Below are 57,001 nucleotides of genomic sequence, written 5' to 3' on the forward strand. Positions count from 1 at the left end.
CGGATGAGCGTCGACAACCTCGCCGACTGGATCGCCACCCGCGGCTACACCTCCTGACCCGCTACTCACACTGACCTCGGACACCGATCGGGCCGCCCCCACCCGGGGGCGGCCCGATCGTCGTCGGTAGGGCCGGCTCCCGCGCCCGGTTGCAGCTCAGCGGTCGGTGCCGGCCGCCACCGGTTCGGCCTCGTCGGTGGTCGTCGTCGACTCCAGGCGGCGGGCCCGGCGGCGCAGCCACCAGGTGCTGGCCACCCCGCCGAGTACGGCCAGGACCAGGCCGGCCCAGGAGATGTCCTTGAGCCAGTGCTCGGCCGCCCGGCCCAGGGTGTAGAGCAGGTAGGTGGTGCCGAAGGCCCAGACCAGGCCGCCGGCCGCGTTGGCCACCAGGAACCGCCGGTACGGCACGTGCAGCGCGCCGGCCAGCGGCCCGGCCAGGATGCGCAGCAGGGCGACGAACCGGCCGAAGAACACCGCCCAGACGCCGTGCCGGGCGAAGCTCTGCTCGGCTCGGGCGAGTTGTGCGGGGCCCAGGTGTTTCGGGAAGCGCCGGCCCAGCCGGGCCAGCAGCGGACGGCCACCCCGACGACCCACCGCGTAGCCGACGGAGTCGCCGACGATCGCGCCGAACGCCGCGGCGGTGGCGACCCAGTGCGGCTCGACCACCCCGGTCGCGGCCAGCAGGGCGGAGCTGACCAGCACGATCTCGCCCGGCAACGGGACACCCATGCTCTCGACGCCGATCACCCCGGCGACGATCAGGTAGACAACCCCCGGGGGAAGCGCTACGAGCCAGTGCTGAACGTCGACCACTACGGCACCCCTTCCGACCCGACCTCGAACCCTACCCGCGCCGGACGGGGCGGATGGCCCCTCGCAGCGGGCTGCGGTCAGCGGGGTGTGAGCAGGCCCCGGGCGGTCATGAAGGCGTGCAGCGTCGCGGCGTCCCCGGGGGGCATCAGCCACCGGGGGATCACCGTCGCCGGCATCCGGCCGACGTACACGATCCAGAAGTCGTCGGCCTCCCGCACCTGGGCCACCCCGTCCCAGGCGATGCCGCCGGACTCCGAGCCGCTGCGCATCATGATGTTGTCGTCGGTGATGTCGTAGCCGCCCTCGACCGCGTAGTCGTCGGAGCGGCGTCGGGCCCGCCAGCGCACCCAGGGCGCGTAGAGCATCGACAGCAGCCCGCCCACGAGCAGCACCAGCCACAGCGACGAGAACCGGCCACCCCGGGAGACGAGCAGCCCGACCGCCCCGGCCGCCGCCAGCGCCGCGCCGATGAGGGTGAACCGGCGCAGTCGGACGCTGCTGAGCGCGGCGGCCACCCGACCCGGGTAGGCGGGGTCGGCGGGGACGTCGAAACGGATGTGCACGCGGAAACGATAGTCCGGCGCGGCGGCGGTGGCTCAGTCGAGGCAGAACTCGTTGCCCTCGACGTCCTGCATCACCAGGCACGACTCGTCGTAGCCGTCGGCGGGCATCAGGCGTACCCGGGTCGCGCCGAGGGCGACCAGCCGGGTGCACTCCGCCTCCAGCGCGGCCAGCCGCTCCGCACCGACCAGGCCGGGGCCGATCCGCACGTCGAGGTGCAGCCGGTTCTTGACCACCTTGCCCTCGGGCACGCGCTGGAAGAACAGTCGCGGGCCCGCACCGGTGGGGTCGACGCAGGCGAACGCGGAGCCCTGCCGCTCGGGCGGCAGGGACCTGTCGAACGCGCCCCAGTCGGCGAACCCCGGCGGCGGTGGCGGGACGACGTAACCGAGCACCTCGCACCAGAACCGGGCGACCCGTTCGGGCTCCGCGCAGTCGAAGGTGACCTGGACCTGCTTGACCGACACCATCGGCACACCGTAGCGGCCGGGTCCGACACGGTGGCGCTCAGCGACCGGGGGCCGCCGGCCGGGTCGTCCGGTCGGGCAGCGGGGCGACGAACTCCAGCCGGTTGCCGTGCGGGTCGGCGGTGTGGAAGCGGCGCATCCCGGGCAGCTCGTCGTCGTCACCCCAGGTGACCGGGTGGCCGGCGCGGGTCAGCCGGTCGGCGAGGGCGTCGAGGTCGGGGCGCAGCAGCGCCGGGTGCGCCTTGCGGGCGGGCCGGAAGTCGTTCTCGACGCCGAGGTGCAGTTCGGCGTCGTACCCGGTGAACCAGCAACCGCCACGGGCGGCGAGGGTCGGGGGTTTGGGTTTCTCGGTCAGGCCGAGGATGCCCACGTAGAAGGCCCGGGACGAGTCCTCGGCACCGGGCGGGCAGGCGAGCAGCACATGATGGATCATGGTGGCACCTCCTCGTCCCGAACCCTGGCACGAGGTTGCGTGAATAGCAAGACGGACGTACGGTTTTGTTGGAAGACGACGAATCGGCAGTAAGTGTTACCTAACCTGGGCGGCCCTCCGCCTGGTGCGACAGACTGCTCAGGACTACTCACGGTCGCTGGTGTGAAGGAGTACGACGTGGCGAGCCTCGACACCTTCGGTGCGAAGACCCAGCTACGCGTCGGAGACGCGAGCTACGAGATTTTCAGGATCGGCCAGGTGCCGGGGCACGACAGACTGCCCTACAGCTTGAAGATCCTGCTGGAGAACCTGCTGCGGACCGAGGACGGCGCGAACATCACCGCCGACCACATCTCCCAGCTCGGCGCGTGGGACCCCACCGCCGACCCGAGCGTGGAGATCCAGTTCACCCCGGCGCGGGTGCTGATGCAGGACTTCACCGGCGTGCCCTGCGTGGTCGACCTGGCCACCATGCGCGAGGCCGTCCGCGAGCTGGGCGGCGACGCCACCAAGGTCAACCCGCTGGCCCCGGCCGAGCTGGTCATCGACCACTCGGTCATCGCCGACCTGTTCGGCCGCGAGGACGCCTTCGCCCGCAACGTCGAGCTGGAGTACGAGCGCAACAAGGAGCGCTACCAGTTCCTGCGCTGGGGCCAGAGCGCGTTCAACGAGTTCAAGGTCGTCCCCCCGGGCACCGGCATCGTGCACCAGGTCAACATCGAGTACCTGGCCCGCACGATCATGGCGCGCGCAGAGGCGTCTGGAATCATGCAGGCGTACCCGGACACCGTGGTCGGCACCGACTCGCACACCACCATGGTCAACGGCCTGGGCGTGCTGGGCTGGGGCGTCGGCGGCATCGAGGCCGAGGCCGCGATGCTCGGCCAGCCGGTCAGCATGCTGATCCCCCGGGTCGTCGGCTTCAAACTGCACGGCGAGATGCCGGCCGGCACCACCGCCACCGACCTGGTGCTCACCATCACCGAGATGCTGCGCAAGCACGGCGTCGTCGGCAAGTTCGTCGAGTTCTACGGCCCCGGCGTCAGCGCCGTGCCGCTGGCCAACCGGGCCACCATCGGCAACATGTCCCCCGAGTACGGCTCCACCGTCGCGATCTTCCCGATCGACGCCGAGACCGTCCGCTACCTGGAGCTGACCGGCCGGGACGCCTCCCAGGTGGCGCTCGTCGAGGCGTACGCCAAGGAGCAGGGTCTCTGGCACGACCCGGACCACGAGCCGGAGTACTCCGAGCGCCTGGAGCTGGACCTGGGCACCATCGAGCCGTCGCTGGCCGGGCCGAAGCGCCCGCAGGACCGGGTGCCGCTCGGGGTCGCCAAGACGCTGTTCCGCTCGGCGCTGACCGACTACGTCGCCGACGACTCCGCCGGTGAGCGCGACCTCAAGCCCGGCGTCGCCCGCGAGCAGCTCCCCCGGGGCGCGAACGGCCCGGCCGACGAGGCCAGCGCCGAGTCGTTCCCGGCCAGCGACCCGCCCGCCAACGACTTCAGCGACCCCGCCGACGAGCCGCGCGACCTGGAGACCGCCGCCGTCGGCGCCGGGGGCCGGGCCAGCAACCCGGTCCGGGTCACCGGCAGCGACGGGGTGGAGTACGAGCTGGACCACGGCGCGGTGGTCATCGCCGCGATCACCTCCTGCACCAACACGTCCAACCCGCAGGTGATGATCGGTGCCGCCCTGCTGGCCCGCAACGCCGTCGACAAGGGCCTGAGCCGCAAGCCGTGGGTCAAGACCACCCTGGCGCCCGGCTCCAAGGTCGTCATGGACTACTACGAGCGGGCCGGCCTCACGCCCTACCTGGACAAGCTCGGCTTCAACCTGGTCGGCTACGGCTGCACCACCTGCATCGGCAACTCCGGCCCGCTGCCGGAGGAGGTCTCCGCCGCCGTCAACTCCGGCGACCTGGCCGTCGTGTCGGTGCTGTCGGGCAACCGGAACTTCGAGGGCCGGATCAACCCGGACGTCAAGATGAACTACCTGGCGTCCCCGCCGCTGGTGGTGGCGTACGCGCTGGCCGGCACGATGGACATCGACCTGGCCAACGAGCCGCTCGGCGAGGACACCGAGGGCAACCCGGTCTACCTGCGCGACATCTGGCCCAACAGCGCCGAGATCCAGGACGTCATCGCCCAGGCGATCGGCGCGACCGGGTTCAGCGCCGCCTACGCCGACGTGTTCGCCGGTGACGAGCGGTGGCAGTCGCTGCCCACCCCGACCGGCGACACGTTCGCCTGGGCCGACGACTCCACCTACGTCCGCAAGCCCCCGTACTTCGAGGGGATGCAGCAGGAGCCGAGCCCGGTCGTCGACATCGCGGACGCCCGGGTGCTGGCCAAGCTGGGTGACTCGGTGACCACCGACCACATCTCCCCGGCCGGCGCGATCAAGGCCGACTCCCCCGCCGGCAGCTACCTCGCCGAGCACGGCGTGCCGCGCCACGAGTTCAACTCGTACGGCTCCCGCCGGGGCAACCACGAGGTGATGATCCGGGGCACCTTCGCCAACATCCGGCTGCGTAACCAGCTGGTCCCCGGTGTGGAGGGCGGCTTCACCGTCAACCACCTGACCGGTGAGCAGACCTCCATCTACGACGCCTCCACCGCCTACCAGGCCGCCGGCGTCCCGCTGGTCATCCTGGCCGGCAAGGAGTACGGCTCCGGATCGTCGCGGGACTGGGCGGCCAAGGGCACCATGCTGCTCGGCGTCCGGGCGGTCATCGCCGAGTCCTACGAGCGCATCCACCGGTCCAACCTGATCGGCATGGGCGTGCTGCCGTTGCAGTTCCCGGTGGACACCACCGCCGAGTCGCTCGGTCTCACCGGCACGGAGACCTTCTCCATCACCGGCGTCACCGCGCTCAACGACGGCGACACCCCGCGTACGGTGCGGGTCAGCACCGACACCGGCGTGGAGTTCGACGCGGTGGTCCGGATCGACACCCCCGGCGAGGCGGACTACTACCGCCACGGGGGCATCCTCCAGTACGTGCTGCGCCGCATGATCGCCAGCTGACGTCGGCGTACGAAACGGGCCCCCTCCAGCGTGGAGGGGGCCCGTTCCCGTCGACGGGGTGGCGTCGGGTTCGCCGTCACCGACGCGACGAGCAGCAGCGGGAAGGCGCGACCGTCGTCAGCGGCCGCCGACCGCGCGCCGCCGGGAGTTCCGGGTCTTCATGGCGTGCTCCAGCAGGGTGATCAGCACGTTGCGGCTGGACTCCCGCTGCCGGGCGTCGCAGAGCAGCAGCGGCACCTCCGGGTCCAGGTCCAACGCCGTCCGCACCTCGTCGAGGCCGAACCGCCGGGCCCCCTCGAAACAGTTCACCGCCACCACGAACGGGGTGCCCCGCCCCTCGAAGTAGTCGATCGAGGGGAAGCAGTCGGCCAACCGGCGGGTGTCGGCCAGCACCACCGCGCCGAGCGCACCCACCGCCAACTCGTCCCACAGGAACCAGAAGCGGTCCTGACCGGGGGTGCCGAACACGTAGAGCACCAGGTCGTCGCTGATGGTGATCCGGCCGAAGTCCATCGCCACCGTGGTGGTGCTCTTACGTTCCACCCCGGACAGGTCGTCGACCCCGATGCCGGTCTCGGTCAGCACCTCCTCGGTACGCAGCGGACGGCTCTCACTCACCGCACCGACCAGTGTCGTCTTGCCGGCCCCGAACCCACCCGCCACCAGAACCTTGAGCGCGGTGGGCAGCACCCGTGCCCCCGCCGGACGTTCAGAGCGCCCGTAGTCCATTGATCACCGCCTCGTAGATGCTCTCGTCGTTGACACCGGCCGGCTCCCGGGGTTCCTGTACCCGGACCAGGTCCCGTGCCACCAGGTCACCGAGGAGCACCCGTACGGTGCCCACCGGCAGGTCCAGTCGGGCCGCGACCTCGGCCACCGACTGCATGCGCTGGGTCAGCGCCACTATCGCCACGTGTTCGGGCCCCAGCCCGGCCTCCTCGACCGCGTTCGTCCGGGTCGCCGTGACCAGCGAGATCAGGTCGAACGAGCCGGCCACCGGGCGGGCCCTGCCCCGGGTGACCGCGTACGGGCGGACCACCGGGCCCGCGTGGTCGTCGACCCACTGCTCGTCCGCGGGGTCGCCGTCGGCGGCCATCGCGGTCAGCTCCCACCGGACGACTGGTCGACACCCCGGGCCGGGGACGCCACGTACTTACCCACCCGGGCGACCAGCATCGCCATCTCGTACGCGATCAGGCCGACGTCGGCGTCGGTGCCGGCGAGCACCGCCAGGCACGCGTTCGGCCCGGCCGCGGTGACGAACAGGAACGAGGACTCCATCTCGATGATGGTCTGCTGGACCTGCCCGCCGCCGAACCGTTTGCCGGCGCCCCGGGCCAGGCTCTGGATGCCGGCGGCCATCGCGGCGAGGTGTTCCCCGTCGTCGCGGCCCATCCCCTCGGACGCGGCCATCAGCAGGCCGTCGGTGGAGAGCGCGACGGCGTGCTCGGCCTGCTTCACCCGGCCGACCAGATCGTCCAGCAACCACGTCAGGTCGGCACCGGATGCCGTCGTCTGCCCCACTCGTCGTCCTCTTCCCCGGCGGTTCCGCCGTGCTCGGTTGCCGTGACCCCGTGGACGTCGCGTCCGTCGCGACGCCGTCAGGTGGCCGGGCGGTCTGCGTCGTCCGACCGGTCACCGCTGCGGGTGCCCTCCGACAGCCGGGCCGCGTCGGTCCGGCCGCGTCGGGTGCCCGACTGGTAGGCGCTCATCATCTGGCGCACCTGCTCGGGTGCGCGCCGGACCGCAGCACCGGCCCCGGTCTCCCCACCGGTCGGGGGTTCCCGCAGCTCGGGCGCCAGGTTCGCCTGTCGTACCCGCACCGGCAGGCCCGCGTCGGTCACCGGCCCCTCCACAGTAGGCGACGGCGGGTCGGCGTCGGCGTCCGCCGTCCGTGCGTCCCCGGTCACCGCGACGGTCGGGGTGGACGGTCGGGCGACGGTCACCGGAAGACCGGTCGGGACGGTCGGCGCGTGCAGCGCGTCCTGCGCCGGGCGTCGCTTACGGGACCGGGCCGGCAGGCCCGCCGGGGTCACCGCGTCCGACGGCGGTACGGCCCTCGGGCTCACCGGGGGCCCCGCGTCGGCCGCCGGTGTGGCCTCGGCGGTGGCCGGGCGTCGGGCGACGACCGGAAGCGCGCCGGACGGGCTCGGGTCCCCCGGCACGACCAACTCCGCCGGGATCAGCACCACGGCGGTGGTCCCCCCGTAGGCGGACTCCTTGAGCTGCACCTTCACCCCGTGCCGCCCGGTCAGCCGGCTCACCACGTACAGCCCGAGCCGGGCGGCGTCGGCCAGGTTCAACTCGGACCGGTCCACGATGCGGCGGTTGGCGGCGAGCAGCTCCTCGCCGGTCAGGCCCAGACCACGATCCTCGATCTCGATGGCGAACCCGGCGGTCACCAGGTGACCCCGCACCTCGACGGTGGTGTTCGGCGGGGAGAAGGACAGGCCGTTCTCGATCAGCTCGGCGAGCAGGTGGATCACGTCACCGACCGCCCGGCCGGCGAGCGCGACCGGGCCGAGCGGCAGCACGTCCACCCGGGTGTAGTCCTCGACCTCGGCGACCGCGCCGCGCACCACGTCCACCATCGGCACGTTGCGTCGCCACGCCCGGCCCGGGGTGGCGCCGGAGAGCACGATGAGGTTCTCCGCGTTGCGCCGCATCCGGGTGGCCAGGTGGTCGACCCGGAACAGGTCCTCCAGTTCCCCGGCGTCGTGTTCGCGACGTTCCATCGCGTCGAGCAGGGTGAGCTGGCGGTGCACCAGCGCCTGGGTCCGCCGGGCCAGGCTGAGGAACACCCCCCGGACGTTGCGGCGCAGCTCGGCCTGCTCGACCGCCGTACGGATGGCGGTCTCCTGGACGGCGTTGAAGGCCCGGCCCAGCTGACCGATCTCGTCGTCGCCGAAGTCCAGCGGCGGGGCCTCGCGGGCCACGTCGACGTCCTCGCCGTGACCGAGGCGGTCCACCACTCCGGGCAGCTGTTCGTGGGCCAGCCGCAGCGCGGCGTCGCGCAGCCGGGCCAGCTGCCGGACCAGGTGCCGGGCGGTGCTGATCGACACCACGATCGAGGCGATCACGGCGATCAGGCCGAGGCCGGCGGCGAGCACCAGCCGGACGATGACGCCCACCGCGACCGGGGTGGCCCGGTCGATGAGCGCGTCGCCGACGCTCACCCCGAAGTCCACCTGCGCCTGCATCGCCGGCCCGACGGTCGACTGCCACTCCTGCTCGGTCAGCGGCAGGGTGGTGCCCGACCGGGCCTGCTGGATCACCCGGTCCTCCAGCAGCCGGAACCGGGCCACCGCGTCCGAGCCGGCGAGCTGGTCGTAGCGGACCCGGTCGGCCGGGGACAGCTCGGCGACCGCCTCCGCCGTCTGGTAGCGCTGGGCGCCGACCAGTTGGGTGAAGCGGGCGTACTCTTCGCCGGTCATCCGGCCGGCCGCGAGCACGCCGGTGATCAGGGCATCCTGTTGGGAGATCAGCTCCCGCACCTGGTAGAGGTCGACCAGGGTCTCGCTCTCCGCGGCGATCCGCGTGTCGTCGAGCTGCCCCAGCGAGCCGTACATCCGCAGCACCCCGGCGAGGACCCCGGTGTACGCGGCGGACGCCTCGGCCCGGGTCATCCCGGCGTCGCGCACCGACTCCCGGATGCCGGTCAGGCCACTCAGGCCGGTCAGCACCTCGTCGACCCGGCGGCGGGTGTCCTCGCCGGTGGCCAGCTCGGCCTGCCAACTGCCCACCGAGGTGCCGAACTCGTCCGCCACCTGGTCGGTGCGCTGCCACTGGGTGCTCAACGCGTCGAGTTGCCGCTGGGCCCGCTCACCCAGGTAGGCGTTGGCGAGCCGCCGCTCCTCCTGGAGCGCGGTGAGCAGCGACTCCCCGGGGTCGGCCACCCGGCTGTTGAGGGTCTGCACCCAGAGCAGGTTGAAGCCGTCACCGACGGTCACCCAGGCGGCGAAGGACCAGAGCGCGACGAGGGAGGTGAGCAGGGCCACGATCTTGGTACGCAGACGCGTGCTGCCGGAACCCATCACACCGCCCCCGGGCCGGACCGTGGCCACCGGACGCCCGACGCGTCACGGCACACCTGAACCCGGCGCACGCTAGCAGTCGGCACCACCATCGCTCAAGCCATGCTGATCATGGAGGCGGGGCCGGTGCCGCAGGTCCTGGGGCGATGGTGACCACCGTGGATGGTGCCGGCACCCCATGAGGCAGCCGACCCGGCGACCACCCGGCGCGGGCCACGGCCGCCTGGCCGCCGGCGGACCGGCCGGCCCCGAACACGGGCGCGGGCGATCCTGCTGTGCCAGGCTCATGGCATGGACGACAAGACCATCCTGCACCGGATCTCGGAACTGGTCGACGAGGAGCACCGGCTCCGCTCGGCCGCCCAGGACCACGAATCCGGCACCGACGACGAGGCCAAGGAACACCTGCGCGCGCTGGAGGAGTCGCTGGACCAGTGCTGGGACCTGCTGCGCCGCCGCCGGGCGGCCCGGGAGGCGCACGGCGACCCGGAGGCCCAGGGGGCCCGACCGGTGTCGGAGGTCGAGCGTTACCTCCAGTGACGCCCCGACGTCCCGGACGGCCGGTTGCCGTCCGGGACGTCACCCGTTCAGCGCACCCCCGCCTCGCGCAGCAGCAGCTCGGTGAGGGCGGCCGGGTCGGTGTCGGCGGCGGGCAGCCCCCGGGCGGTGAACCAGGTCGCCACCACCCGCACGTCGCGGGCCAGGAACTCCGGTCCCTGCGGGTTGGCCACCACGTCGACCACCTGCGGCAGGTCGATCATGACGAGCCGCCCGGCGTGCACCAGCAGGTTGTACGGCGACAGGTCGCCGTGGGCGTAGCCGGCCCGGGCCAGCACCACCAGGGCGTCCACCAGTTGCTCCCAGAGGGAGCGCAGCGGGGCCGGGTCGGGGCGTACCTGGGCCAGCCGGGGTGCGGCGGTCCCCTCGTCGGGGTCGCCGACGAACTCCAGCATCAGCTCGGTGCCGAGCAGCTGCACCGGGTACGGCACGGCGATCCGCCCGGATTCCGCACCGATCTCCCAGAGCCGGGACAGCGCGGCGAACTCGGCCGCCGCCCACTGCCCGGCGATCATCTGCCGGCCGAACGCCGTCCGGCCGGCCATCGCCCGGTTCTCCCGGGACCGGCGCACCCGGCGTCCCTCCAGGTAGCCGGCGTCGCGGTGGAAGAGCCGGTGCTGGGCGTCGCGGTACCGCTTGACGGCCAGCAGGCAGGACCGGTCGGTGTCGGGCACCGCCCGGCGGACGAGGTGCACGTCCGCCTCCTTGCCGGTCTTGAGCACACCGAGTTCGGTGTCCCGGGCGGCCAGCTCGGTGACCAGCCACGGCGGGTGCGGTTCGGGACCGTGCACGGCCTCGTCCCAGGAGGACCAGTGGTCCTCGGGCTCGGGCTCGGGTTCGTCCTCGGGTGCGGTGCCGGCCGGCTGCCGGCCGTACGTCAGGAAGGTTGTCTCGTCGTCGTCGAAGCGGCTTCTGCCGCGGCCACGGCGCTGCGGCGCCGGGAGGTCGTGTTCGCGCACGGTGCTGGTGATCCCTTGGTCGAGGCTGGTGAGGGCAGGTGGTACGACCCTGCAAAGACGGCCATGACCGACCTCCTCTCCTCGACCGGGCCCCGCCCGGCTGCGCGCTCCCGCGCGGGCCCATGCTGACCGATACCCCGCCCGGCGCACAACCGGATTACCCCCCGGCGAGCACCACCGAGACCGCCGCGATCAACGAGTCGACGGTACGGGTGGGGGCGAACCGCCCGTCGGTCCAGCTGCGCCCCCGGTGCAGCCAGACGCTGGGCAGGCCGACCGCGGCGGCCCCGCCGATGTCCGCCTCCGGGCTGTCGCCCACCACCCACGCGCCGCGCAGCGGCAACCGGGCCCGTTGGGCGGCCAGCGCGAAGATCCGGGGGTTGGGCTTGCTCACCCCGGCTTCCTCGGAGATCACCCAGTCGGCGACGTAGCGGTCGAGGCCGGTCTGCCTGATCTTGGCGTCTTCCAGCCGGACCGAGCCGTTGGTGACCACCACCGGCAGCCACCCGGCGTCGTCGGCGATCCGCAGCGCGCAGGCGACCAGCGGGTCCAGCCGGGTGTAGCCGACCACCCCGTCGTGCAGCTCCTCGACCAGGTCGATGGAGGGGATGCGCAGCGCGTAGCGGTCCCGGATGGCGTCGGCGATGTCCCACCGGTCGGTGAGGCCGTCGGCGTCGATGGACAGCAGCCAGTCGATGTCGGTGGCCGGGGCGCCGATCTCGGCCAGGAAACTCTCGGCCCAGGCGCGGAACGGCCCGGCCCGGTCGAGCAGGGTGTTGTCCAGGTCGAGCAGGAGCAACGGCACTGAGGCACCTTACGGGAGGAAGGACCGCCGCCGACAGGGTCGAACCGCCCGCCGGCGACCGTCGGGCTGCCGGGGCCGGATGGGGGCGGTGGGCGGGTAGGGGGAGGTGACCGGGGCTGTCGGCACCGGCCGATCCTAACCGGACGGGCGTTCGGCAGGACGAGGTGACGACCCGATAGCAAGCCGTACGTACGGTTTGCCTTGCGGAGGGTCACCTGCGACGATCGACCCGTGCCCAGAGTAAGTCAGGACCAGCTCGACGCGCGCCGGCAGGAGATCCTGGGCGCGGCCCGGGCCTGTTTCGCCCGGCACGGCTACGAGGGTGCCACCGTGCGCCGGCTGGAGGAGGCGACCGGCTTGTCCCGGGGCGCGATCTTCCACCACTTCCGCGACAAGGACTCACTCTTCCTCGCCGTCGCCGAGGACGACGCCGCCGTGATGGTCTCCACGGTGGCCCGCCACGGCCTCGTCCAGGTGATGCGGGACCTGCTCGCCCGCGCGGTCTCCCCCGACACCACCGGCTGGCTGGGCAGCCAACTGGAGGTGTCCCGGCGGCTGCGGACCGACCCGGCCTTCGCCCGCCGGTGGGCGGAACGCTCCGCCGCCATCGCCGAGGCGACCCGGGACCGGCTCGCCCGGCAACGCGACGCCGGGGTGCTCCGCGAGGACATCGACATCGACGTGCTGGCCCAGTTCCTGGAGCTGGCGTACGACGGGCTGGTGCTGCACCTGGCGATGGGCCGGCCCGCCGGTGACCTGGGGCCGGTGCTCGACCTGGTCGAGGAGGCCGTCCGCCGGCACTGACCCACCCGGGCCGGCAGCCCGGATCTCGGCTCGGTAACTCGCCCACCGCCCCGGTGCCGGCGTGGCGGGGCTGCTCCACAATGAGGCCGCGACCCCCTCGCGCGACAGGAGCAGCTCATGAACACGCTTGCCGCACAGGGCGACACCTGGGGCATCCCCGGGCCGCTCTTCCTGAAGCTCTACCTGCTGGTGGCCGTCGTCGCCGTGGTCGGCACGCTGCTGCACCGCCGCCGCACGACCGCCGGCCCCGACACGGTCACCACGGACCAGCTCGGACCCCAGCAGGTGGCCTACCTCAACGGTGGCGACCAGCTCGCCATCTGGGCGGCGCTGGGTGGGCTACGCGGCGCCGGCGCGATCGACGTCACATCGAACGGCCGGTTGGTCGCCGTCGGGTCGACACCCAGCGGGCTCACTCCGCTCGACCACGCGATCCGGCACGCCGCCCGCCAGTCGGTCGCCACCCGCGAGCTGCGCCGCAACGGCGGGGTGACCCGCGCCCTGGAGGAGCTGCGGCAGGGGTTGGAGCAGCGCGGCCTGCTGATCGACGCCGACGGGGTACGGGCCCTGCGGCGCGGACGGAACCTGCTGCTGGTGCTCCTGGCCCTGGGTGTGGTGCGGCTGGTCGCCGGCCTGTTCAACGGCCGGCCGGTCGGCTGGCTACTGCTCGCCCTGGCCGGACTCGCCGTGGCGTTCGCCCTGGTGGCCCGTACGCCCCGGCGGACCAGGACGGCGAACGTGATGATGAGTCGCCTGCGCAGCAGCAACCACCACCTCGCCCCCGACGCCGCCCCGGCCTACGCGACCTACGGTCCGGCCGGCGCGGCGATGGGGGTGGCCCTGTTCGGCACCGTCTCCCTCTACGCGCTCGACCCCGGCTTCGCCGCGCAGGCGGAGATCCAGCGGCAGGCGTTGAACGCCAGCAGCGGCAGCGGCTACACCGGTTCCACGGGTGTCACGTGCGGCGGCAGCACCTCGTCGGGCGACAGCGGCTCGTCGTGCGGTGGCGGCAGCTCCTGCGGCGGCGGAGGAGGATGCGGCGGCGGGGGCGGGTGCGGCGGATGACCGGGCCGCAGGGGGTGGGCATCGGCTGGCGGTCGGAGATCGCCGGTTTCGTCGCCGAGCTGCCCGGGCTGCGCTTCGTCGAGGTGGTAGCGGAGTCGCTCAGCCCGGGCAACCCCCTGCCGGCCGGGCTGGCCGGGCTGCGGGAGCGCGGCGTGACCGTCGTACCGCACGGGGTGCGGCTCTCCCTCGGCGGCGCGGACCCGGTCGACCCGGCCCGGGTGACGCACCTGGCCCGGGTGGCCGAGCTGGTCGACGCGCCACTGGTCAGCGAGCACATCGCGTTCGTCCGGGCCGGCGGCCTGGAGGCCGGGCACCTGTTGCCGTTGCCGCGCACCCGGGAGGCGGTGGCGGCGGTGGTGGCGAACGTCCGCCGGGCCCGGGCGGAGCTGCCGGTGCCCCTGGCGTTGGAGCCGATCGCCGCGCTGTTCGACTGGCCCGACGACGAGCTGGACGAGGCGGACTTCCTCACCGAGATCCTCGACGCCACCGACGCGGAGCTGCTGCTCGACGTGGCAAACGTGTACGCCAACGCCCGCAACCGGGGCGAGGACCCGCATGCCCTGCTGGACCGGCTGCCGCTGGACCGGATCGCCTACGTACACGTGGCCGGTGGGGCCGAGTACGGCGGGCTCTACCACGACACGCACACCGATCCGGTGCCCACCGAGGTGTTGGAGCTGGTCGGCGCGCTCTGTGCCGGCCGCCGACCGCCGGCCCTGCTGCTCGAACGCGACGGCCACTACCCACCCGCCGACGTGCTGCGGGCCGAGTTGGACGCCCTCGCCACCGCTGCCGGCCACCCGGTCGTCACATGAGCCCGACGCACCCCGTCGAGTCGGCCCCGCCGCCCGGACCGGTGGGGCTGGCCGCCCGACAGGCCGCGCTGGTCGCCGCCCTGGTCGCGGGGGCCCCGCTGCCGGCAGGCTTCGCCACCGACCGGGTCGACGCCGCCCGGCGGGCGCTGCTGCGCAAGCGGGCCGGCGAGGTCGCCCGCCACTGGCCGCTGCTCGCCGCCGGCCTCGGGGACACCTGGCCGGCCACCTTCACCGACTGGGCGTCCGGCCGACCCACCGTCGGGTCGCTGCGCGACGGTTGGGACCTCGCACGTGGGCTGCGCGACCGGGACGCCCTCCCCCCGCTCGGCGCGCAGGAGCTGGCCGCCCGCGAGGCCACCCACCGCTACGACGGGCGGCACCCGCCCCGCCGCCGCCGGTTGCCGGCCCTGGCCCGCAGCGGCGACGCCGTCGCCCTCCAGGTCGCCGGCCGGGTACGCCTGCTGCGACCGGCCCGCCGCTGACCACCGGGTCGCCTCCCCGGCCCGCCGCGCCACCCACCGCCGGATGCGGCAGGATCGGTGGCATGGATCTCGGACTCACCGATCGGGTGTACGTGTTGACCGGCGCTTCCCGGGGGCTCGGCTTCGCGACCGCACAGTGCCTGGTCGCGGACGGGGCACGGGTGGTCCTGTCGGCCCGCACGCCGGAGCGGGTCGCCGGGGCGGTCGACCGGCTCGGTGGGCCGGACCACGCGATCGGTCTCGTCGCCGACCTGGCCGACCCGAGCCTGCCCGAGCGGCTGGTGATCGCCGCCGGAGAACACTTCGGCCGCCTCGACGGGGCGCTCGTCTCGGTCGGTGGGCCGCCCCCGGGCACCGCCGCGCAGGTCAGCGACGCACAGTGGCGGGAGTCCTTCGAGACGGTCTTCCTGGGCACCGTCCGGACGGCCCGGACGGTGGCCGCCGCGCTCACCGACGGTGGCGCGATCGGTATGGTGCTGTCCACCTCGGCCCGGACGCCGATCACCGGCCTCGGCATCTCCAACGGCCTGCGGCCCGGCCTGGCCGGCGTGGCCAAGGACCTGTCCGACGAGTACGGCCCACGCGGGGTGCGGGTGCTGGGCCTGCTGCCCGGGCGCTTCCTGACCGACCGCAACCGGGAACTGCTCGGCGACGACGCGGCGGCCCGTGCCGCTGCGGAGGCCGGCATTCCGCTGCGCCGCATCGGCGATCCGGCCGAGTTCGGGCGGGTGGCGGCCTTCCTGCTCTCCCCCGCCGCCGGCTATGTCACCGGGGTCAGCGTGCCCGTCGACGGCGGCGCGCTGCGCAGCCTGTGACCCCGCGACGCCGCTCGACCAGCCCCGCCGCCGCCCCCGAACCGGCCCCGGCCGCCGAACCGGGCCGCACCGCCCCAGAACCGCCTCCCGCCGTCGCGGCCTCCGAACCGGCCCGTCGTCGGGGCACCGGCGGGCGGCCCTCCCCGGCCCCTGCCGAGCGCCCGTCCACGACCGTCGACGCGATGTCCGACCCGGTCGGGCCCTCCGCCGGCCCGACCCGGGCGGGCGTGGCGCAGGTACGGCGACCGGACCGGGCGGGCACGCCGCAGGTACGGCGGCCGGACCGGGCGGAGCTGGCAGCGGCGGCGGACCGCACCATCCCGGACGTGATCGGCCCCGGGTTGACGGTGCTCTTCGTCGGGATCAACCCGGGCCTGTGGTCGGCGGCCACCGGGTGGCACTTCGCCCGGCCGGGCAACCGGTTCTGGCCGGCCCTGCACCGGGGCGGCTTCACCCCGCGCCGACTGCACCCGAGCGAGCAGGACACCCTGCCCGGGTACGGCCTGGGCATCACCAACATGGTGGCGCGGGCCAGCGCCCGGGCGGACGAACTGACTCCGGCGGAGCTGGTGGCGGGCGCGCGGACGCTGACCGACAAGGTGGCCCGGTACCGGCCGACCTGGGTCGCCGTGGTCGGGGTGACCGCCTACCGGATCGGGTTCGCCCGGCCGAAGGCCGGTTTCGGCCCGCAGCCGCACCCGCTGGCCGGCGCGCGGCTCTGGGTGCTGCCCAACCCCAGCGGCCTGAACGCCCACTTCACCCCGCAGACCCTGGGGGCCGCCTTCGGCGAGCTGCGCGCCGTCATCGCCGGCCACCCGCCGGCTGACCGGTCGGCGTGACCACCCTGACGAGATGAACCCTTCCCGTACCGCGTGAACACCGCCGCGAACCACCGGGACGGCTGGCCGGGAACGGCCAGCCGTCCACTCCGCGTGCCGGCTCACGCTGTCCGTGGGGTGGCGCGTTCACGATGTGTCGGGTAAAGGGTGAAATTGAGGCAATAAATTGCTCCCCCGACTCACCACCCTATTGACGAAGATTTATTTCGAACGTGCTTTCGACTTCACCTTGGTCTAACATTGGGCCCGCAATCGGTTACACGTCGTTAACGCAATTCTCCAGCAGATCAGGAGCAGTTATGCCTCAAGTCCGTTCTTCCCGCTCCATCCGCCTGCTCGCCGCAGGCGCCGCCGGGGCGGCCGCGGTGGCCATGTTCCCCGCGGTCAGCGCCCAGGCGGGCACGTCATCGATCAACGTCTCGGTCAAGGGTGGCTACAACAACACCCAGTCCCTCGGCACCGCCACCGGGACCGTCACCGGGACGACGGGCAGCACCCAGGCAAGCTACTCGGTGACACTGTGCGGGCAGAGCACCTACCCGAGCGCCAGCGTCACCATCCAGGGCGGAACCGCCACGGCCACCCACACCGTCTACTACCAGAACTGCGAGACCTTCACCGGCGATCTCGTCTCCAGTTACGGATTCACCAACGTCCAGGTCAGTGTGTCCGGTTCCACCTTCTACCCGGGCAGCCAGTACACCACGTACACGAAGACCAAAGCGGTGTACTTCTGAGTTACCGTCGCACCTGATGACGGAACAGGCACCGAATTGACGATCGCCGCCTCGGGCAGCCGCCGCGCCGGCAGCCCGTGAGTCGTGCCGACGGCCGGTGGGACGTGTCGTCGGCACCCGGCGTGGGGAGCGCCGTCGGAATGCGAGACCAGGCCAGGGCCCGCTCCCCCTGGCCTGACCTCGTTTCACTGGCGGCAGCAGGCAGCCGAGGTGTGCCCCGAACCCGGTCCGCAGAACACGAGTCGGGTCAGCACGGTGGTCGCTTCCGGGACGGGGTCCCGTCAGTTGGCCACGGCCGGGGGCAGCGCCTCCTGCGCGACGTAGGTGCCCATCGGCACGGTGGTGATGATCGGCTCGGGCTGGTCCGCCTCGGCGTACGGGGCAGGCGAGTCGACGACGGCGAACTGGGTGCGGTACAGCTCGGCGTAGAGCCCACCGACCGCGACCAGTTCCTCGTGGCGGCCCCGCTCCACGATCCGGCCACCATCGAGGACCAGGATCTGGTCGGCGTCACGGACGGTGGAGAGTCGGTGCGCGATCACCAGCGCGGTACGCCCGGCCAACGCCACGGACAGGGCCCGCTGCACCGCCGCCTCACTCTCCGAGTCGAGATGGGCGGTGGCCTCGTCCAGGATCACGATCGACGGGGCCTTGAGCAGGAGCCGGGCGATGGCGATGCGTTGCTTCTCGCCGCCGGAGAAGCGGTAGCCGCGCTCGCCGACGGTCGTCTCCAGCCCGTCGGGCAGGGCGCGGACCAGGTCGGCCACCTGCGCACCGGCCAGCGCCGCCCAGATCTCGTCGTCCGTGGCGTCCGGCTTGGCGTACCGCAGGTTCTCGGCGATCGTCTCGTGGAACAGGTGGGAGTCCTGGGTGACCACACCGATCTCGTCGCGCAGCGAGGCGAGGGTGGCGTCCCGGACGTCGACCCCGCCGACCCGCACCGCGCCGTCGGTGACGTCGTAGATCCGTGAGATCAGCATGGACAGCGTGGACTTGCCGGCCCCGGACGGCCCGACCAGCGCCACCATCTGCCCCGGCTCGACGCGGAACGAGACGCCCTTGAGCACCGGCTCGTTGGCCGTCCGGTCGAGGGTGGCGACCTCCTCCAGCGAAGCCAACGAGACGTCGGCGGCAGCCGGGTAGCGGAACCGGACATCGCGGAACTCGACCCGGCCGGCGCCCCGGGGGACCGGCACCGCGTCGGGCTTCTCCTCGATGCCGGGGCGCAGGTCGAGCACCTCGAAGACCCGGTCGAAGGAGACCAGGGCGCTCATCACGTCGACCCGGACGTTGGACAGCGCGGTCAGCGGACCGTAGAGGCGGGTGAGCAGCAGGGCGAGGGTGACCACGGTGCCCGCGCTGACCGCCCCGGTGACCGCCAGCCAGCCGCCGAGCCCGTAGGTGAGCGCCTGGGCCAGCGACGCGACCAGCAGCATCGCCACGAAGAAGGTGCGTGAGTACATCGCCGACTGGATGCCGATGTCGCGGACCCGTTCGGCCCGCGCGGCGAATCGGCCCGCCTCCACCTCAGGCGTGCCGAACAGCTTGACCAGCAGCGCGCCCGCCACCCCGAACCGCTCGGTCATGGTGGCGTTCATCTTGGCGTCGAGGTCGTACGACTCCCGGGTGATCTCGGCCAACCGCCGGCCGACCCGCCGCGCCGGCACCACGAAGATCGGCAACAGGACCAGCGACAGCAGGGTGATCTGCCAGGAGAGGGTGAACATCACCCCGGCGGTGAGCACCAGCTGGATGACGTTGCTGACCACCCCCGACAGGGTGGAGGTGAACGCCCGCTGGGCGCCCATCACGTCGTTGTTGAGCCGGCTGACCAACGCACCGGTCTGGGTCCGGGTGAAGAACTGCAACGGCATCCGCTGCACGTGGTCGTAGACCCGGGTGCGCAGGTCGAGGATGATGCCCTCGCCGATACGCGCCGAATACCACCGCTGGACCAGGGAGAACAGCGCGTCGGCGACGGCCAGCGCGCCGATGATCAGGGCGAGCCGGACGACGACCGCACCCGCCTCGGGGCCACCCCCGCTGATCGCGTTGATCACGTGGCCGGCCAGCACCGGGGTGGCCACCCCGATCACGGCGGCGATGACCACGGTCACCAGGAAGACGACGATGTCCCGTCGGTAGGGGTGGGCGAACGCCATGATCCTTCTCGCGGTGCCCCGGGTGAGCCGGTGCGTGGAGACCTCGTCACCGTGCCGGATCGACCGGAGCATGCTCCAGCCGGCCATGTTGCCGCCCGCCATCGGGTTCATGGGTCACCTCCGCGTCGTGGGCAGCGCGCACCGTCGGGTCGATTCTCCCGACGCCTACGACAACCTCGGCGGCAACCCGGGTCTTCCCGGGCGGTCACTGCTGTTCGCTCCGGGCAGAGCAGCCGCGGTTCCCGCCCCCGGCGGGTGGGCTATTCGCCGCGGCCGGCGAGATCGCGCAGCCGGCGGGTCTGTGCCTCGCGCTCGGCCCGCTGCTGTTCGGGGTGGGAACGGCCGGCGGCACCGGCGAGCAGCGCCTTGATCTCGACAACCGCGTCCCGGTTACCGGCGAGCAGGCCGGCGGTGAGGTCCCGGACGGCCGCGTCCAGCTCGGCGGGCGGCACCACCAGGTTGGCCAGCCCGATCCGGTCGGCCTCGACGGCGTCCATCCGCCGGCCGGTGGCGCACAGCTCCAGGGCACGGGCGTAGCCGACCAGCTCGACCAGCCGCTTGGTGCCGGCCAGGTCGGGGACCAGGCCGAGGGTGACCTCGGCCATCGACAGCTTCGCGTCCTCGGCGAGCACCCGCAGGTCGCAGGCGAGCGCGAGTTGGAAGCCCGCGCCGATGGCATGACCCTGCACGGCCGCCACCGAGATCACGTCCGGTCGGTGCAGCCAGGTGAAGCCCTGCTGGTAGTCGGCGATCCGGTCGGCGCACTCCTGCTCGGGCAGGGTGGACAGCTCCGCGAAGGAGCCCGGACCCTGGGCACCGGCCACCGACAGGTCGAGGCCGGCGGAGAACGACCGCCCCTGACCGCGTACCACGACGACGCGCACGTCGCCGGGCAGGTCCCGGGAGAAGTCGCTCATCGCGCGCCACATCGCCGGGGTCTGGGCATTGAGCACGTCGGGCCGGCACAACGTGACCGTCGCGACCGGCCCGTCGCAGTGCAGTAGCACCCCGGTCGTCTCGGCGGTCACCGGCCCGCCCGGGGCGTGCTGACGGACGACGCTGGTAGGCGGGTCACGCCTTCTTGCGACGCCGGGCGCCGCCGCGCTGTCGCAGCTGCACACCGGACTCGGTGAGCACGCGGTGGATGAACCCGTAGGATCGCCCGGTCGAAGCGGCGAGCGCGCGAATGCTCTCGCCGCCGGTGTACCGCTTTACCAGGTCCTTGGCGAGCGTCTGACGCTCGGCTCCGACGATCCGGCGACCCTTCTCAGTGCTGGTGGCTGTGCCAGTGGCTGCCATGCTGATTCCTCACGTCCCAGACTGTGCGGTTCGATACGGTCCCACCTATTAGACCGTCTCGAACGATCATGCGCCAGATATCAACTCATCGCCAACCGACACGCTATGCAGTGTCGCCAACCCGATAGAGTGACGCTCCGGACGATCCACGGCGGAGACCGCGCTGCGGTCGCGCCCGTGGGAGGCCCGTAGCCTGCCGGTCGTGACCGACCTGTTGGGCAGCGTGAGCGGAGCGGGGGCCGTCTTCGCGGCCACCAACCTCGACGACATCGTGGTGTTGACCGTACTCTTCGTGGCCGCCCGGAGCACCGGACGGCCCCGCCCGTGGCAGATCGTGACCGGGCAGTACCTGGGCATCACCGCCCTCGTCACGGCGGCTCTGGTCATCGCCGCCGGCCTGCTGGTGGTGCCCGACCCATGGACCGGCCTGCTCGGGCTGCTGCCGATCGCGCTCGGCGTCCGGGCGCTGCTGGCCCGCACCGACGACGACACCCCGCCGGCCGTGGTGGGCGGCCTGCTCGGCGTCGCCGGGGTGACGATCGCCAACGGCGCGGACAACATCGCCGTCTACGTCCCGGTGTTCCGCGCCCTCGACCCGGCCACCGGGCTGGTCTACCTGCTGGTCTTCGCCGTGCTGGTCGCCGCCTGGTGCGGTGCCGCCGCGCTGCTCGGTGGGCATCCCCGGGTGGTCCGCCTGGTCGGCCGGGCCGGGCACTGGCTGGTCCCGGTCGTCTTCGTCGCCATCGGCCTGGTGATCCTGGTCGGCTCGGGTGTCCTCGGCCGGCTGGTCGACCTCGCCCGCTGACCACCGGCCGGGCCGCCGCCGCGCCGCCGAGCGTAGGCCGCTGACCACCGACCGGACCGTCGAGCCGCCGGGCATAGACCGCTGGCCACCGGTCGGGCCGGTCACGGGCCGGTGGGGCAGGGGCCACTGAGCACCGGCCGTTGGCCACGGCAGCCGACCCCGCCGGCCGTCGCGGGCGGGGTCGTGGCCGGATCAGGCCAGCTCGACCAGTTCCAGGAGGTCGTCGCTCCAGGCGTCCTCGTCGCCGTCGGGGAGCAGGATGGCCCGGTCGGGCTTGAGCGCGAGCACCGCGCCCGGGTCGTGGGTGACCAGCACGATCGCGCCGGGGTAGTTGGCGATGGCGTCGAGCACCTGCTCACGGCTGACCGGGTCGAGGTTGTTCGTCGGCTCGTCCAGCAGCAGCACGTTCGCGCCGGAGCAGACCAGGGTCGACAGGGCGAGCCGGGTCTTCTCGCCACCGGAGAGCACCCCGGCGGGCTTGTTGACGTCCTCGCCGGAGAACAGGAAGGCACCGAGGATCTTGCGCAGGTCGGTGTCGGACTGCTCGATCGCCGCCGCCCGCATGTTCTCCAGCACCGTGCGTTCCACGTCCAGCGTCTCGTGCTCCTGGGCGTAGTAGCCCAGCCGCAGGCCGTGCCCGGCGTGCACCTCGCCGGTGTCCGGCGGGAGCAGCCCGCCGAGCATCCGCAGCAGGGTGGTCTTGCCGGCACCGTTGAGCCCGAGGATGGCCACCCGGGAACCCCGGTCCACCGCGACGTTCACGTCGGTGAAGATCTCCAGTGAGCCGTACGACTTGGACAGGCCGGTCGCGGTCAGCGGGGTCTTGCCGCACGGCGCGGGGTTGGGGAACCGGACCTTCGCCACTTTGTCGGAGACCCGTACCTCCTCCAGGCCGGAGATCAGCTTCTCGGCCCGGCGGGCCATGTTCTGCGCGGCGACGGTCTTGGTGGCCTTGGCGCGCATCTTGTCGGCCTGCGCCATCAACGCGCCGGCCTTCTTCTCGGCGTTGGCCCGCTCCCGGCGACGCCGCCGCTCGTCGGTCTCCCGGGCCTCCAGGTACGCCTTCCAGCCCAGGTTGTAGACGTCGACCACGGAGCGGGTGGCGTCGAGGAACCAGACCTTGTTGACCACCGACTCCAGCAGCGAACCGTCGTGGGAGATCACGATCAGCCCGCCCTTGTGGTTGGCGAGGAAGCCGCGCAGCCAGGTGATCGAGTCGGCGTCGAGGTGGTTGGTGGGCTCGTCGAGCAGCAGGATGCCGCCGCCGTTCTCCCCGGCGTCGCGGAACAGGATCCGGGCCAGCTCGATGCGGCGACGCTGACCGCCGGAGAGGGTGCCGATGGTCTGCGCGAGGGCCCGGTCGGGCAGCCCCAGGTTGGCGCAGATCCGGGCGGCCTCGGCCTCGGCGGCGTACCCGCCCAGCGAGGCGAACTGGTCCTCCAGGGCGCCGTAGCGGCGGACCAGCTTGTCGTCGACGCCGTCGGCGAGCCGCTGCTCGATCTCCTTCATCTGGGCCATCAGCACGTCCAGCCCCCGGGCGGAGAGCACCCGGTCCCGGCCGGTGACCTCCAGGTCGCCGGTACGCGGGTCCTGCGGCAGGTAGCCGATGGCGCTGCGCCTGTCGATCTGCCCACCGTAGGGCTGCCCCTCACCGGCGAGGACCTTGAGGGTGGTGGTCTTGCCGGCACCGTTGCGGCCGACCAGTCCGATCCGGTCACCGGGCTGTACCCGCAGGGTGGTGTCGGACAGTAGGATCCGGGAACCGGCGCGCAGTTCCAGGCCGGTGACACTGATCATTTCCGGTACTCGCTCTCGGGGGTCTGGAAGGGCTGACTCAGGGCACGCGAAAGCGCCGGCGGGCGGTGGTTCCCGTCGGCGCGGGGCGATTCAGCCTTCGCAGCGCAGCACCCGACAAGTGTACCGGGCGGCCCGACACGCGCCGCCCGGATTACCGGGCAAGATCATCGGGTACCGGAAACGCCGTCCGGACCCGGTCCGGTACCGCAACCCTCAGACGTGACGAATCGGTGATCGGGGTCAACATGGAGCTGAACGAGAACGCGCGGGTCGACACCGGCCAGGTGGACGACCGGCGGGGATCCGGCGGGGGTGGCGGGATGGGCATCCCGATCCCCGGCGGCGGTGGGCGTGGCGGCATCGTCGGGCTCATCATCGCCGTGCTGGTCGCCCTGGTGGGTGGCGGATTCGGGCTGAACGCGATGAACGGCGGCGGCGCCGAGTCGGGCGACAACACGTCGCTGGAGCAGAAGTGCTCCGCCGACGACGCGCTCAAGCAGCTGGACTGCCGCAACACCCTCTACGTCAACTCGATCCAGGCGTACTGGCGTACCGCGTTGCCGGAACGGTTCGGCCAGCAGTACCAGCCGTCCAAGACGGTCTTCTTCAGCCAGGGCGTCAACACCGGCTGCGGCCAGGCCGACTCCGGCGTCGGGCCGTTCTACTGCCCGGCCGACGACCTGGTCTACATCGACCTGACCTTCTACCAGACGCTCGCCGACCAGCTCGGTGCCGAGGGTGAGTTCGCCCAGCCGTACGTGCTGGCCCACGAGTACGGCCACCACGTGCAGGACCTGCTCGGCACCGAGGCGCAGATGCGCCGCCAGCAGCAGCGGGACCCGGGCAGCGCCAACGCGCTCTCGGTCAAGCTGGAGCTCCAGGCCGACTGCTACGCCGGCGCCTGGGCCAAGAACGCCACCGGCACCGCCGACGAGCAGGGCCAGAAGATCTTCAAGAGCATCACCGAGCAGGACATCGCGCAGGCGATCGACACCGCCGAGAAGATCGGCGACGACGCCATCTCCAAGCGGGCCAACCGCCCGGTGAACCCGGAGGAATTCACCCACGGCTCCTCCGAGCAGCGCAAGCAGTGGTTCACCAAGGGCTACACCACCGGTGACCCGAAGTCCTGTGACACCTTCGGCGGCAGCCTCTGACCGGGCACCGCACCGGCACCGTCGCGGCGGTCGGAGGGGCGTACGCCCACCGGCCGCCGTCGTCGTGCCGCCCCGCTCAGGCCGGATCGCGGACCAGGATGTGCACGGCGCGGGCGGCGGCGACCGCGCCGACCAGCACCGCGTGCCGGGGTTCGGGCACGTCGAGCAGCCGGTCGGCACGCAGCGCGGCGAGCGGGGCCAGCCGCCGGTCGGCCAGCACCGTGTCGACGGCCCGGCGGTCGCCCCCGCAGACCAGCGCCGCCAGCGTCGCCGCCGCCGGCAGCAGCAGTCGTACGGCCAGTTCCGCCGCGTCGCCCAGGGCCGCCTTCGCCTGGTTGTCCCGCCGCCGGGCGAACCGCTGCTGGGACCAGCCCCCGGCGGCGGTACGACCCTGCACGTAGCGGGTGTCCACCTTGGAGACCAGTAACTCCGCACCGAACGCCACACCGACCGCCACCGCGCCCTTGCGGGCGAGCAGCAGCCCGAGCCGGCGGGGCGCGGTGGCGACGCTGACGAACTGCGGCACGTCGTCGACACGTCGGGGCGGGACGGCCTGCGCTGCGTCGCCGACGGTCGGGGCACCCGGCGGCAGGTGCAGCTCGGCGGTCGCGCCGTCGGAGGCGGTGAGCAGCAGCCCGTACCCCTGCGGGGAGACGACGGGCGGGCCGTGCCGGTCGGCGAAGCCCTCGGCCCAGCGCCCGACCCGGGTCGGATCGACCTCGACCCACCGGCCGCCGCCGGCTGCGGGTCGGCTGCTCATCACCCGACCGTACGGCACGGCGGCGGTCCGCTCCGACCCCACCTGACCCACGGCGGGCGGACGACGGCACACGCCGTGCCGACCGACCGGCCGGGGCCCACCCGAGCCGGTCCGACGGCCGGCCCACCGCACGACCAGCCGGGCCGACGCGCGGCCCAACGCACGACCAGCCGGACCGACGGGCGGCCACCGCACGACCAGCCGGGCCGACCGCCCGACGGGCGGCGCACCGCAAGACCGACCGGACCGACGGGCGGCTCACCGCACGACCAGCACAGCGACGGCGAGTGCGGCGATGATGAGGCTGGAGAGGAGCCCGGTCACCAGCCGGCCACGCGGGCCGGCCAGCACCCGGCCGACCAGGGTGCCGCCCCCGGCGATCAGCAACTGCCAACTCGCCGAGGCGACGAAGGCACCGAGGACGAACAGCGCCGCCGCTGCCGGTGCCGCCCGCGCCGCGTCGGCACGGCCGAGGACCAGCGCCGTGAAGTACACGACGGTGGCCGGGTTGAGCAGGGTCAGCGCCAGCACCCCGCCGAACGCCCGCCCCGCGGTGTCGATCCCCCGGCCCGCCCCCGGGCCGCCCGACGCCGGCCGGGGACGCCAGGCCCGCCAGCCTCCGTGCACGGCGAGCGCCAGCAGCACCACCGCCGCCACCACCCGCAGCGGACCGGCGACCGGGGCGACCACGGCGGCCACCGCCGCGCCGCCGAGCACCGCCACGGCGGCGTAGAGCCCGTCCGCGGTGGCGACACCGAGCGCGGCAGCCGCACCGACCCGGAAGGAGGTACGGGCACTGAGCCCGAGGATGAGCACCGCGATCGCGCCGACCGGCACGGCGACGCCGTAGCCGGCCACCAACCCGGCCAGGAAGGCGGCAGTCACGACGATCGGGAACGGGCCGATCCGCACCCCGGACGGGCCCGCTGTCGACGCGCGGCGGTGGCCGCACGGACAGGGCTCTGCTTCGGGTACGCCTCGATCATCGGCCCATCATCGGCCGCCACCCGCCACCAGACCACCGAATTGCCACAAAACCGGGGGAACGACCGGGGTGGTCGACTCGTCGGCGGCGACGGTTCGATGGCCGGCGGACCTGGACACCCACTGCGGTGAGCGCCCCCGGCGGTGGGTCGGGCCGGCTGCAAAGACGCGGGCACGGCACCCGGTCAGGGGTGCCGTGCCCGCGAGGTCGACCAGGGGTCAGACGTTGAAACCGAGCGAGCGGAGCTGGTCCCGCCCCTCATCGGTGATCTTGTCCGGGCCCCACGGCGGCAGCCAGACCCAGTTGATCCGGATGTCGTCCACCAGTCCCCCGCCGGGGCCGGTGGTCAGCGCCTGCCGGGCCTGGTCCTCGATCACGTCGGTGAGCGGGCAGGCCGCCGAGGTCAACGTCATGTCCAGGGTGGCGACGTTCTGGTCGTCCACGTGCACGCCGTACACCAGGCCGAGGTCGACCACGTTGATGCCGAGTTCGGGGTCGACGACGTCCTTCATCGCCTCCTCGATGTCGGCCAGGGCCGCCCGGCCACCGGCCGAACCGGCGGCGTCCGCCGTCCCGTCGCCGGCCGGGGTCCCGTCGGCACCGGACGACGCGTCGACACCCGCCGTCCCGGTGGCACCGTTCACTGCGTCGGCGGCCGGAGTCGCGGCGGCGACACCGTCGGTGGCCGGCGGCGTCACCGCGCCGGTCGTGGTGCCGGCGTCGCCGGTCTGCGGCGTCGCCGCGGTAGCGGTGTTCTCGCTCATGCCTCAACCTCCGTCGGGCTCACGCCCACCCCCGCGCGTGCCGCGGCATCCTTGAACGCCATCCACGGCAACAACGCGCACTTGACCCGGGCCGGGTAGCGGGCGACCCCCGCGAACGCCACCCCGTCACCGAGTAGTTCCTCGTCCGGCGTGACCTGGCCACGGCCGGACATCAACTCCACGAATCCGGCGTGCACGGCGGCGATCTCCTCCGCGCACCGGCCGGACAGCCGGTCGTACAACACGCTCGCCGACGCCTGGCTGATCGAACAACCGGCCCCGTCGTACGAGATGTCCACCACGATGTCGTCGACGGCGGCCACCCGAACGGTGACCTCGTCGCCGCAGGTCGGGTTGACGTGGTGCGCCTCGGCCACCTCGGCGTCGGGGTCGTCGGCGTCACGCAGACCGCGCCCCTGCGGACGCTTGTAGTGGTCCAGGATGATCTCCTGGTAGAGCTGCTCCAGCTGCATCAGTCGAAGATCCTCCGCACCTGTTCGAGACCCGACACCAGGGCGTCGATCTCCTCCGTGGTGGTGTACAGGTAGAACGAGGCCCGGGTCATCGCCGGCACCCCGAACCGGGTGCAGACCGGCTTGGCGCAGTGGTGGCCCACCCGCACCTGCACGCCGAGCGAGTCGAGGACCTGCCCGACGTCGTGCGGGTGCACGTCGCCGAGCGCGAACGAGATGGTGCCACCCCGACCGACCGGCACCGTCGGGCCGAAGATCCGCAGCCCCGGCACGGTGGCGAGAGCGTCCAGCGCGTACGCGGTCAGCTCCTTCTCGTGCCACTGGATCGCCCGCATGCCGACGCCGGTGAGGTAGTCGACCGCCGCGCCGAGCGCGACGGCCTCGGCGATCGGCGGGGTGCCCGCCTCGAACCGGGCCGGCGGCGCGGCGAACGTCGACCGGGCCATCGACACCGTCTCGATCATCGAGCCGCCGCCCATCACCGGGGGCATCGCGGCGAGCAGCTCGCCCCGGCCCCACAGCACGCCGATGCCGGTCGGCCCGCACATCTTGTGCCCGGTGAAGACGATGAAGTCGGCGTCCAGGTCGACCACGTCGATCGGCTGGTGCGGCACCGACTGCGAGCAGTCGAGCAGCAGCAACGCACCCACCTGGCGGACCCGTTCGGTGATCCGGGCGGTGGCGTTGACCGTGCCGAGGATGTTGGAGGTGTGCACCAGCGCGACGATCTTCGTCCGCTCGGTGACCAGGTCCGCCAGCCCCGACTCGTCCAGCCGGCCGCTGTCGGTGACCGGGAACCAGCGCAGGGTCGCGCCGGTCCGCTCGGCCAGCAACTGCCACGGGACGATGTTCGAGTGGTGCTCCATCTCGGAGATCACGATCTCGTCGCCGGGGCCGAGCCGGAACCGCTCGTCGGCGTCGGCGCGCAGCGAGGCGTTCGAGAAGGCGTACGCCACGATGTTGATCGCCTCGGTGGAGTTCTTGGTGAACACCACCTCGTCCACGCTCGGCGCGTTGACGAACGCGGCGATCTTCGCCCGTGCCCCCTCGTACGCCTCGGTCGCCTCGGTGCCCAGGGTGTGCACCGAACGCGACACGTTGGCGTTGTGCATCGCGTAGTGCCCGGCGAGCACGTCGAGCACCTGGCGGGGTTTGTGTGAGGTGTTGGCGCTGTCGAGATAGACCAGCCGGTGCCCGTTGACCTCCCGGTCGAGGATCGGGAAGTCGGCGCGCACCGCGGCCACGTCGAAGCGCGGCACGTCGTCGTACTGCGGCATCCCGTCCGGGATGGCGATGGTGGTCATCTCAGCGCCCCGTTCCGTGGTGTTCAGGCCCGCGCCGTGCCGGCTCCGGCGACGTACCGCTCGTAGCCCTCTTCCTCGAGCTTGTCGGCCAGCTCCGGGCCACCCTGCTCGACGATCCGGCCGGCCACGAACACGTGCACGAAGTCGGGCTTGATGTAGCGCAGGATGCGGGTGTAGTGGGTGATCAGCAGCAGGCCGGTGTCGCCGGTGTCGCGGACCCGGTTGACCCCCTCGCTGACCACCCGCAGCGCGTCCACGTCGAGGCCGGAGTCGGTCTCGTCGAGGATGGCGATCTTGGGCTTGAGCAGCTCCAGCTGCACGATCTCGTGCCGCTTCTTCTCGCCGCCGGAGAAACCCTCGTTGACGTTGCGCTGGGCGAACGCCGGGTCCATCTGGAGCTTCTCCATCGCGCCGCGCAGCTCGCCACCCCAGGTACGCAGCTTCGGGGCCTCGCCGTCGATGGCGGTCTTGGCGGTGCGCAGGAAGTTCGCCACCGAGACGCCGGGCACCTCGACCGGGTACTGCATGGCCAGGAAGAGGCCGGCGCGGGCCCGCTCGTCGACGGTCATCTCCAGCACGTCGACACCGTCGAGGGTCACCGAGCCGCCGGTGATCTCGTACTTGGGGTGGCCGGCGATCGAGTAGGCAAGCGTCGACTTGCCGGAGCCGTTCGGGCCCATGATCGCGTGGGTCTCCCCCGACCGGACGGTCAGGTCGACGCCGGACAGGATCGGCTTGAGCTCACCCTCGGGCAGCTTGACCGACACCTTCAGGTCGCGGATCTCCAGGGTGCTCATTATCGGGTCACTCCATTGCTCGGCGTCGGGCGGCCGTCGGCGCCCACGGGAAGGTAGATGTCGCCGTCGCGGACCTCGACGGCGTAGACGGGGACGGGTTCGGTGGCGGGCAGCCCGGAGGGCTCACCCGTGCGCAGGTCGAACCGGGAACCGTGCAGCCAGCATTCCAGCGTGCAGCCCTCGACCTCACCCTCGGACAGGGCCACCGAGGCGTGCGAGCACTCGTCGTGCACCGCGTAGAACTCGCCGTCGGTGCCGTGCACGACGGCGACCTGGAGGCCGTCCACGTCGGCGCTGATCACGGTGCCCTTCGGCACGTCCTCGGTCGCGCAGATCCGGATCATGTCAGGCCCCGGACCGGGAGAGCCGGGCCTCGATGGCGTCCCCCAGCCGCTCACGCAGCGACTCGACCGGGATCTTGTTGATCACCTCGGCGAAGAAGCCCCGCACCACCAGGCGACGGGCCTCGTCCGCCGGGATCCCCCGGGCCATCAGGTAGAACAACTGCTCGTCGTCGAACCGGCCGGTCGCGCTGGCGTGGCCCGCCCCGGCGATCTCGCCGGTCTCGATCTCCAGATTGGGTACGGAGTCCGCCCGCGCGCCGTCGGAGAGCAGCAGGTTCCGGTTGATCTCGTACGTGTCGGTGCCGGTCGCCTCGGCCCGGATCAGCACGTCGCCCACCCAGACGGTGTGCGCCTCGTCGCCCTGCAACGCGCCCCGGTAGCCGACGTGACTGCGGCAGTCCGGCACGTTGTGGTCGACGAGCTGGCGGTGCTCCAGGTGCTGGCCGCCGTCGGCGAAGTAGACGCCGTACAGCTCGGCCTCGCCGCCGCGGCCGGTGTACTCGACCGTGGTGTACTGGCGGACCAGGTCGCCACCCAGACTGACCTGGATGTGCGACACCTTGGCGTCCCGGCCGAGCCGGATCTTCAGGTGCTGCGCCTGCACCGCGTCGGCGGCCCAGTCGGCCACCGTGACCAGGGTCAGCTTCGCCCCGTCGGCCACCGCCACCTCGACGTTGTCGGCGAGCGTCGCCGCACCGACGTGTTCCAGCACCAGCACCGCCTCGGCGAACCGGCCCACGTCGACGAACGTGTGCCCGAAGGCCAGCCCGGCGGCGTCGTCCCCGACCACCCGCAGGGTCACCGGCGCGTCGACCACCGCGTCGGCCGCGACCTCGACCAGCAACGCCGCACCGGCACCGCCGTACGCCAGCGCGCTGACCCGGTCGACCGGGGTGAGCACGCTGCCCACCCGGGGGTCGTCCCGGCCGATCCGCCCGACGGTGACGCCGGCCGGCAGGTCGGCGTACTCGTGGCGGACCTCACCGGTGGCGGCCTGCGCCCCGTCGGTCAGCCCACGCAGCCGCTTGAGCGGGGTGAAACGCCACTCCTCCTCCAGGCCGGTCAGGGCCGGGAAGTCGGCGACGTCGTACGAGCGGAGCGCCTGCGATTTGGTGCTGGGCGGCGCGGAAGCCTGGGTAGTCATCTCTTCCTTGGTCTGTCTGTCCGTGACGACGGTGTCATTGGGCGGAGGGTGGGCGGCGTCAGCCGACCGCGCCCTCCATCTGGAGTTCGATCAGGCGGTTGAGCTCCAGGGCGTACTCCATCGGGAGTTCCTTGGCGATCGGCTCGATGAAGCCCCGCACGATCATCGCCATCGCCTCGTCCTCGCTCAGGCCCCGGCTCATCAGGTAGAAGAGCTGGTCGTCGCTGATCTTGGAGACGGTCGCCTCGTGCCCCATCGACACGTCGTCCTCGCGGATGTCGACGTAGGGGTAGGTGTCCGAGCGGGAGATGGTGTCGACCAGCAGCGCGTCGCACTTGACCGTGCTGCGGCTGTGGTGCGAGCCCTCCAGCACCTGCACCAGGCCCCGGTACGAGGTACGGCCGCCGCCCCGGGCGATCGACTTCGACACGATGGTGCTGCTGGTGTGCGGCGCGGCGTGCACCATCTTGGCCCCGGCGTCCTGGTGCTGGCCCTCGCCGGCCATCGCCACCGAGAGCACCTCGCCCTTGGCGTGCTCGCCGGTCATGTAGACCGCCGGGTACTTCATGGTGACCTTGGAGCCGATGTTGCCGTCGACCCACTCCATGGTCGCGCCCTCGTGGCAGACGGCCCGCTTGGTGACCAGGTTGTAGACGTTGTTCGACCAGTTCTGGATGGTCGTGTAGCGGCAGCGCGCGTTCTTCTTGACGATGATCTCGACGACCGCGCTGTGCAGCGAGTCGGACGAGTAGAGCGGCGCGGTGCAACCCTCGACGTAGTGCACGTACGCGCCCTCGTCGACGATGATCAGCGTCCGCTCGAACTGGCCCATGTTCTCGGTGTTGATCCGGAAGTACGCCTGGAGCGGGATCTCCACGTGCACGCCCTTCGGCACGTAGATGAACGAGCCACCGGACCACACGGAGGTGTTCAGCGCGGCGAACTTGTTGTCGCCGACCGGGATCACCGTGCCGAAGTACTCCTTGAAGACGTCCTCGTGCTCCTTGAGGGCGGTGTCGGTGTCCAGGAAGAGGACACCCTGCTCCTCCAGGTCCTCGCGGATCTTGTGGTAGACCACCTCGGACTCGTACTGCGCCGCGACCCCGGCGACCAGCCGCTGCTTCTCCGCCTCGGGGATGCCCAGCCGGTCGTAGGTGTTCTTGATGTCCTCCGGCAGGTCCTCCCAGCTGGTGGCCTGCTTCTCGGTGGACCGCACGAAGTACTTGATGTTGTCGAAGTCGATCCCGGTGAGGTCGGCGCCCCAGGACGGCATCGGCTTGCGGCCGAACAGCCGCAGGCCCTTGAGCCGCAGGTCGAGCATCCAGGCCGGCTCGTTCTTCTTCGCCGAGATGTCCCGCACCACCGCTTCGTTGATGCCGCGCTGCGCGGCCGCCCCGGCGACGTCGGAGTCGGACCAGCCGTACTCGTAACGACCGAGGGCGGCGAGCTGCTCTTCCTGGGTCAGGGGCTGGACGATCTGCTCGGTCATCTATCTGTCCTCACAGTGGTGACGGTGTTACCGGACTGGGGCGCGCAGCTGGGCCGGAATGTGCGTGGTGCACACCCCGTCGCCATGCGCGATGGTGGCCAGGCGCTGCACGTGGGTGCCGACCAGACGGGAGATGACCGCCGTCTCGGCCTCGCACAGCTGGGGAAACTCGGCGGCCACGTGCGCCACCGGACAGTGGTGCTGGCAGAGCTGCCCGCCGGAGGCAATCGTGGACGCGTTGGCAGCGTAGCCCTCGGCGGTGAGCGCCCCCGCGAGTGCCTCGGACCGGGCGAGCGGATCGTCGCCGGCATCCTCCATGGCGGCCCGGCAGCGGGCCTCCAGCGCGGCGACCTGGTCGGCGGCGAAAGCCTCGACCGCGTCGGAGCCGCCGCTGCGGGCGATCCAGCGCAACGCCGCGGTGGCCATGTTGTCGTAGTGGTGGGTGCCGCAGCGCACCCGGGCCGCGTCGGTGAGCAGGAAGACCTTCGCCGGTCGGCCCCGGCCCCGACTGCCCCGCACGGCCTGCTCACGGGCGACCACGTCACCGTCGGCGAGCATCGCGTCGAGGTGCCGGCGGATCGCGGCGGGGCTGAGGCCGAGCGCCGAGCCGAGCTGGCCGGCGGTGGTCGCCCCCTGCTCCAGCAGGAGCTGGGTCACCCGGTCCCGGGTGGAAAGATCGGTGGGGGCGGCCGGGGTCGACTCCACCGGGGCGGGGTGACCGGCACCCGGCCCGCCGGGTCGCCCGGCACGACGGGACCGCGCCCCGACGCCGACGACCGGGCCGGTCGTCGGCGGGTGCCCGGAGAGCGCCGCCATGTTTTTCACAACGCCAACGTTACGTAATTCGGCGGGCGCTCGCAAACCCGATCCCGGTGATTCCGCCCACCGGGGTGCCGGAGTCACCCGATCGGGATCAACTACGGTGCGTAGGATTCGCGGCGTGAAGCGATCCGTCCGGTTCCCGGTCCCCGCCGCGCTGGCCCGCCTGCTCGACCGCCACCCGGTCTCGACCACCCTGCTGCGCCGCCTCGCGTACGCCTCGATCGTGGCAAACGTGGCCATCGTGGTGACCGGCGGGGCCGTCCGGCTCACCGCGTCGGGGCTCGGCTGCCCGACCTGGCCCCGGTGCACCGACGCGTCGTACACCACCACCACCGAGATGGGCGTGCACGGGGTGATCGAGTTCGGCAACCGGCTGCTCACCTTCGCCGTCGGGGCGATCGCGCTGGCCACCCTGCTGGCCGTGCTGGCCCAGCGGCCCCGACGCCCCGGGCTGACCGGGTTGGCGGTGGCGGTGTTCCTCGGCATCCCCGCACAGGCCGTGATCGGCGGGATCACCGTGCTGACCAACCTCAACCCGTGGGTGGTCGGACTACACTTCCTCGCCTCGATGGCGGTCATCGCCGCCGCATACGCCCTCTGGCGGCGGATCGTCGACCCCGACGGGCCGGCGGAGCCGGTGGTGCCCCGGCCGCTGCGTACCCTCGCCCGGCTCACCACCGCCGTCAGCGTCGCGGTGCTGGTCGTCGGGACCTGGGTGACCGGCAGCGGCCCGCACGCCGGCGACCACGGGGCGGCCCGCAACGGGCTGGACCCCGAGACGATCTCCCAGGTGCACGCCGACGGGGTGTTCCTGCTGATCGGCCTCTCCGTCGCCCTGGTCCTGGCGTTGCGGGCGGTCGGCGCGGCCGGCCCGGCCCGCGCCGCCCTGGTGCTGGTCGCGGTGGAGCTGGGGCAGGGCCTGATCGGTTTCGTGCAGTACTTCACCCACCTGCCGGGCGTGCTGGTCGCCGCGCACATGCTCGGCTCCTGCCTGGTGCTGCTGGCCACCCTGGCGATGCTCTGGTCGACCCGGCAGCGCCGTCCGGCCACGGCCGACCCGCTGCCGGCCGGTCCCGCACGACCCCTGACCGAGGACCGGTTACCGGCCGCCGTCTGACCGCCTGCGGCCCCAGCCGCACTCGCGGGACTGGTGCACTCCGGTCCTGCCCCACTCGCGGGCCCTGCCCCACTCGCCGGTCCTGCCCCACTCGCGGGCCCTGCCCCACTCGCCGGCCCTGGTGCCGAGATCGCACTCGAACCAGGTTGTAGTGGCCTCACCGCCGCAGAAGGCCACTACAACCTGGAAGTAGCCGGCCGCACCCGGCCCGACGGCGCGGGCGGGCGCGGCGCGGGGCGGGTGGGCGCGGGGCGGGTGGGCGCGGGGCGGGTGGGCGCGGGGCGGGTGGGGGAGGTCAGCTGCGGTGGGTGAGGTGGGTGAGCACCGCGTCGGCGAGGCGCTCGGGCGCACCGTCGGCGTGACCGAGGAACAGCGAGGGCTCGGTCAGCTCCAGCTCGATCAGCACGGGTTCGCCGTCCGGGCCGGGGAGCAGGTCCACCCGGGCGTAGAGCAGCCGCTGCGGGCCGCCCGGGACCTCCGCCAGCACCCGCGCGGCGACGGCCAACTGGGCGTCGGTGGGGTTGCGCGGGCTGATCTCCTCCGGCCGGAAGAGCCCCTCGACGCCCAGGTCGGGGCCGTCGAGCATGGCGCCCTTGCGGATGGCGTGGCTGAACGTCAGGCCGTCCGGGCCGGCCACGAAGAGCAGGGCGGTCTCACCGGCGGTGTCCACCGCGTCCAGGTAGGGCTGGACCATCGCGACCCGGCCGGCCGCCGACAACCGACGGACGTGTGCGACGGCCAGGTCCCCGTGTCCCGGGTCGGCCGCGTCGTACCGGCCGGTGTCCTGGCTGCCGGCGCTGACCGTCGGCTTGACCACGTACTCGCCGGGCGGTGGAGGCGGGACCCAGGCGTCACCCGGCGCGACCCAGGAGGTCGGCACGGTGGGCACCTCGGCTGCGGCGAGCTCACCGAGGTAGCGCTTGTCGGTGTTCCACTCGACCACGTCGGCGGGGTTGGCCAGGGTCGGCACCGTACGGGCCCAGGTGACGAACTCGTCGCGGCGTGGGGCGTAGTCCCAGGGCGAACGGAGCACGACCAGGTCGTAGCTCCCCCAGTCGACCCGGGGGTCGTCCCAGACGGCGGCCTCGACGGTGACGTCCCGTGCCGCCAGCGGGGCGAGCACGAGCCGGTCGTCGGGGTAGAGATCGGCGAAGCGGGCGCAGGTGACGAGAGCGACCCGGGGTTTCCCCCGGGTCGACTGGTGGTGGGTCACGGTGTCGTCGGTCAACGGGCCGACCGGGTCAGCGGGCCATCGTGCGTCGCGCCATCGACCGCCACAGGTCGTTGCTCGGCCGCATCTGGTCCATCAGCTCACGCTCCCAGGCGTTCTCGACGGTGACCCCCGCCTGCGCGCACGCCTCCCGGGCGGTCACGGTGTCCTCGGCGAACTGGTCGCCCCACGCACCGTCGGCGCCGACCAGGACGATCCGCGCGCCACGCTTGCCGACGTACTCGATGACCGCCTTCGCGCCGCCGTGCCCGGCGGCGAAGGACTTGATGCCCGAGACCAGCCCGGTGGGGGCCGGCTCGGCGGTCTGTTCAGCCGTCAGCGTCGTATCGGAACCTTCTGCCATACGCGAAGCCTAAGCAGACTTGCACCCCTACGCGCGAGAATCATGAACTATTTGTGATGCCAATTACCCGAGGGTTTATCGGAACCGCTGGACCGATTGACCAGGCATGTCGGATAAATACGGGCGTAACGACTCGCCTGGATCGCCATAATGTGTCCAGATGCAGACAGTGCAGTCCGCCGGCGCCCGTGGGCTGTCCGGTCGACGGGAGCGGATCAACGTGGCCGCTCGACATCGACGGTGACCTTGCCGTAGACGTCCTTGGCGACGATGCGGCGTCGAGTACCCGGTGGACGCCCGGCCCGTGCAGGACCGTGCCGTCCTCAGCCGGTGCCCACTGCCGGACGCTCCTGTGCCGCGTCAGAGCAGCGCGTCGAGGGCCACCGCGGCGAAGACGATGGTCAGGTAGGTGGTCGACCAGTGGAACAGGCGCATCGGCTTGACCGGCTCGCCCCGGGTCACCCGCCGGCAGAGCTTGTGCGCCTCGACCAGGAAGACCGCACCCACCAGGGCGGTCGGCACCCCGTAGATCGCGCTCATGCCCAGCGGCCACAGCGCCAGCGAGGTCGCCACGGTCAGCCAGGCGAAGATCAGGATCTCGGCGTTGACCCGCCGGGCCGAAGCCACCACGGGCAGCATCGGGATGCCGGCGCGGGCATAGTCGTCCTTGTATTTCATCGCCAGCGGGTAGAAGTGCGGCATCTGCCAGAAGAAGACCACCGCGAACAGTACCCAGGCCGCCGGTGCCAACGACCCGGTCACCGCGGCCCAGCCGATCAGCACCGGCGCCGCCCCGCACGCCCCGCCCCAGAACGTGTTCGCCGTCGTGGTGCGCTTGAGCCAGAGGGTGTAGACCAGGTCGTAGTAGGCGATCGCGGCCAACGTCAACGCCGCGGCCAGCAGGTTGGTGAACGTCGCCATCAGGGCGACCGACACCGCCGCCAGCACCAGCCCGAAGACCAGGGCGCTGCGGGGCGAGACGGTGTGCGCCGGCAGGGGACGCCGCTTGGTCCGGCGCATCAACTGGTCGATGTCCCGGTCGATGTAGCAGTTGAGCACGCTCGCCGCACCGGCAGCGAGCGAACCACCGACCAGCACCACCGCCATCAGCCACAGCGACGGCAGGCCACCGTCGGCGAGCATCATCGCCGGCACCGTGGTCACCAGCAGCAGCTCCACGATGCGCGGCTTGGTCAGCGTCACGTACGCCGACAGCACCGCGCGCACGTCCCGCCGCCGGGACGCCGGCTCCCCGGCCACCGCGCGCACCGGCGGCTGCCCGGCAGGGTTGCTGACGGGGCGCTCGGTGATCATGCTCACGGATTGCCACCTTCCGGCATCGGCAGGGGAAGTCGGTTCGGCGGGGCCCCGTCGGGGCCCACACACCGCACCACACACTACGCGTCGTCGTTTTCGCTGCCCGGGCGACCCGACAACGGTGCGGGCCGTCACACCTGACGGGTGACCGAACGATCCGGCCCGCCCATACGTAACTGCCTGCTGAGATCCCCGGGCGGACGTTTAGACCCGCTCGATAGGGTCACCACTGAGGGTTCCGCCCATCTGCCGAGGAGCACAACCATAGTGGCTGCCAACCGACCCGCACTCAACTGGACCGACCTCGACCGCCGGGCCGTCGACACCGTCCGCGTCCTGGCCATGGATGCCGTGGAGAAATCCGGCAACGGCCACCCCGGCACCGCGATGAGCCTCGCGCCCGCGGCGTACCTGCTGTTCAACCGGGTGATGCGGCACAATCCGGCCGACCCGAACTGGCCCGGCCGGGACCGGTTCGTGCTGTCCGCCGGGCACTCCAGTCTCACGCTCTACATCCAGCTCTTCCTGTCCGGCTACCCGCTGAGCCTGGACGACCTGAAGTCGCTGCGGCAGTGGGGCTCGCTCACCCCGGGTCACCCGGAGCACGGGCACACCCCCGGTGTCGAGACCACCACCGGCCCGCTCGGGCAGGGCCTGGGCAACGCGGTCGGGATGGCGATGGCGGCCCGCCGCGAGCGTGGCCTGTTCGACCCGGAGAGCGAGCCGGGGCAGTCCGTCTTCGACCACCAGATCTGGTGCATCGCCTCCGACGGCGACATCGAGGAGGGCATCAGCCACGAGGCGAGCGCGCTGGCCGGGCACCAGCAGCTGGGCAACCTCACGCTGATCTACGACGACAACGAGATCTCCATCGAGGACGACACCCGTATCGCCAAGAGCGAGGACGTGGCGGCCCGCTACGCGGCGTACGGCTGGCACGTACAGACCGTCGACTGGCGGGCCGGCGACGCCGACCAGGGCGACTACCACGAGGACGTCGAGGCGCTGTACCAGGCGCTGCTGGCGGCGAAGGCCGAGACCGGCCGCCCCTCGTTCATCGCGCTGCGCACCATCATCGGCTGGCCCGCGCCCAACAAGAAGAACACCGGCAAGATCCACGGTTCGGCGCTCGGCGCCGACGAGGTGAAGGCCACCAAGGAGATCCTCGGCTTCGACCCGCAGCAGAGCTTCCAGGTCGACGAGGAGGTGCTCGCGCACGCCCGTGGGGTGCTGACCCGCGGCGGCGAGGCGGAGCAGGCGTGGACGGGCGAGTTCGACGGCTGGGCGCAGGCCAACCCGGAGCGCAGGGCGCTCTACGACCGGATCGCCGGCCGGGTGCTGCCGCAGGGCTGGACGGACGCGCTGCCGACCTTCCCCGCCGACGCCAAGGGCGTGGCCACCCGGGCCGCCTCCGGCAAGGTGCTGGAGGCCCTCGCCCCGGTGCTGCCGGAGCTGTGGGGCGGCTCGGCCGACCTGGCCGAGAGCAACAACACCACCATGAAGGGCGAGCCGTCGTTCATCCCGGCCGCCCACGCCACCAAGGACTTCCCCGGCCACGAGTACGGTCGCACGCTGCACTTCGGCATCCGTGAGCACGCCATGGGCGCGATCCTCAACGGCATCGCCCTGCACGGCGGCACCCGCCCGTACGGCGGCACCTTCCTGGTGTTCAGCGACTACATGCGCCCGTCGGTGCGGCTCGCCGCCCTGATGAAGCTGCCGGTGACGTACGTCTGGACGCACGACTCGATCGGCCTCGGCGAGGACGGGCCGACCCACCAGCCGGTGGAGCACCTGACCGCGCTGCGCGCCATCCCCGGCCTGGACGTGGTCCGCCCGGCCGACGCCAACGAGACCGCCTGGGCCTGGCGGCAGACGCTGGAGCACACCGACCGGCCGACCGCGCTGGCGCTGAGCCGGCAGCCGCTGCCGACCCTGGACCGGGAGCAGTACGCCGGTGCGGAGGGCACCGCCAAGGGCGGGTACGTGCTGGCCGAGGCGTCCAACGGCAAGCCGCAGGTGATCATCGTGGGCACCGGCTCCGAGGTGCAGCTCTGCCTCACCGCCCGGGAGCGGCTGGAGGCCGACGGCACCCCGACCCGGGTCGTCTCGATGCCCTGCCAGGAGTGGTTCTACGAGCAGGACGAGGCGTACCGGGAGTCGGTGCTGCCGCGCGGCGTCAAGGCCCGGGTGAGCGTGGAGGCCGGGATCGGGATGTCCTGGCGGGGCATCGTCGGCGACCTGGGCGAGAGCGTCAGCCTGGAGCACTACGGGGCCAGCGCCCCGCACACCGTGCTGTTCGAGCAGTTCGGATTCACCCCCGACCGGATCGTGGCCGCCGCGCACGCGGCGCTGACCCGGGTGGGCGACATCACCGGTTTCACGACCGGCAACTGAGGGGAGCGTGGACGACATGACGGACAGACTGGGTGACCTCACCGCCGCCGGAGTGGCGGTCTGGCTCGACGACCTTTCCCGGGTACGACTGAGCTCCGGCGGGCTGGACCAGCTCCGCCGCGAGAAGCACGTGGCCGGGGTGACCACCAACCCGACGATCTTCGCCAAGGCGTTGAGCGACGCCGACGAGTACAACTGGCAGCTCAAGGACCTCGCCACCCGGGGCATCGAGGTCGAAGAGGCCGTCCGGATGCTCACCACCTACGACGTGCGCTGGGCGTGCGACGTGATGCGCCCGTCGTACGACGGCAGCGACGGCGTCGACGGGCGGGTCTCCATCGAGGTCGACCCCCGGGTCGCCCACGACACCGACCGGACGGTCGCCGAGGCCAAGGCGCTGTGGTGGCTGGTGGACCGGCCGAACCTGTTCATCAAGATCCCGGCGACCGAGGAGGGGTTGGCGGCGATCACCGCCACCCTGGCCGAGGGGATCAGCGTCAACGTGACGCTGATCTTCGGGCTGGACCGCTACTCCGCGGTGATGGAGGCGTTCCTCACCGGCCTGGAGCAGGCCAAGGCCAACGGCCACGACCTGTCCGGCATCGGCTCGGTGGCCTCGTTCTTCGTCTCCCGGGTCGACTCCGAGATCGACAAGCAGCTCGACAAGATCGGTTCCGAGGAGGCCAAGGCGCTGCGCGGCAAGGCCGCCGTCGCCAACGCGCAGCTCGCCTACGAGCGCTACACCGAGGTCTTCTCCTCCGACCGGTGGCAGGCCCTGGCCGATGCGGGCGCCCACCCGCAGCGCCCGCTGTGGGCGTCGACCTCGACCAAGAACCCGGACTACCGCGACGTGATCTACGTCGAGGAGCTGATCGCGCCGGGCACCGTCAACACCATGCCCGAGTCGGTCGTGACGGCGTACGCCGAGCACGGGGAGACCCGGGGCGACACCATCACCGGCGCGTACGAGGCCGCCCGGAAGGTCTTCGCCGACCTGGCCGCCGTCGGCGTCGACATGGCCGACGTGATCGCCACCCTGGAACGGGAGGGCGTGGAGAAGTTCGAGGCCAGCTGGGGTGAGCTGCTCGAAGGTGTCCGCAAGTCGCTGAGCGCGGCGGCGCAGGGCACCGGCACGCCGAACGAGGCCGCCAAGGGCAACGCCGAGGCGGCCCGGCGGGCCGGGGGCAACGCGTGACCGACGGCGTCGCCGGCGTCGCGGGGCCCGGCCCCGCGACGTGCCACGCCGTCGTCACCGCAGCACCGGTGGCGACGTGAGTGACCTGTCGACCGGCGCGGCCGATGCCGCCGCCGGTCGCGCGGTGAACGGGGCGGACGCGGTCGCGACGACCGCGCCCGCCGCCGTACCGGCTGCCCTGTACGCGCGGGGCATCCCGGTGGCACCATCCGACCGGGGCCGGCCGATGCTGCGCCGGCCCCCGGCCGACAGGCCGGCCGCACCGGCCCGGCTGGACGCGATCGGACAATGGCGGGCGTGACGATGGACGACATGGACCAGACGGAGCGAGGAGACGGCGTGAATCCGCTGCGCGACGCGCAGGACCGAAGGCTCCCCCGGATCCCGGAGCCGTGCGCCCTGGTGATCTTCGGGGTGACCGGTGACCTGGCGCGCAAGAAGCTGCTGCCGGCGGTTTACGACCTGGCCAACCGGGGGCTGCTGCCGCCCGGTTTCGTGGTGCTGGGCTTCGCCCGCCGGGACTGGGGCGACGGCGACTTCGAGGCACTGGCCCACGAGTCGGCGAAGAAGCACGCCCGGACACCGTGGCGGGAGGAGGTGTGGGGCCGGCTGGCCGGCAACATCAAGTTCGTCGGTGGCTCGTTCGACGACGACGCCGCTTTCGACAAGCTCGCCTCGACGCTGAACCAGCTGCGCGACAGCCACGGCATCCACGGCAACGCCGCGTTCTACTTCTCCATCCCCCCGACGGCCTTCCCGGTGGTGCTCAAACAGCTGGCCCGCACCGGCATGGCCGACAACGACAAGTGCGGCGGCTGGCGGCGGGTGGTGGTGGAGAAGCCGTTCGGCAACGACCTGCCCTCGGCCAAGGAACTCAACGACCTGGTCGACGACGTGTTCACCCGGCAGGACGTCTTCCGGATCGACCACTACCTGGGCAAGGAGACGGTCCAGAACATCCTCGCCCTGCGGTTCGCCAACAACCTGTTCGAGCCGCTGTGGAACTCCAAGTACGTCGACTCGGTGCAGATCACCATGGCCGAGGACGTCGGCATCGGCACCCGGGCCGGCTTCTACGACTCGGTCGGCACCGCCCGCGACGTGCTCCAGAACCACCTGCTCCAGCTGCTCGCCCTGGTCGCCATGGAGGAGCCCACCAGCTTCGACGCCGACGAGATCCGGGCCGAGAAGCTCAAGGTGCTCAAGGCGATCACCCTGCCGAAGGACGTGTCCCGGGGCACCGTGCGCGGTCAGTACCTGCCCGGTTGGGTGGGTGGCGAACGGGCCGTCGGCTACCTCGACGAGGAGGGCGTGCCGGCGCACTCGACCACCGAGACGTACGTCGCCGTCGAGCTGGGCATCCAGAACCGCCGCTGGGCGGGAGTGCCGTTCTACATCCGGGCCGGCAAGCGGCTGCCCCGGCGGGTCACCGAGGTGGCCATCATGTTCAAGAAGGCCCCGCACCTGCCGTTCAACACGGCCGACATGGAGTCGCTGGGCAACAACCAGCTGGTCATCCGGGTGCAGCCGGACGAGGGCGTGGTGCTCAAGTTCGGCTCGAAGGTGCCCGGCACCACCATGGAGGTCCGCGACATCGCGATGGACTTCCAGTACGGCGAGGCGTTCACCGAGTCCAGCCCCGAGGCGTACGAGCGGCTCGTGCTGGACGTGCTGATCGGCGACCGGACACTCTTCCCCGACGCCTCCGAGGTGGAGCAGAGCTGGGCGGTGGTGGATCCGCTGGAGCACGCCTGGGAGGGCACCAAGCCGGAGCCCTACCGGTCCGGCGAGTGGGGTCCCCGGGCCGCCGACGAGATGCTGGCCCGCGAGGGCCGGGCTTGGCGGAGAGCGTGAGCGAGCAGAGCGAGCGAACCAGGAGGCTCCATTGATCGGGCTGTGGGACACCACCGGCAACGAGGTGGTCAAGGCGCTCGCCGCCGAGCGGCGCAGCGCGGGCGGGGTGGCCAGCGGGATGGCGCTCACCCTGATCGTCGTGGTCGACGAGAAGCGGGTCCGGGAAGCCGAGGCGGCGGCCACCATCGCCGCCGCCGCCCACCCGTGCCGGCTGCTCGTCGTCGTCCGCGCCGACGTGGAGCGGGAACGCAACCGGTTGGACGCCGAGATCGTGGTCGGCGGCCGGCTGGGTCCGTGCGAGGCGGTGGTGACCCGGATGTACGGCCGGCTGGCCCTGCACGCCGAGTCGGTGGTGATGCCGCTGCTGGTGCCGGACGTACCGGTGGTCACCTGGTGGCACGGCGAACCACCGGCGGAGATCGCCACCGACTTCCTCGGGGTGGTCGCCGACCGGCGGATCACCGACTGCGCGCAGGCCGTCGACCCGATCGAGGCGCTGCGGGAACGGGCCCGGGACTACGCCCCCGGCGACACCGACCTGGCGTGGACCCGGATCACCCCGTGGCGCACCCTGGTCGCCGGGGCGTTCGACACCACCGAGGCGCGGGTCACCGAGGCGACGGTGGTGGCCCCCCGCCGGGACCCCACGGCGGCGCTGATGCAGGGGTGGCTGGCCGCCCGGCTCGGCATCCAACCGCAGTGGCAGCACACCGACGACCACCCGAGGATGCGTCAGGTGCAGCTGCGCTGCGCCAACGGCGACGAGTTGACGTTGACCCGGGACGACAGCCTGGCGACGTTCCGGCGTACCGGCCAGGACGACCGGGTGCTGCCGCTGGTGCGTCGTCCGCTCGGTGACGAGCTGGCCGAGGAGCTGCGCCGGCTCGACGCCGACCAGGTGTACGCCGAGGCGTTGGGCACGGCGGCCGGCCTGTCCGGTCTGGAGCAGCGTCCGCCCCAGCGGGTGCACGTCTGGAAGGACCCGGCCACCGCGCGCCGGGCGGAGGCGGGCGTGAGCGCGCACGCCGACACCAGCACGACATCCTGATCAGGTGCCGGTGGGCGGTCCTGCGGGGCCGCCCACCGGCCGTCAGGGGCAGCCGGGGTCCGTTCCCGGGTTGGCGGGTGTCCTCTCCCGCCCGTCGGCGGAGTCGACCGGCGGCCCGCACGACGACGAGACCTCCGGTGACACCGGCACCCGGCGGGCCGACCGGTCCCCGCCCCCACGAGCAGGACCGCGCCGAGCGGTCAGGAAAAGAAGGCCAAGATGAGTGAGGCGAGTGTCGCGGTCCACGCCGACGCCGACCTGCTGGCGCAGGCGGTGGCGGCCCGGCTGGTGGTGAAGCTGCTCGACGCGCAGGCGGAGCGGGGTGCGGCGTCGATCGTGTTGACGGGCGGGCGGATCGCCGCGGCGGTGCACCGGGCGGTGCTCACCCTGCCCGCCCACGACGCCGTCGACTGGTCCCGGGTGGATGTCTGGTGGGGCGACGAGCGCTTCCTGCCGGCCGGCGACCCGGACCGCAACGAGACGCAGGCCCGGGCCGCGCTGCTGGATCTGGTGCCGCTGGACCCGGCCCGGGTGCACCCGATGCCGGCCACCGACGGCCCCACCGGCGACGACCCGGAGGCCGGTGCCGCCGCGTACGCCGAGGAGTTGGCGCGGGCGGCCCGGCCCGGTCACGCGGCACTGCCGCACTTCGACGTGCTGATGCTGGGCGTCGGCGAGGACGGGCACGTGGCGTCGGTCTTCCCCGAGCACCCGGTGCACCACGACACCCGACCGGTCAGCGCGGTACGGGGCAGCCCGAAGCCGCCGCCGGTGCGGACCACCCTCACCCTGCCGGCGATCAACACGGCCGAGGAGGTCTGGCTGGTCGCCAGTGGGCCCGACAAGGCGCGGTCGGTGGGGATGGCTCTGGCCGGTGCCGGCCCGAAGCAGGTGCCCGCCGCCGGGGTGCAGGGCGTCTCACGTACCCTCTGGCTGCTCGACCGGGCGGCGGCGGCCGACGTGCCGGCCCGGCTGCGCAGCCTGCGCTGAGCCCGGCGGCCCGGCCGCGAGCCGGGTCAGCGCGCCCCCACCGCCGGGGCGGTCACACCCGACCGCAGTGGGCGTCACCGCCGGGCGGTCGCTCCGGTCGAGGTGTCACCGCCGGGGCGGTCACTCCGGGCCGCAGCGTCACCGCCGGGGCGGTCACTCCCGACCGCGTCGGCGGCGCAGCGCGGCCAACGCCTCCGCCAGCAGCGCCTCCCCCTCCTCCGGGGTACGCCGCTCCTTCACGTAGGCCAGGTGGGTCTTGTAGGGCTCGGGACGGGTACGTCCGGGCGGATTCTGGGCGTCCTGGCCGGCGGGCAGGCCGCAGCGCGGACAGTCCCAGACGGCCGGCTCCTCGGCGTCCAACGCCAACCGGATCTCGGTGGCGTGGTCGTTGCGGCACCAGTAGGTGACCGCGCGACGGGGGGCCGGCTCGTAGCGTTCGGTGGGGCGCTCCGGCGCCCCACCGATCCGGGAACCGCGGATGACGTTGCCACTGGGCACACTCGCTCCTGTCGTCGGAGGGGAACCACCGCCTGAGGCGGGCGGTGGGCGACGGTGGCGGAGAAACACAACTGCGCGCGGTCCGTGACGGACCGCGCGCAGATTGTACGACCTGATCGTGTCGCTCAGGACCCGCTGTTGAGCTGGAGCCGGAGCCAGAGGCCGAGCCCGATGATGCAGGCGAACCAGACGATGCTCACCAGGACGGTGTAGCGGTCCAGGTTCTTCTCGGCCACCGACGAGCCGGCCAGGCTGGAGCTGACCCCGCCGCCGAACATGCTCGACAGCCCGCCGCCCTTACCCCGGTGCAGCAGAATGAGCATGGTGAGCAGAACGCTCGTGATGACCAGCAACACGATCAACGTGTATGCGAACCAGATCGGCATGGCTGGGGTCAGTCCTCTCGTTACGATCCTCGCCCGGACAGATCGGGCACGGCGGCACCGACCGGTGGACGGGCGGAGTCAAGAATAGCGAGCGATCAGCGACCCGTGTGCTCCGGGAAGCGGCAGATCTTCGCGAACTCCTCGGCGTCCAGGCTGGCCCCGCCCACGAGCGCCCCGTCCACGTCCGGCTGGGACATGATCGACGCGACGTTGGACGACTTCACCGAGCCGCCGTAGAGGATCCGGACCTGGTCCGCGGTGCCCTGGTCGTAGGTCTCGACCAGCCGCTTGCGGACCTCCCCGCAGACCTCCTGGGCGTCCTCGGGGGTGGCCGTCTTGCCGGTGCCGATCGCCCAGACCGGCTCGTAGGCCACCACGACCTTGGTGACCTGCTCGGCGGTGAGCCCCTTCAGGGCGCCGTCGAGCTGGTCGCAGCAGTGCGGCACGTGCCGCAGCTGCTCGCGGATCTCCAGGCCCTCACCGATGCAGAGGATCGGGGTGAGCCCGTTGGCCAGCGCGGCGGCCACCTTGGCGTTGACGATCGCGTCGTCCTCGTAGTGGTACTGCCGCCGCTCCGAGTGCCCGACCGCCACGTAGGTGCAGCCCAGCTTGGCCAGCATCGCCCCGGAGATGTCCCCGGTGTACGCGCCGGACTGGTACGGCGAGAGGTCCTGCCCGCCGTAGCCGATGAGCAGCTTGTCGCCGTCCACCGCGGTCTGCACGGTGCGCAGGTCGGTGAAGGGCGGCAGGACCACCGTCTCGACGGCGGTGAGCTGCTGCTCGGTGAGGCTCGCGGCCAGCTTCTGCACCAGCAGGTTGGCCTCAAGGTGGTTGAGGTTCATCTTCCAGTTGCCGGCCATCAGCGGCCGGCGGGTGACGCTCGCCATCAGTTCTCCAGGGCCGCGATGCCGGGGAGGGTCTTGCCCTCCAGGTATTCCAGGGAAGCGCCGCCACCCGTGGAGATGTGCCCGAACGACGACTCGTCCAGCCCAAGGGCCCGTACGGCCGCCGCCGAGTCACCGCCACCGACCACGGTGAACGCGTCGGTCTTGGTGATCGCCTCGGCGACACCCCGGGTGCCGTTGGCGAAGGCCGGCATCTCGAACACGCCCATCGGGCCGTTCCAGAAGACCGTCTTGGCCTGCGACAGGGCGGCGGTGAAACCGGCCACCGTCTCCGGGCCGATGTCCAGACCGAGCCGGTGGCTGGGGATGCCGTCGGCCGGCACCGTGTCGTGCGCGGCGTCCGGGGCGAAGGCGTCGGCCGCCACCACGTCGACCGGGAGCAGGATCTTGCCCTCGGCGCGGGCCAGGAGGTTGCCGCAGGTCTCGACCATCTCCTGCTCCAGCAGCGAGGTGCCCACCTCGTGGCCCTGGGCCTTGAGGAAGGTGAAGCACATCCCCCCACCGATGAGCAGCCGGTCGACCTTCGGCAGCAGCGCCTCGATCACGGCCAGCTTGTCGGAGACCTTGGAACCGCCGAGCACCACCACGTACGGGCGCTCCGGCTCGCCGGCCAGCCGGGACAGCACCTCCACCTCACGCAGCACCAGCCGACCCGCGACGTGCGGCAACCGGGCCGGTACGTCGTGGACGCTGGCGTGCTTGCGGTGCACCGCGCCGAACGCGTCGTCCACGTACGCCTCGCCGAAGGCGGCGAGCTGGTCGGCGAAGGCCCCCCGCTCGGTGTCGTCCTTGCTGGTCTCCCCCTTGTTGAAACGGAGGTTCTCCAGCAGGGCCACCTGGCCGTCGGCCAGCGCGTCCACGGTGGTGCGGGCGGACGCGCCGACGGTGTCGGTGGCGAAGTGCACAGGCGCGTCGAGCAGCTCACCGAGCCGCCCGGCGACCGGGCGGAGGCTGTACTGCGGGTCCGGGGCACCCTTCGGGCGACCCAGGTGCGAGCAGACCACGACCTTCGCCCCGGCCTGCACGAGCGCGCCCAGGGTGGGCAGGACGGCCCGGATCCGGCCGTCGTCGGTGATCTCCCCGGTCTGCTTGTCGAGTGGGACGTTCAGGTCGGCGCGCACCAGCACGCGCCGACCTGACACCCCCTCGGCGAGCAGGTCGTCGAGGTTGCGGATGCTCACAGAGCTAACTCTCCGTTCGTGACTGCGGGGCTCGCAAGCTCACTCCTCGCACTCACAGCGAGGAACCCACCAGCTTGACCAGGTCGACGAGCCGGTTGGAGTAGCCCCACTCGTTGTCGTACCAGCCGACGACCTTGACCTGGTTGCCGATGACCTTGGTCAGCGGCGCGTCGAAGATGCACGACGCCGGGTCGGTGACGATGTCGGACGAGACGATCGGGTCCTCGTTGTAGACCAGGATGCCCTTGAGCGGGCCGTCCGCGGCGGCCTTGATCGCGGCGTTGACCTCGTCCACGGTGGTCTCCCGGCCGACCTCGACGGTCAGGTCGGTGGCCGAGCCGGTCGGGATCGGCACCCGCAGCGCGTAACCGTCCAGCTTGCCCTTGAGCACCGGCAGCACCAGCCCGATCGCCTTGGCGGCACCGGTCGAGGTGGGGACGATGTTCAGCGCGGCGGCGCGGGCGCGACGCAGGTCCTTGTGCGGCGCGTCCTGGAGGTTCTGGTCCTGGGTGTACGCGTGGATCGTGGTCATCAGGCCCTTCTCGATGCCGAAGGTGTCCTGGAGGACCTTCGCCATCGGGGCCAGGCAGTTCGTGGTGCACGACGCGTTCGAGATGATGGTGTGCTTGGCCGGGTCGTACTGGTCGTGGTTCACGCCCATGACGACCGTGACGTCCTCGTTCTTCGCCGGGGCGGAGATGATGACCTTCTTGGCCCCACCGTCGATGTGCGCCTTGGCCTTGGTGCCGTCGGTGAAGAAACCGGTGGACTCGATGACGACGTCCGCCCCGGCGTCGCCCCACGCCAGCTTCGACGGGTCCTTCTCGGCGAACGCCTTGATGGTCTTGCCACCGACGGTGATCTCGTCGGCGGTGGCCTTGACCTCGTGCGGCAGACGACCGAGGATGCTGTCGTACTTGAGCAGGTGGGCGAGCGTCGCGTTGTCGGTCAGGTCGTTCACGGCGACGACCTCGATGTCGGCGCCGGACGCCAGCACGGCCCGGAAGAAGTTACGGCCGATGCGGCCGAAGCCGTTGATGCCAACCCGGATGGTCACAGGTCCCATCTCCTCGCGTTCTGGTCCGCCGACGTCAGAACGGGCCGGCGGAGGTGTGTGCGCCGGCCGGTGAGCCGGCCGTTGACGATTCGTCTCGGCCACCCCGCCACGGTCTGGGAGGACCTGACCGCCTGAGGCGGCGTGCACGGCGAGGAGTGCCTGTGCCGGCCCCCTTGCCGTACCTGACGACCCTATCCGAGCGTGCCCCGCCGTGCTGCGGCGGGTGGTGACCCCGTCGGGTCGACGGCACGGCACGCCCCACCCACCCGACCCGGGGCACGTCACGCCCGCCGGCCCGTGCCTCGCACGCGCCCGCGGGATGGCGGCCCACCGTCCTATCAGACCACGAGCATGTCCGGCGTGACTGCCGCTTCGGTATCCGGGATGCCCAGGTCACGGGCCCGCTTGTCGGCCAACGCCAGCAGCCGGCGGATCCGCCCGGCGATCGCGTCCTTGGTCAACGGCGGGTCGGCCAGCGCGCCCAACTCCTCCAGCGACGCCTGCCGGTGCTCCAGCCGCAGCTGACCGGCCGAGGTGAGATGGTTCGGCGCGTCGTCGGCGAGGATCTCCAGTGCCCGGGTGACCCGGGCCGCGGCGGCCACCGCCGCCCGCGCCGAGCGGCGCAGGTTGGCGTCGTCGAAGTTCGCCAACCGGTTGGCCGTGGCCCGCACCTCCCGGCGTACCCGACGCTCCTCCCAGGCCAACACGCTGGAGTGCGCGCCGACCCGGGTGAGTAGCGCGGCGATCGCGTCACCGTCCTTGACCACCACCCGGTCCACCCCGCGCACCTCCCGGTTCTTGGCGGTGATGCCGATCCGGCGGGCCGCCCCCACCAGGGCCAACGCGGACTCCGGCCCCGGACAGGTGATCTCCAACGCACTGGAGCGGCCCGGCTCGGTCAACGAGCCGTGCGCCATGAACGCGCCCCGCCAGGCCGCCACCGCGCAGCAGACGTTCGCCGCCACCACGTGCGGCGGCAGGCCGCGTACGGGCCGGCCCCGGACGTCGAGCAGGCCGGTCTGCCGGGCCAGCGCCTCGCCGTCCTTGACCACCCGGACGATGAAGTGGCTGCCCTTGCGCAGCCCACCGGAGGCGAGCACGTGGATCTCGCTGGGATAGCCGTAGACCTCGGCGATCTCCCGGCGCAGCCGGCGGGCCACCGCCCCGGTGTCCAGCTCCGCCTCCACCACCACCCGACCGGAGACGATGTGCAGCCCACCGGCGAAGCGCAGCAGCGCCGCCATCTCCGCCCGCCGGCAGCAGGGCTTGGGCACGTCGACCCGGCTCAGCTCGTCCTTGACCGCAGCCGTCATCGCCATTGTGCGCCCCCTCACGGACCGGTACCGGCGTGTCGCCGGTGATTACGTACGTGCTTAACGATCGACGCCCAGGACAGGCACCAGTGCGGCAGCCAGGGCGGCCGGATCGTGACGGGGCGTGCCGTCGTCGACGGCGACCGGGGCGAGGACCAACCGGGCACCAAGCGATTCTGCCGCACGCCCGACCGGTTCGGGGTCACCCACCGCCTTGGAGTCGGCCACCACGTAGTCGACGGTGAGCTGCGGAAGGTACCAACGCAGGGCGGCCAGGTGGTCGGCCACCGAGAGACCCAGGGTCTCCTTCTCGGCGGCCAGGTTGAGGGTGACCAGCCGCCGGGCCGGGCTGGCCACGATCGCCTCGGCCAGCCCCGGCACCAGCAGGTGCGGCAGCACGCTGGTGTACCAGCTGCCCGGTCCGAAGATCAACCAGTCGGCGTCGCCGATCGCGGCCACCGCCTCCGCGCAGGCCACCGGGGCGTCCGGGGTGATCCGCAGCGCCTGCACCGTGCCGGTGGTCACCGCCACCTGGTGCTGGCCGCGCACCGTGCGTACCTCGTCGGGGTGGGCCGGGTCGAGGCCACGGACCCGGGCCTCGATGTCCACCGGCTGGGCGGACATCGGCAGCACCCGGCCGACCGCGCCGAGCATCGCGCCGGCGTGCGCCAGCGCGGCGACCGGGTCGCCGAGCTGTTCCATCAGGCCGCAGAGCACCAGGTTGCCCACCGCGTGACCGGCCAGCCCGTCCCGGGTCTCCCCGGCGAACCGGTGCTGGAACAGCCCGGCGCTACGCCGGGTGGCCGGATGGTCCCCGGCCAACGCGACCAGGGCCTGCCGCAGGTCGCCCGGGGGCAGGCCGCCGCGTTCGGCCCGGAGCCGGCCACTGGAACCGCCGTCGTCGCCGACGGTGACCACGGCGGTGATGTCCAGGTCCAACTCCCCGGCGCAGTGCCGCAGCGCCCGCAGCGAGGCGGACAGTCCGTGCCCCCCGCCGAAGGCGACCACCGACCGCACCGTCACTCCCGCCCCAGGTCCCGGTGCTGCGCATTGGCGGCCAGCCCCGACTGTCGCAGCCGCTCGGCCAGTTCCTCGGCGATCGCCACGCTGCGGTGCTTGCCGCCGGTGCAGCCCACGGCCACCGTCAGGTAACGCTTGCCTTCCCGCTCGAAACCGGCGGTGGTGGCGTTGACCAGCTCGGCGTACGAGGCGACGAAGGCGTCCGCGCCCTCCTGACCGAGCACGTACGCGCTGACCGCCGCCTCCCGACCGGTGTGCTCCCGCAGCTCCGGCACCCAGTACGGATTCGGCAGGAACCGGGCGTCGAGCACGAAATCGGCGTCCGGCGGCAGGCCGTACTTGAAGCCGAACGAGAGCACGGTGAGCCGCAACCGCCGGGCGTCCTCCCCGCCGAACAGCTCCTCGACCCGACGGCGGAGCTGGTTGACGTTGAGGTGGCTGGTGTCGATGATCACATCGGCCTGGTCCCGGGCCTCCTCCAGCAGGGCCCGCTCGACGGCGATCCCGTCGGCCAACCGCCCCTCACCCTGCAACGGGTGCGACCGGCGCACGCTCTCGAACCGCCGGATCAGCACCTCGTCGTCGGCGTCGACGAAGACCACCCGGGGCGAGAAGCCACGCTCCTTCAGCTCCCGGATCGCCCCGGCCAGGTCGGTGGAGAACGCCCGCGACCGCACGTCCAGCACCATCGCGGTACGCCGGGCCGCCCCGCCGGCCTTCATCGCCAGCTCGGCCATGTCCAGCATCAGCGCCTGCGGCAGGTTGTCCACCACGTAGTAGCCGACGTTCTCCAGGGCGCGCGCCACCGTGCTGCGGCCACCGCCGGACAGGCCGGTGACCACCACCAGCGTGGTGTCCGACTCCGCCGTGCCGCCCTCGACGTGCCCGCCGGTTGTCCGCGCCTCGCCCATTCCACCACTCCCGGTTCCGTGGCGGCGAGCCCCGATGGGTCCCGTACCGCACAGGGTCAGTCGACGACTCTATCCCGGTGGGCGGCGTCGATCCCGGCACGCCCGACGGCGGGTCGCCCGGTGGCCGGTCGCCCGGTGCGGTGCGGCCAGTGACGGGGGGACCCGGTGCGGGGTGTCCGGCGGGGGCGGCCAGCAGCGGGTGCCGCAGGGCCGTCCGGCGGGTCGCCCCCAGCAGTACGGAGCGCGACCGTGGCGCGGTGCGCTCGCGGCCCGGCGGGGTCAGCCGGGCGGTCGACCGGCGCGGGGTCGGCCCAGCGTTCGACCGGCGGGGTGGCCCCGGCGTCCGACCGGCGCGAGGTCGCCCGGCGGGGTCGGCGCGGCGTCCGACCGGCGCGAGGTCGCCCGGCGGGGTCGGCGCGGCGTCCGACCGGCGCGAGGTCGCCCGGCGGGGTCGGCGCGGCGTCCGACCGGCGAGGTCGCCCGGCGGGGTCGGCGCGGCGTTCGACCGGCACCCGGAGCATTGCCTGGCGCTCGACGGAAGAAGTGTCACCACCTCCGCACCGCGACGGTGGCGGCACGATCGTCCTAGTCGCCGTCCAGTTCGACGGCGGTGCGGGGCGCGGGCTGGCCGGCCTGCGCCCGTAGCGCGCCCTCCCACACCGGGTCCGTGGCCGCCCACTCGGCGACCAGCGCTGCCAGCCGGCGCGCGGGCAGCCCACGCGCGAGTACGGTCAGCTCCGCGACCCGGGGGTCGACCGCCGGGTCCGACTGCGGGGTGGCCGTCGACGACCACGCGAAGCCCTCGGCCAGGGCGGCGGCGGTGAGGGCCACCGCGTGCGCACACAGGTCGGTCTCGGCGGTGCAGTCGGTCTCTGCGGTGCAGTCGCACTCGGCGGTGAAGCCGTCCGCCGTGACCCCCACCCAGACCTCGTACGGCGGCCGACCCACCTCGTGGACCACCCCGGATGCTCCGCCGCCGACCGGGAGGACCTCCGTCGGTTGGCCGGAGGCCGTCAGCCTGTCCGCCGCTGCGCAGACCTCGGCCCCGGCCGCGTCCCGGAGTGCGTCGATATCGATGCGTACCGCCATCCGGCCATCCAACCGCACGGAGGCGGGACCCTCGACAGCAGGTCGGCGACCCCTGCGGGATCGACCGCGCAGGCGGTACCGCAGGCCACCGGGGAACGACCCCGCCGAAGTGGGGCACCGGCCCGCCCGGGCCGTTGGAGTCCCGCACCGCCAACCCATCGGACAACCCGGCCACCCCGACACAGTTCGAGCCGCTCGCGCTGCCCCGGCTGAGAAGGTGCCCGTCCCGCCGGCCGGACCCCCGCCGGCTCCGGCGAGGGCACCGACGGGGACGAGCAGTGCCGCCGGAAGCGGTGCGGGTCGGGGCGGGTCCGGGGGGCGTCGTGGACGGCGGTGTCGGGGCCGGCTCGTAGACTCCCCGGATGGTCTCCCCCACCGAGCTGCGCGCCTCCGACGCCCTCGACGTGCTCCGCCGGGTCTTCGGCTACGACGCCTTCCGGGGCTTCCAGCAGGAGGTCATCGACCACGTGGTGGCCGGTGGGGACGCCCTGGTGCTGATGCCCACCGGTGGCGGCAAGTCGCTGTGCTACCAGGTCCCGGCCCTGGTCCGTGACGGTGTCGCGGTGGTCGTCTCCCCGCTGATCGCCCTCATGCAGGACCAGGTCGACGCGCTGACGGCGGTCGGCGTCCGCGCCGGTTTCCTCAACTCGACGCAGGACTACGCGGCCCGGCGCACGGTCGAGCAGGCATTCGTCGCCGGTGAGCTGGATCTGCTCTACCTCGCCCCGGAGGCGTTGGGCACCCGGGGCGTGCAGCAGCTGCTCGACCGGGGTCGGATCGGCCTGTTCGCCATCGACGAGGCGCACTGCGTGTCCCAGTGGGGGCACGACTTCCGCCCGGACTACCTGGCCCTGTCGATGCTGCACGAGCGGTGGCCGGCGGTGCCCCGGATCGCGCTGACCGCGACCGCCACCAGCGCCACCCGGGCCGAGATCGCCACCCGGCTCCAGCTCACCGAGGCGAAGCACTTCGTGGCGAGCTTCGACCGGCCCAACATCCAGTACCGGATCGTGCCCAAGAAGGAGCCGCGCAAGCAGTTGCTGGCCCTGCTGCGCGACGAGCATCCGGGTGACGCCGGCATCGTCTACTGCCTGTCCCGGGCGTCGGTGGACAAGACGGCCGAGTTCCTGGTCGCCAACGGGGTCGCCGCGCTGCCCTACCACGCCGGCCTGGACTCGGTCACCCGCGCCGCCAACCAACAGCGTTTCCTGCGCGAGGACGGCCTGGTCATGGTCGCCACGATCGCGTTCGGGATGGGCATCGACAAACCGGACGTCCGCTTCGTGGCCCACCTCGACCTGCCGAAGTCGGTCGAGGGCTACTACCAGGAGACCGGGCGGGCCGGCCGGGACGGGTTGCCGTCGACCGCCTGGCTCGCCTACGGCCTCCAGGACGTGGTGCAGCAGCGCAAGATGATCGAGACGTCGGACGGCGACCTGGCGCACCGGCGTAACCTCGCCACCCACCTGGACGCCATGCTGGCGCTCTGCGAGACGGTCCGCTGTCGCCGGGTACAGCTGCTCGAATACTTCGGCCAGCCCGGCACGGCCGACTGCGGCAACTGCGACACCTGCCTGACCCCGCCGGAGACCTGGGACGGCACGGTGGCCGCGCAGAAGCTGCTGTCCACCGTCTACCGGCTCGACCGGGAACGCAACCAGCGCTTCGGTGCCGGGCACTGCGTCGACATTCTGCTCGGCAAGCAGAATGACAAGATCAGCCAGTACGGCCACGACGCGCTGAGCACCTTCGGCATCGGCACCGAGCTGCGCGAGGCGGAGTGGCGCGGGGTGGTGCGGCAACTGCTCGCCGAGGGGCTGTTGGCGGTCGAGGGCGACTACGGCACGCTGGCGCTCACCGAGGCCAGCGCGGACGTGCTGGCCCGCCGCCGCACGGTCACCATGCGCCGGGAGCCGGAGAAGGTGGCCTCGACCCGCTCGGCCAAGCCGCGCGGCGCGGCCACCGTGGTCGCCGAGCTGTCCCCGGCGGCCGGGTCGCTGTTCGAGCGGCTGCGGGCCTGGCGGGGGGCCACCGCGAAGGAACAGGGCGTGCCCGCGTACGTGATCTTCCACGACGCGACGCTGCGGCAGATCGCCACCGACTCCCCCACCTCGCTGGCCGAGCTGTCGAGGATCAGCGGCGTCGGCGAGAACAAGCTCGCCAAGTACGGCGAGTCCATCCTCACCGTCCTCGCCGACCAGCCCTGACCGCCGTCAGTCGGCCGGGGTGGGGGCGGTGGTCTTCGGGTCGTCGTCGAGGGCGGCGAGGATCGCCTCGGCGGTGCGGCGGCCCACCCCGGGCACCTCGACGATCTCCTCCACGGTGGCGGCGGAGAGCCGTTTGAGCGAGCCGAAGTGTTGCAGCAACGCCTTGCGGCGGACCTCACCCAGCCCGGGGACGGTGTCCAGGGCCGATTCGGTCATCCGCTTGGAGCGCCGCTGCCGGTGGAAGGTGATGGCGAACCGGTGCGCCTCGTCCCGGGCGCGTTGCAGCAGGTAGAGCCCTTCGGAGGTGCGCGGCAGGATGACCGGGTAGTCGTCGTCGGGCAGCCAGACCTCCTCCAGCCGCTTGGCCAGCCCGCACAGTGCCACGTCGTCGATGCCCAGCTCGGCCAGCGCCTGGGCGGCCGCCGCCACCTGCGGGGCACCGCCGTCGACCACCACCAGCTGCGGCGGGTACGCGAACTTGCGCGGCCGGCCGGTGGTCGGGTCGATGCCGGGGCGGTCGGGGTCGGACGCGGTCTCCTCGCCCAGCTCGCCGGTCTCGGCGCGGGCGTCGAGGTAGCGGGCGAAGCGCCGACGCAGCACCTCGGACATCGCCGACAGGTCGTCGGTGGCGCCCCGGACGATGAACCGGCGGTACTCGCTCTTGCGGGGCAGCCCGTCCTCGAAGACGACCATGCTGGCCACCACGTCGGTGCCCTGGATCTGGGAGACGTCGAAGCACTCGATGCGCAGCGGCGAGGTGCGCATGCCGAGCGCCTCGCTGATCTCGTCGAGCGCCTTGCCCCGGGTGGTCAGGTCGCCGGCCCGCTTGAGCTTGTGCCGGGCCAGCGCGTCCTTCGCGTTGCGGCCCACCGTCTCCAGCAGGGTCTTCTTGTCGCCCCGCTGGGGCACCCGCAGCGACACCCGGCTGCCCCGGCGGGCGCTGAGCCAGTCGGCGAGTGCGTCGGCGTCACCGGGCAGCTCGGGGACGAGCAACTCCCGGGGGACGTCCGCCTCGCCCTGCTCGCCGCCGTAGACCTGGGTGCAGAAGTGGTGCACCAGGTCGCCGGTGGTCAGCTCCTCGGTCTTTTCCACCACCCAGCCGCGCTGGCCGCGTACCCGGCCGTCGCGGACGTGGAAGACCTGCACGGCGGCTTCGAGGGGGTCGTCGGCGAAGGCGACCACGTCGGCGTCGGTGCCGTCGCCGAGCACCACGGTCTGCTTCTCCATGGCCCGGCGCAGGGCGGCCACGTCGTCGCGCAGCCGGGCCGCCCGCTCGAACTCCAACTGCTCGCTGGCCTCGGTCATCTCGCGTTCGAGGCGACGCACCATGCTGTCGGTGCGGCCGGCCATGAACTCGCAGAAGTTGTCGACGATCGCCCGGTGCGCGTCGGCGGAGACGGTGCCCACGCAGGGCGCGGAGCACTTGCCGATGTAGCCGAGCAGGCAGGGCCGGCCCACCTGCCCGGCCCGCTTGAACACCCCGGCGGAGCAGGTGCGGGCGGGGAAGACCCGCAGCAGCAGGTCGAGCGTCTCGCGGATCGCCCAGGCGTGCGAGTACGGCCCGAAGTACCGCACGCCCTTACGCTTCGCGCCCCGCATGACCTGCAGCCGCGGGTATTCCTC

At 72.5% G+C, this 57,001-nt stretch carries 55 protein-coding genes and 1 pseudogene (1 of these 56 cut by a window edge); 19 read left to right on the plus strand and 37 right to left on the minus strand.

What is annotated here, in order from left to right; genetic code table 11:
• Positions 1-156 precede the first annotated feature (156 nt).
• The 4 genes from JQN83_RS22615 to JQN83_RS22630 form a co-directional block, all read right to left on the minus strand.
• Complete coding sequence (locus JQN83_RS22615; RefSeq protein WP_208569160.1) at positions 157-813, minus strand: DedA family protein; 657 nt, start codon at positions 811-813, stop codon at positions 157-159.
• Positions 814-890: 77 nt separating this feature from the next.
• Positions 891-1,376, minus strand: coding sequence for a YcxB family protein (locus JQN83_RS22620; protein WP_208569161.1), 486 nt, complete (start codon positions 1,374-1,376; stop codon positions 891-893).
• A 33-nt stretch (positions 1,377-1,409) separates the two neighbouring features.
• Complete coding sequence (locus JQN83_RS22625; protein WP_208569162.1) at positions 1,410-1,844, minus strand: VOC family protein; 435 nt, start codon at positions 1,842-1,844, stop codon at positions 1,410-1,412.
• 37 nt (positions 1,845-1,881) lie between these two features.
• Entirely contained in the window at positions 1,882-2,274 is a 393-nt protein-coding gene (locus tag JQN83_RS22630) for a VOC family protein (RefSeq protein ID WP_208569163.1), read from the minus strand.
• A gap of 162 nt (positions 2,275-2,436) precedes the next feature.
• Between JQN83_RS22630 and JQN83_RS22635 the strand changes: the two genes are divergently transcribed.
• Positions 2,437-5,304 (plus strand): aconitate hydratase, encoded by a 2,868-nt coding sequence (locus tag JQN83_RS22635; RefSeq protein ID WP_208569164.1) that lies wholly within the window; start codon positions 2,437-2,439, stop codon positions 5,302-5,304.
• A 117-nt stretch (positions 5,305-5,421) separates the two neighbouring features.
• On the opposite strand, the gene JQN83_RS22640 is transcribed toward JQN83_RS22635, so the two are convergent.
• The 4 genes from JQN83_RS22640 to JQN83_RS22655 form a co-directional block, all read right to left on the minus strand.
• Positions 5,422-6,033 carry a GTP-binding protein gene (locus JQN83_RS22640; RefSeq protein ID WP_208569165.1) on the minus strand — a complete coding sequence of 204 codons (612 nt, stop codon included), beginning with the start codon at positions 6,031-6,033 and terminating at the stop codon, positions 5,422-5,424.
• Entirely contained in the window at positions 6,014-6,400 is a 387-nt protein-coding gene (locus tag JQN83_RS22645; protein WP_208569166.1) for a DUF742 domain-containing protein, read from the minus strand. Before JQN83_RS22645 ends, JQN83_RS22640 begins: the two co-directional genes overlap by 20 nt.
• A 5-nt stretch (positions 6,401-6,405) precedes the next feature.
• Positions 6,406-6,828, minus strand: coding sequence for a roadblock/LC7 domain-containing protein (locus tag JQN83_RS22650; protein WP_208569167.1), 423 nt, complete (start codon positions 6,826-6,828; stop codon positions 6,406-6,408).
• Positions 6,829-6,905: 77 nt separating this feature from the next.
• Positions 6,906-9,338 carry a sensor histidine kinase gene (locus tag JQN83_RS22655; protein ID WP_208569168.1) on the minus strand — a complete coding sequence of 811 codons (2,433 nt, stop codon included), beginning with the start codon at positions 9,336-9,338 and terminating at the stop codon, positions 6,906-6,908.
• A gap of 291 nt (positions 9,339-9,629) precedes the next feature.
• On the opposite strand from JQN83_RS22655, the gene JQN83_RS22660 reads away from it, so the two are divergent.
• Entirely contained in the window at positions 9,630-9,878 is a 249-nt protein-coding gene (locus JQN83_RS22660) for a DUF2630 family protein (RefSeq protein ID WP_208569169.1), read from the plus strand.
• Positions 9,879-9,925: 47 nt separating this feature from the next.
• Here the strand turns inward: JQN83_RS22660 and JQN83_RS22665 are convergent, their stop codons facing one another.
• Both JQN83_RS22665 and JQN83_RS22670 read right to left on the minus strand, forming a co-directional pair.
• Complete coding sequence (locus tag JQN83_RS22665; protein ID WP_208569170.1) at positions 9,926-10,855, minus strand: serine protein kinase RIO; 930 nt, start codon at positions 10,853-10,855, stop codon at positions 9,926-9,928.
• 157 nt (positions 10,856-11,012) lie between these two features.
• Positions 11,013-11,660 carry an HAD family hydrolase gene (locus JQN83_RS22670; protein ID WP_208569171.1) on the minus strand — a complete coding sequence of 216 codons (648 nt, stop codon included), beginning with the start codon at positions 11,658-11,660 and terminating at the stop codon, positions 11,013-11,015.
• 231 nt (positions 11,661-11,891) lie between these two features.
• Here JQN83_RS22670 and JQN83_RS22675 point away from each other — a divergent pair, with 231 nt between their 5' ends.
• From JQN83_RS22675 to JQN83_RS22705, 7 genes are all read left to right on the plus strand, one after another.
• Positions 11,892-12,464, plus strand: a complete 573-nt coding sequence (locus JQN83_RS22675) for a TetR/AcrR family transcriptional regulator (RefSeq protein WP_208569172.1) — start codon at positions 11,892-11,894, stop codon at positions 12,462-12,464.
• A 117-nt stretch (positions 12,465-12,581) separates the two neighbouring features.
• On the plus strand, positions 12,582-13,529 hold the full coding sequence (locus JQN83_RS22680) for a TIGR04222 domain-containing membrane protein (protein WP_208569173.1): 948 nt from the start codon (positions 12,582-12,584) through the stop codon (positions 13,527-13,529).
• The gene (locus JQN83_RS22685) at positions 13,526-14,344 is read left to right on the plus strand and encodes an MbnB/TglH/ChrH family RiPP precursor modification enzyme (protein WP_208569174.1); all 819 of its coding nucleotides are present in this window, start codon (positions 13,526-13,528) and stop codon (positions 14,342-14,344) included. The genes JQN83_RS22680 and JQN83_RS22685 overlap by 4 nt, the downstream gene beginning before the upstream one ends.
• Complete coding sequence (locus JQN83_RS22690) at positions 14,341-14,826, plus strand: SCO6045 C-terminal-like domain-containing protein (RefSeq protein WP_208569175.1); 486 nt, start codon at positions 14,341-14,343, stop codon at positions 14,824-14,826. Before JQN83_RS22685 ends, JQN83_RS22690 begins: the two co-directional genes overlap by 4 nt.
• A 62-nt stretch (positions 14,827-14,888) precedes the next feature.
• Positions 14,889-15,641, plus strand: a complete 753-nt coding sequence (locus JQN83_RS22695; protein WP_208569176.1) for an SDR family oxidoreductase — start codon at positions 14,889-14,891, stop codon at positions 15,639-15,641.
• A 182-nt stretch (positions 15,642-15,823) separates the two neighbouring features.
• Entirely contained in the window at positions 15,824-16,480 is a 657-nt protein-coding gene (mug, locus tag JQN83_RS22700) for a G/U mismatch-specific DNA glycosylase (protein WP_208569177.1), read from the plus strand.
• 299 nt (positions 16,481-16,779) lie between these two features.
• Positions 16,780-17,217, plus strand: a complete 438-nt coding sequence (locus JQN83_RS22705; RefSeq protein ID WP_208569178.1) for a hypothetical protein — start codon at positions 16,780-16,782, stop codon at positions 17,215-17,217.
• 281 nt (positions 17,218-17,498) lie between these two features.
• Here JQN83_RS22705 and JQN83_RS22710 read toward each other — a convergent pair whose 3' ends face one another.
• The 3 genes from JQN83_RS22710 to JQN83_RS22720 all read right to left on the minus strand — a co-directional run bounded on the left by JQN83_RS22710 (position 17,499) and on the right by JQN83_RS22720 (position 20,678).
• The gene (locus JQN83_RS22710; RefSeq protein WP_208569262.1) at positions 17,499-19,481 is read right to left on the minus strand and encodes an ABC transporter ATP-binding protein; all 1,983 of its coding nucleotides are present in this window, start codon (positions 19,479-19,481) and stop codon (positions 17,499-17,501) included.
• Positions 19,482-19,639: 158 nt separating this feature from the next.
• On the minus strand, positions 19,640-20,407 hold the full coding sequence (locus JQN83_RS22715) for an enoyl-CoA hydratase/isomerase family protein (RefSeq protein ID WP_208569179.1): 768 nt from the start codon (positions 20,405-20,407) through the stop codon (positions 19,640-19,642).
• A gap of 43 nt (positions 20,408-20,450) precedes the next feature.
• A complete protein-coding gene (locus JQN83_RS22720; protein WP_007072022.1) occupies positions 20,451-20,678 on the minus strand; it encodes a helix-turn-helix domain-containing protein in 228 nt (75 codons plus the stop codon).
• 202 nt (positions 20,679-20,880) lie between these two features.
• Between JQN83_RS22720 and JQN83_RS22725 the strand changes: the two genes are divergently transcribed.
• Positions 20,881-21,483 carry a cadmium resistance transporter gene (locus tag JQN83_RS22725; protein WP_307799591.1) on the plus strand — a complete coding sequence of 201 codons (603 nt, stop codon included), beginning with the start codon at positions 20,881-20,883 and terminating at the stop codon, positions 21,481-21,483.
• 192 nt (positions 21,484-21,675) lie between these two features.
• On the opposite strand, the gene JQN83_RS22730 is transcribed toward JQN83_RS22725, so the two are convergent.
• Entirely contained in the window at positions 21,676-23,280 is a 1,605-nt protein-coding gene (locus tag JQN83_RS22730) for an ABC-F family ATP-binding cassette domain-containing protein (protein WP_208569180.1), read from the minus strand.
• A gap of 245 nt (positions 23,281-23,525) precedes the next feature.
• Between JQN83_RS22730 and ypfJ the strand changes: the two genes are divergently transcribed.
• On the plus strand, positions 23,526-24,437 hold the full coding sequence (gene ypfJ, locus JQN83_RS22735) for a KPN_02809 family neutral zinc metallopeptidase (protein WP_208569181.1): 912 nt from the start codon (positions 23,526-23,528) through the stop codon (positions 24,435-24,437).
• 76 nt (positions 24,438-24,513) lie between these two features.
• On the opposite strand, the gene JQN83_RS22740 is transcribed toward ypfJ, so the two are convergent.
• The 10 genes and pseudogenes from JQN83_RS22740 to JQN83_RS22785 all read right to left on the minus strand — a co-directional run bounded on the left by JQN83_RS22740 (position 24,514) and on the right by JQN83_RS22785 (position 33,322).
• A complete protein-coding gene (locus JQN83_RS22740) occupies positions 24,514-25,197 on the minus strand; it encodes an acVLRF1 family peptidyl-tRNA hydrolase (protein WP_208569182.1) in 684 nt (227 codons plus the stop codon).
• A gap of 258 nt (positions 25,198-25,455) precedes the next feature.
• Positions 25,456-26,082, minus strand: a complete 627-nt coding sequence (locus tag JQN83_RS22745) for a LysE family transporter (protein ID WP_208569183.1) — start codon at positions 26,080-26,082, stop codon at positions 25,456-25,458.
• 318 nt (positions 26,083-26,400) lie between these two features.
• Positions 26,401-26,826, minus strand: a complete 426-nt coding sequence (locus tag JQN83_RS22750) for a metal-sulfur cluster assembly factor (protein WP_307799603.1) — start codon at positions 26,824-26,826, stop codon at positions 26,401-26,403.
• A gap of 116 nt (positions 26,827-26,942) precedes the next feature.
• Positions 26,943-27,419 carry a Fe-S cluster assembly sulfur transfer protein SufU gene (sufU, locus tag JQN83_RS22755; RefSeq protein ID WP_208569185.1) on the minus strand — a complete coding sequence of 159 codons (477 nt, stop codon included), beginning with the start codon at positions 27,417-27,419 and terminating at the stop codon, positions 26,943-26,945.
• Positions 27,419-28,723 (minus strand): cysteine desulfurase, encoded by a 1,305-nt coding sequence (locus JQN83_RS22760; protein WP_208569186.1) that lies wholly within the window; start codon positions 28,721-28,723, stop codon positions 27,419-27,421. The genes sufU and JQN83_RS22760 overlap by 1 nt, the downstream gene beginning before the upstream one ends.
• A gap of 23 nt (positions 28,724-28,746) precedes the next feature.
• A complete protein-coding gene (gene sufC, locus JQN83_RS22765; protein ID WP_208569187.1) occupies positions 28,747-29,520 on the minus strand; it encodes a Fe-S cluster assembly ATPase SufC in 774 nt (257 codons plus the stop codon).
• Complete coding sequence (locus tag JQN83_RS22770; protein WP_208569188.1) at positions 29,520-29,864, minus strand: non-heme iron oxygenase ferredoxin subunit; 345 nt, start codon at positions 29,862-29,864, stop codon at positions 29,520-29,522. The genes sufC and JQN83_RS22770 overlap by 1 nt, the downstream gene beginning before the upstream one ends.
• Before the next feature lies 1 nt (position 29,865).
• On the minus strand, positions 29,866-31,008 hold the full coding sequence (gene sufD, locus JQN83_RS22775) for a Fe-S cluster assembly protein SufD (protein WP_208569189.1): 1,143 nt from the start codon (positions 31,006-31,008) through the stop codon (positions 29,866-29,868).
• A 58-nt stretch (positions 31,009-31,066) separates the two neighbouring features.
• On the minus strand, positions 31,067-32,497 hold the full coding sequence (gene sufB / locus JQN83_RS22780; protein WP_208569190.1) for a Fe-S cluster assembly protein SufB: 1,431 nt from the start codon (positions 32,495-32,497) through the stop codon (positions 31,067-31,069).
• Positions 32,494-33,322: pseudogene (locus tag JQN83_RS22785) on the minus strand (helix-turn-helix transcriptional regulator). The gene sufB and the pseudogene JQN83_RS22785 overlap by 4 nt, the downstream one beginning before the upstream one ends.
• Before the next feature lie 115 nt (positions 33,323-33,437).
• On the opposite strand from JQN83_RS22785, the gene JQN83_RS22790 reads away from it, so the two are divergent.
• A complete protein-coding gene (locus tag JQN83_RS22790) occupies positions 33,438-34,436 on the plus strand; it encodes a COX15/CtaA family protein (RefSeq protein ID WP_372444107.1) in 999 nt (332 codons plus the stop codon).
• A gap of 295 nt (positions 34,437-34,731) precedes the next feature.
• On the opposite strand, the gene JQN83_RS22795 is transcribed toward JQN83_RS22790, so the two are convergent.
• From JQN83_RS22795 to JQN83_RS22805, 3 genes are all read right to left on the minus strand, one after another.
• Positions 34,732-35,664, minus strand: a complete 933-nt coding sequence (locus JQN83_RS22795) for an ATP-grasp domain-containing protein (RefSeq protein ID WP_208569191.1) — start codon at positions 35,662-35,664, stop codon at positions 34,732-34,734.
• Positions 35,665-35,677: 13 nt separating this feature from the next.
• A complete protein-coding gene (locus JQN83_RS22800; protein ID WP_208569192.1) occupies positions 35,678-36,010 on the minus strand; it encodes a hypothetical protein in 333 nt (110 codons plus the stop codon).
• Between the two features lie 360 nt (positions 36,011-36,370).
• Complete coding sequence (locus tag JQN83_RS22805; protein WP_208569193.1) at positions 36,371-37,330, minus strand: heme o synthase; 960 nt, start codon at positions 37,328-37,330, stop codon at positions 36,371-36,373.
• Positions 37,331-37,594: 264 nt separating this feature from the next.
• Between JQN83_RS22805 and tkt the strand changes: the two genes are divergently transcribed.
• From tkt to pgl, 6 genes are all read left to right on the plus strand, one after another.
• Entirely contained in the window at positions 37,595-39,724 is a 2,130-nt protein-coding gene (gene tkt / locus JQN83_RS22810; RefSeq protein ID WP_208569194.1) for a transketolase, read from the plus strand.
• 16 nt (positions 39,725-39,740) lie between these two features.
• Positions 39,741-40,919 (plus strand): transaldolase, encoded by a 1,179-nt coding sequence (gene tal / locus JQN83_RS22815; protein ID WP_208569195.1) that lies wholly within the window; start codon positions 39,741-39,743, stop codon positions 40,917-40,919.
• Positions 40,920-40,995: 76 nt separating this feature from the next.
• Positions 40,996-41,220, plus strand: a complete 225-nt coding sequence (locus JQN83_RS22820) for a hypothetical protein (protein WP_208569196.1) — start codon at positions 40,996-40,998, stop codon at positions 41,218-41,220.
• A gap of 2 nt (positions 41,221-41,222) precedes the next feature.
• The gene (gene zwf, locus JQN83_RS22825) at positions 41,223-42,773 is read left to right on the plus strand and encodes a glucose-6-phosphate dehydrogenase (protein ID WP_208569265.1); all 1,551 of its coding nucleotides are present in this window, start codon (positions 41,223-41,225) and stop codon (positions 42,771-42,773) included.
• Between the two features lie 31 nt (positions 42,774-42,804).
• Positions 42,805-43,821 (plus strand): glucose-6-phosphate dehydrogenase assembly protein OpcA, encoded by a 1,017-nt coding sequence (locus JQN83_RS22830; protein WP_208569197.1) that lies wholly within the window; start codon positions 42,805-42,807, stop codon positions 43,819-43,821.
• A gap of 219 nt (positions 43,822-44,040) precedes the next feature.
• Complete coding sequence (gene pgl, locus JQN83_RS22835) at positions 44,041-44,811, plus strand: 6-phosphogluconolactonase (protein ID WP_208569198.1); 771 nt, start codon at positions 44,041-44,043, stop codon at positions 44,809-44,811.
• A gap of 153 nt (positions 44,812-44,964) precedes the next feature.
• On the opposite strand, the gene JQN83_RS22840 is transcribed toward pgl, so the two are convergent.
• The 9 genes from JQN83_RS22840 to JQN83_RS22880 form a co-directional block, all read right to left on the minus strand.
• A complete protein-coding gene (locus tag JQN83_RS22840) occupies positions 44,965-45,309 on the minus strand; it encodes an RNA polymerase-binding protein RbpA (RefSeq protein WP_208569199.1) in 345 nt (114 codons plus the stop codon).
• Between the two features lie 125 nt (positions 45,310-45,434).
• Entirely contained in the window at positions 45,435-45,695 is a 261-nt protein-coding gene (gene secG, locus JQN83_RS22845) for a preprotein translocase subunit SecG (protein WP_204959149.1), read from the minus strand.
• 95 nt (positions 45,696-45,790) lie between these two features.
• Positions 45,791-46,582 carry a triose-phosphate isomerase gene (gene tpiA, locus JQN83_RS22850; RefSeq protein WP_208569200.1) on the minus strand — a complete coding sequence of 264 codons (792 nt, stop codon included), beginning with the start codon at positions 46,580-46,582 and terminating at the stop codon, positions 45,791-45,793.
• On the minus strand, positions 46,582-47,781 hold the full coding sequence (locus JQN83_RS22855) for a phosphoglycerate kinase (RefSeq protein ID WP_208569201.1): 1,200 nt from the start codon (positions 47,779-47,781) through the stop codon (positions 46,582-46,584). Before JQN83_RS22855 ends, tpiA begins: the two co-directional genes overlap by 1 nt.
• 52 nt (positions 47,782-47,833) lie before the next feature.
• Positions 47,834-48,838 carry a type I glyceraldehyde-3-phosphate dehydrogenase gene (gene gap, locus JQN83_RS22860; protein WP_208569202.1) on the minus strand — a complete coding sequence of 335 codons (1,005 nt, stop codon included), beginning with the start codon at positions 48,836-48,838 and terminating at the stop codon, positions 47,834-47,836.
• A gap of 338 nt (positions 48,839-49,176) precedes the next feature.
• The gene (gene whiA, locus JQN83_RS22865; RefSeq protein WP_091237335.1) at positions 49,177-50,157 is read right to left on the minus strand and encodes a DNA-binding protein WhiA; all 981 of its coding nucleotides are present in this window, start codon (positions 50,155-50,157) and stop codon (positions 49,177-49,179) included.
• Between the two features lie 54 nt (positions 50,158-50,211).
• Positions 50,212-51,174, minus strand: coding sequence for a gluconeogenesis factor YvcK family protein (locus tag JQN83_RS22870; RefSeq protein ID WP_208569203.1), 963 nt, complete (start codon positions 51,172-51,174; stop codon positions 50,212-50,214).
• On the minus strand, positions 51,171-52,082 hold the full coding sequence (rapZ, locus tag JQN83_RS22875) for an RNase adapter RapZ (RefSeq protein ID WP_208569204.1): 912 nt from the start codon (positions 52,080-52,082) through the stop codon (positions 51,171-51,173). The genes JQN83_RS22870 and rapZ overlap by 4 nt, the downstream gene beginning before the upstream one ends.
• Before the next feature lie 585 nt (positions 52,083-52,667).
• Positions 52,668-53,171 carry a hypothetical protein gene (locus tag JQN83_RS22880; RefSeq protein ID WP_208569205.1) on the minus strand — a complete coding sequence of 168 codons (504 nt, stop codon included), beginning with the start codon at positions 53,169-53,171 and terminating at the stop codon, positions 52,668-52,670.
• Positions 53,172-53,533: 362 nt separating this feature from the next.
• Between JQN83_RS22880 and recQ the strand changes: the two genes are divergently transcribed.
• Positions 53,534-55,378: a DNA helicase RecQ gene (recQ, locus tag JQN83_RS22890; protein ID WP_208569206.1), complete on the plus strand. Its 1,845-nt coding sequence runs from the start codon at positions 53,534-53,536 to the stop codon at positions 55,376-55,378.
• 6 nt (positions 55,379-55,384) lie between these two features.
• Here the strand turns inward: recQ and uvrC are convergent, their stop codons facing one another.
• On the minus strand, positions 55,385-57,001 hold the 3' portion of the coding sequence (uvrC, locus tag JQN83_RS22895) for an excinuclease ABC subunit UvrC (protein WP_208569207.1). The gene runs 333 nt beyond the window's last position; 1,617 of the gene's 1,950 nt are visible here — the last part of the coding sequence; its start codon lies off the right edge, out of view; the stop codon is at positions 55,385-55,387.

The sequence above is a fragment of the Micromonospora antibiotica genome, from assembly GCF_017599305.1.
In the GTDB taxonomy this organism is placed as follows: Bacteria; Actinomycetota; Actinomycetes; order Mycobacteriales; family Micromonosporaceae; genus Micromonospora; species Micromonospora antibiotica.

Excerpts from the sequence above, each read along its gene's own strand:
- JQN83_RS22625 (WP_208569162.1), bottom strand. The coding sequence starts at position 1,844 with ATGGTGTCGGTCAAGCAGGTCCAGGTCACCTTCGACTGCGCGGAGCCC.
- JQN83_RS22630 (WP_208569163.1), bottom strand. The coding sequence starts at position 2,274 with ATGATCCATCATGTGCTGCTCGCCTGCCCGCCCGGTGCCGAGGACTCG.
- JQN83_RS22640 (WP_208569165.1), bottom strand. The coding sequence starts at position 6,033 with ATGGACTACGGGCGCTCTGAACGTCCGGCGGGGGCACGGGTGCTGCCC.
- JQN83_RS22645 (WP_208569166.1), bottom strand. The coding sequence starts at position 6,400 with ATGGCCGCCGACGGCGACCCCGCGGACGAGCAGTGGGTCGACGACCAC.
- JQN83_RS22655 (WP_208569168.1), bottom strand. The coding sequence starts at position 9,338 with ATGGGTTCCGGCAGCACGCGTCTGCGTACCAAGATCGTGGCCCTGCTC.
- JQN83_RS22660 (WP_208569169.1), top strand. The coding sequence starts at position 9,630 with ATGGACGACAAGACCATCCTGCACCGGATCTCGGAACTGGTCGACGAG.
- JQN83_RS22680 (WP_208569173.1), top strand. The coding sequence starts at position 12,582 with ATGAACACGCTTGCCGCACAGGGCGACACCTGGGGCATCCCCGGGCCG.
- JQN83_RS22685 (WP_208569174.1), top strand. The coding sequence starts at position 13,526 with ATGACCGGGCCGCAGGGGGTGGGCATCGGCTGGCGGTCGGAGATCGCC.
- JQN83_RS22690 (WP_208569175.1), top strand. The coding sequence starts at position 14,341 with ATGAGCCCGACGCACCCCGTCGAGTCGGCCCCGCCGCCCGGACCGGTG.
- JQN83_RS22695 (WP_208569176.1), top strand. The coding sequence starts at position 14,889 with ATGGATCTCGGACTCACCGATCGGGTGTACGTGTTGACCGGCGCTTCC.
- mug (WP_208569177.1), top strand. The coding sequence starts at position 15,824 with ATGTCCGACCCGGTCGGGCCCTCCGCCGGCCCGACCCGGGCGGGCGTG.
- JQN83_RS22705 (WP_208569178.1), top strand. The coding sequence starts at position 16,780 with ATGCCTCAAGTCCGTTCTTCCCGCTCCATCCGCCTGCTCGCCGCAGGC.
- JQN83_RS22710 (WP_208569262.1), bottom strand. The coding sequence starts at position 19,481 with ATGGCGGGCGGCAACATGGCCGGCTGGAGCATGCTCCGGTCGATCCGG.
- JQN83_RS22720 (WP_007072022.1), bottom strand. The coding sequence starts at position 20,678 with ATGGCAGCCACTGGCACAGCCACCAGCACTGAGAAGGGTCGCCGGATC.
- JQN83_RS22730 (WP_208569180.1), bottom strand. The coding sequence starts at position 23,280 with ATGATCAGTGTCACCGGCCTGGAACTGCGCGCCGGTTCCCGGATCCTA.
- ypfJ (WP_208569181.1), top strand. The coding sequence starts at position 23,526 with ATGGAGCTGAACGAGAACGCGCGGGTCGACACCGGCCAGGTGGACGAC.
- JQN83_RS22740 (WP_208569182.1), bottom strand. The coding sequence starts at position 25,197 with ATGAGCAGCCGACCCGCAGCCGGCGGCGGCCGGTGGGTCGAGGTCGAT.
- sufU (WP_208569185.1), bottom strand. The coding sequence starts at position 27,419 with ATGCAGCTGGAGCAGCTCTACCAGGAGATCATCCTGGACCACTACAAG.
- JQN83_RS22760 (WP_208569186.1), bottom strand. The coding sequence starts at position 28,723 with ATGACCACCATCGCCATCCCGGACGGGATGCCGCAGTACGACGACGTG.
- sufC (WP_208569187.1), bottom strand. The coding sequence starts at position 29,520 with ATGAGCACCCTGGAGATCCGCGACCTGAAGGTGTCGGTCAAGCTGCCC.
- JQN83_RS22770 (WP_208569188.1), bottom strand. The coding sequence starts at position 29,864 with ATGATCCGGATCTGCGCGACCGAGGACGTGCCGAAGGGCACCGTGATC.
- sufD (WP_208569189.1), bottom strand. The coding sequence starts at position 31,008 with ATGACTACCCAGGCTTCCGCGCCGCCCAGCACCAAATCGCAGGCGCTC.
- sufB (WP_208569190.1), bottom strand. The coding sequence starts at position 32,497 with ATGACCGAGCAGATCGTCCAGCCCCTGACCCAGGAAGAGCAGCTCGCC.
- JQN83_RS22800 (WP_208569192.1), bottom strand. The coding sequence starts at position 36,010 with ATGGCAGAAGGTTCCGATACGACGCTGACGGCTGAACAGACCGCCGAG.
- tal (WP_208569195.1), top strand. The coding sequence starts at position 39,741 with ATGACGGACAGACTGGGTGACCTCACCGCCGCCGGAGTGGCGGTCTGG.
- zwf (WP_208569265.1), top strand. The coding sequence starts at position 41,223 with ATGGACGACATGGACCAGACGGAGCGAGGAGACGGCGTGAATCCGCTG.
- pgl (WP_208569198.1), top strand. The coding sequence starts at position 44,041 with ATGAGTGAGGCGAGTGTCGCGGTCCACGCCGACGCCGACCTGCTGGCG.
- secG (WP_204959149.1), bottom strand. The coding sequence starts at position 45,695 with ATGCCGATCTGGTTCGCATACACGTTGATCGTGTTGCTGGTCATCACG.
- tpiA (WP_208569200.1), bottom strand. The coding sequence starts at position 46,582 with ATGGCGAGCGTCACCCGCCGGCCGCTGATGGCCGGCAACTGGAAGATG.
- whiA (WP_091237335.1), bottom strand. The coding sequence starts at position 50,157 with ATGGCGATGACGGCTGCGGTCAAGGACGAGCTGAGCCGGGTCGACGTG.
- rapZ (WP_208569204.1), bottom strand. The coding sequence starts at position 52,082 with ATGGGCGAGGCGCGGACAACCGGCGGGCACGTCGAGGGCGGCACGGCG.
- JQN83_RS22880 (WP_208569205.1), bottom strand. The coding sequence starts at position 53,171 with ATGGCGGTACGCATCGATATCGACGCACTCCGGGACGCGGCCGGGGCC.
- recQ (WP_208569206.1), top strand. The coding sequence starts at position 53,534 with ATGGTCTCCCCCACCGAGCTGCGCGCCTCCGACGCCCTCGACGTGCTC.